The 57,671-nt window shown below is 73.0% G+C and carries 36 protein-coding genes; 18 read left to right on the top strand and 18 right to left on the bottom strand.

Annotated elements, in window-relative coordinates; translation table 11 throughout:
• Positions 1–110: 110 nt before the first annotated feature.
• From ACIBCT_RS20400 to ACIBCT_RS20410, 3 genes are read right to left on the bottom strand one after another with little or no spacing between them, the layout of a single operon-like run.
• Positions 111–1,007: a carbohydrate ABC transporter permease gene (locus tag ACIBCT_RS20400; protein ID WP_399190658.1), complete on the bottom strand. Its 897-nt coding sequence runs from the start codon at positions 1,005–1,007 to the stop codon at positions 111–113.
• Positions 1,004–2,017, bottom strand: a complete 1,014-nt coding sequence (locus tag ACIBCT_RS20405; protein WP_399190660.1) for a carbohydrate ABC transporter permease — start codon at positions 2,015–2,017, stop codon at positions 1,004–1,006. Before ACIBCT_RS20405 ends, ACIBCT_RS20400 begins: the two co-directional genes overlap by 4 nt.
• A 2-nt stretch (positions 2,018–2,019) precedes the next feature.
• The gene (locus tag ACIBCT_RS20410; protein WP_399190662.1) at positions 2,020–3,357 is read right to left on the bottom strand and encodes a sugar ABC transporter substrate-binding protein; all 1,338 of its coding nucleotides are present in this window, start codon (positions 3,355–3,357) and stop codon (positions 2,020–2,022) included.
• A gap of 216 nt (positions 3,358–3,573) precedes the next feature.
• On the opposite strand from ACIBCT_RS20410, the gene ACIBCT_RS20415 reads away from it, so the two are divergent.
• The 4 genes from ACIBCT_RS20415 to ACIBCT_RS20430 all read left to right on the top strand — a co-directional run bounded on the left by ACIBCT_RS20415 (position 3,574) and on the right by ACIBCT_RS20430 (position 9,272).
• A complete protein-coding gene (locus ACIBCT_RS20415; protein ID WP_399190664.1) occupies positions 3,574–4,755 on the top strand; it encodes an ROK family protein in 1,182 nt (393 codons plus the stop codon).
• A gap of 11 nt (positions 4,756–4,766) precedes the next feature.
• Entirely contained in the window at positions 4,767–5,411 is a 645-nt protein-coding gene (locus ACIBCT_RS20420) for a M15 family metallopeptidase (protein WP_399190666.1), read from the top strand.
• Between the two features lie 39 nt (positions 5,412–5,450).
• On the top strand, positions 5,451–8,009 hold the full coding sequence (locus ACIBCT_RS20425; protein WP_399190667.1) for an ATP-binding protein: 2,559 nt from the start codon (positions 5,451–5,453) through the stop codon (positions 8,007–8,009).
• A gap of 78 nt (positions 8,010–8,087) precedes the next feature.
• Positions 8,088–9,272, top strand: coding sequence for an FAD-dependent monooxygenase (locus ACIBCT_RS20430; protein ID WP_399190669.1), 1,185 nt, complete (start codon positions 8,088–8,090; stop codon positions 9,270–9,272).
• On the opposite strand, the gene ACIBCT_RS20435 is transcribed toward ACIBCT_RS20430, so the two are convergent.
• From ACIBCT_RS20435 to ACIBCT_RS20465, 7 genes are all read right to left on the bottom strand, one after another.
• Positions 9,236–9,997 carry an ABC transporter ATP-binding protein gene (locus tag ACIBCT_RS20435; protein WP_399190671.1) on the bottom strand — a complete coding sequence of 254 codons (762 nt, stop codon included), beginning with the start codon at positions 9,995–9,997 and terminating at the stop codon, positions 9,236–9,238. The genes ACIBCT_RS20430 and ACIBCT_RS20435 overlap by 37 nt on opposite strands.
• Positions 9,970–10,728, bottom strand: coding sequence for an ABC transporter permease (locus tag ACIBCT_RS20440; RefSeq protein WP_399190673.1), 759 nt, complete (start codon positions 10,726–10,728; stop codon positions 9,970–9,972). The genes ACIBCT_RS20435 and ACIBCT_RS20440 overlap by 28 nt, the downstream gene beginning before the upstream one ends.
• A complete protein-coding gene (locus ACIBCT_RS20445) occupies positions 10,725–11,660 on the bottom strand; it encodes an aliphatic sulfonate ABC transporter substrate-binding protein (protein WP_399190675.1) in 936 nt (311 codons plus the stop codon). The genes ACIBCT_RS20440 and ACIBCT_RS20445 overlap by 4 nt, the downstream gene beginning before the upstream one ends.
• 122 nt (positions 11,661–11,782) lie before the next feature.
• Positions 11,783–13,648 (bottom strand): N,N-dimethylformamidase beta subunit family domain-containing protein, encoded by a 1,866-nt coding sequence (locus tag ACIBCT_RS20450; protein WP_399190677.1) that lies wholly within the window; start codon positions 13,646–13,648, stop codon positions 11,783–11,785.
• A 151-nt stretch (positions 13,649–13,799) separates the two neighbouring features.
• A complete protein-coding gene (locus tag ACIBCT_RS20455; protein ID WP_399190679.1) occupies positions 13,800–15,179 on the bottom strand; it encodes a hypothetical protein in 1,380 nt (459 codons plus the stop codon).
• Between the two features lie 26 nt (positions 15,180–15,205).
• Positions 15,206–15,466 carry an acyl carrier protein gene (locus ACIBCT_RS20460; RefSeq protein ID WP_399191266.1) on the bottom strand — a complete coding sequence of 87 codons (261 nt, stop codon included), beginning with the start codon at positions 15,464–15,466 and terminating at the stop codon, positions 15,206–15,208.
• A gap of 114 nt (positions 15,467–15,580) precedes the next feature.
• Positions 15,581–21,856, bottom strand: a complete 6,276-nt coding sequence (locus tag ACIBCT_RS20465; protein ID WP_399190681.1) for an amino acid adenylation domain-containing protein — start codon at positions 21,854–21,856, stop codon at positions 15,581–15,583.
• A gap of 363 nt (positions 21,857–22,219) precedes the next feature.
• Between ACIBCT_RS20465 and ACIBCT_RS20470 the strand changes: the two genes are divergently transcribed.
• From ACIBCT_RS20470 to ACIBCT_RS20495, 6 genes are all read left to right on the top strand, one after another.
• On the top strand, positions 22,220–23,674 hold the full coding sequence (locus ACIBCT_RS20470) for a class I adenylate-forming enzyme family protein (protein ID WP_399190683.1): 1,455 nt from the start codon (positions 22,220–22,222) through the stop codon (positions 23,672–23,674).
• A 110-nt stretch (positions 23,675–23,784) separates the two neighbouring features.
• On the top strand, positions 23,785–25,239 hold the full coding sequence (locus ACIBCT_RS20475) for a condensation domain-containing protein (protein ID WP_399190685.1): 1,455 nt from the start codon (positions 23,785–23,787) through the stop codon (positions 25,237–25,239).
• Positions 25,232–26,263, top strand: coding sequence for a thiamine pyrophosphate-dependent dehydrogenase E1 component subunit alpha (locus ACIBCT_RS20480; protein ID WP_399190687.1), 1,032 nt, complete (start codon positions 25,232–25,234; stop codon positions 26,261–26,263). Before ACIBCT_RS20475 ends, ACIBCT_RS20480 begins: the two co-directional genes overlap by 8 nt.
• A complete protein-coding gene (locus ACIBCT_RS20485; RefSeq protein WP_399190689.1) occupies positions 26,254–27,237 on the top strand; it encodes an alpha-ketoacid dehydrogenase subunit beta in 984 nt (327 codons plus the stop codon). Before ACIBCT_RS20480 ends, ACIBCT_RS20485 begins: the two co-directional genes overlap by 10 nt.
• Positions 27,230–28,630: a 2-oxo acid dehydrogenase subunit E2 gene (locus ACIBCT_RS20490; protein WP_399190691.1), complete on the top strand. Its 1,401-nt coding sequence runs from the start codon at positions 27,230–27,232 to the stop codon at positions 28,628–28,630. Before ACIBCT_RS20485 ends, ACIBCT_RS20490 begins: the two co-directional genes overlap by 8 nt.
• A complete protein-coding gene (locus tag ACIBCT_RS20495) occupies positions 28,627–34,209 on the top strand; it encodes an amino acid adenylation domain-containing protein (protein WP_399190693.1) in 5,583 nt (1,860 codons plus the stop codon). The genes ACIBCT_RS20490 and ACIBCT_RS20495 overlap by 4 nt, the downstream gene beginning before the upstream one ends.
• Positions 34,210–34,302: 93 nt before the next feature.
• Here the strand turns inward: ACIBCT_RS20495 and ACIBCT_RS20500 are convergent, their stop codons facing one another.
• Positions 34,303–39,690, bottom strand: coding sequence for a DEAD/DEAH box helicase (locus tag ACIBCT_RS20500; RefSeq protein WP_399190695.1), 5,388 nt, complete (start codon positions 39,688–39,690; stop codon positions 34,303–34,305).
• 685 nt (positions 39,691–40,375) lie between these two features.
• On the opposite strand from ACIBCT_RS20500, the gene ACIBCT_RS20505 reads away from it, so the two are divergent.
• Positions 40,376–40,864, top strand: coding sequence for a VOC family protein (locus ACIBCT_RS20505; protein ID WP_399190697.1), 489 nt, complete (start codon positions 40,376–40,378; stop codon positions 40,862–40,864).
• Between the two features lie 93 nt (positions 40,865–40,957).
• Positions 40,958–41,152 carry a DUF3046 domain-containing protein gene (locus ACIBCT_RS20510; protein WP_344905084.1) on the top strand — a complete coding sequence of 65 codons (195 nt, stop codon included), beginning with the start codon at positions 40,958–40,960 and terminating at the stop codon, positions 41,150–41,152.
• Between the two features lie 28 nt (positions 41,153–41,180).
• Here ACIBCT_RS20510 and ACIBCT_RS20515 read toward each other — a convergent pair whose 3' ends face one another.
• Entirely contained in the window at positions 41,181–41,465 is a 285-nt protein-coding gene (locus ACIBCT_RS20515) for a hypothetical protein (protein WP_399190699.1), read from the bottom strand.
• Between the two features lie 540 nt (positions 41,466–42,005).
• Here ACIBCT_RS20515 and recA point away from each other — a divergent pair.
• The 3 genes from recA to rny all read left to right on the top strand — a co-directional run bounded on the left by recA (position 42,006) and on the right by rny (position 46,304).
• Positions 42,006–43,148 (top strand): recombinase RecA, encoded by a 1,143-nt coding sequence (gene recA / locus ACIBCT_RS20520; protein ID WP_399190701.1) that lies wholly within the window; start codon positions 42,006–42,008, stop codon positions 43,146–43,148.
• A gap of 755 nt (positions 43,149–43,903) precedes the next feature.
• A complete protein-coding gene (locus ACIBCT_RS20525) occupies positions 43,904–44,401 on the top strand; it encodes a regulatory protein RecX (RefSeq protein ID WP_399190703.1) in 498 nt (165 codons plus the stop codon).
• 286 nt (positions 44,402–44,687) lie between these two features.
• Positions 44,688–46,304, top strand: coding sequence for a ribonuclease Y (rny, locus tag ACIBCT_RS20530; protein ID WP_399190705.1), 1,617 nt, complete (start codon positions 44,688–44,690; stop codon positions 46,302–46,304).
• A 399-nt stretch (positions 46,305–46,703) separates the two neighbouring features.
• Here rny and ACIBCT_RS20535 read toward each other — a convergent pair whose 3' ends face one another.
• From ACIBCT_RS20535 to ACIBCT_RS20555, 5 genes are all read right to left on the bottom strand, one after another.
• Positions 46,704–48,641, bottom strand: coding sequence for a S9 family peptidase (locus ACIBCT_RS20535; RefSeq protein ID WP_399190707.1), 1,938 nt, complete (start codon positions 48,639–48,641; stop codon positions 46,704–46,706).
• 458 nt (positions 48,642–49,099) lie between these two features.
• Positions 49,100–50,035 carry an amino acid ABC transporter permease gene (locus ACIBCT_RS20540; protein ID WP_399190709.1) on the bottom strand — a complete coding sequence of 312 codons (936 nt, stop codon included), beginning with the start codon at positions 50,033–50,035 and terminating at the stop codon, positions 49,100–49,102.
• Complete coding sequence (locus ACIBCT_RS20545; RefSeq protein WP_399190711.1) at positions 50,032–50,700, bottom strand: amino acid ABC transporter permease; 669 nt, start codon at positions 50,698–50,700, stop codon at positions 50,032–50,034. Before ACIBCT_RS20545 ends, ACIBCT_RS20540 begins: the two co-directional genes overlap by 4 nt.
• A gap of 57 nt (positions 50,701–50,757) precedes the next feature.
• Positions 50,758–51,576 carry a glutamate ABC transporter substrate-binding protein gene (locus ACIBCT_RS20550; protein ID WP_399190713.1) on the bottom strand — a complete coding sequence of 273 codons (819 nt, stop codon included), beginning with the start codon at positions 51,574–51,576 and terminating at the stop codon, positions 50,758–50,760.
• A 39-nt stretch (positions 51,577–51,615) separates the two neighbouring features.
• The gene (locus ACIBCT_RS20555) at positions 51,616–52,371 is read right to left on the bottom strand and encodes an amino acid ABC transporter ATP-binding protein (protein ID WP_399190715.1); all 756 of its coding nucleotides are present in this window, start codon (positions 52,369–52,371) and stop codon (positions 51,616–51,618) included.
• 332 nt (positions 52,372–52,703) lie between these two features.
• Between ACIBCT_RS20555 and miaB the strand changes: the two genes are divergently transcribed.
• The 3 genes from miaB to ACIBCT_RS20570 all read left to right on the top strand — a co-directional run bounded on the left by miaB (position 52,704) and on the right by ACIBCT_RS20570 (position 55,968).
• Positions 52,704–54,197 (top strand): tRNA (N6-isopentenyl adenosine(37)-C2)-methylthiotransferase MiaB, encoded by a 1,494-nt coding sequence (gene miaB, locus ACIBCT_RS20560; RefSeq protein WP_399190717.1) that lies wholly within the window; start codon positions 52,704–52,706, stop codon positions 54,195–54,197.
• A 280-nt stretch (positions 54,198–54,477) separates the two neighbouring features.
• Entirely contained in the window at positions 54,478–55,110 is a 633-nt protein-coding gene (locus tag ACIBCT_RS20565) for a hypothetical protein (RefSeq protein WP_399190719.1), read from the top strand.
• 189 nt (positions 55,111–55,299) lie between these two features.
• A complete protein-coding gene (locus ACIBCT_RS20570) occupies positions 55,300–55,968 on the top strand; it encodes a class III extradiol dioxygenase subunit B-like domain-containing protein (RefSeq protein ID WP_399190721.1) in 669 nt (222 codons plus the stop codon).
• Between the two features lie 7 nt (positions 55,969–55,975).
• Here the strand turns inward: ACIBCT_RS20570 and ACIBCT_RS20575 are convergent, their stop codons facing one another.
• Positions 55,976–57,307 (bottom strand): helix-turn-helix domain-containing protein, encoded by a 1,332-nt coding sequence (locus ACIBCT_RS20575; protein ID WP_399190723.1) that lies wholly within the window; start codon positions 57,305–57,307, stop codon positions 55,976–55,978.
• Positions 57,308–57,671 lie beyond the last annotated feature (364 nt).

Consider the following 57,671-nt stretch of genomic DNA (forward strand, 5'->3'; position numbering starts at 1 on the left):
CTTATTAGTTGTTTTGCTTTCTCTGTCCGGGGCGGCGGGGCGGGGGGGGGGGCCGCCCCCCCCCCCCCCCCCCCCCCCCCCCCCCCCCCCCCCCCCCGCGCCTGCGGGGATCAGCCCTTGACGGCGCCCGCGACGAGGCCGGAGACCATCCGCCGCTGCACCAGGAGGAAGAAGACGATGACCGGGATGGTCATCAGGGTGGAGGCGGCCATGATGCCGCCCCAGTCCACCGACCGCTGGCTGACGAAGAAGCGCAACGCCACCGGCATGGTGTAGCTGCCCTGGTCGCCGATCAGCGTCAGCGCGAACACGAACTCGTTCCACGCGGTGATGAACGAGAAGATGCTCGTCGCCACCAGCCCGGGGGCCACCAGCGGGAACAGCACCCGCCAGAAGGTGGAGAACCGGCTCGCGCCGTCGATCCAGGCGGCCTCCTCCAGCTCCTTGGGCACCGCCGCGACGAAGGTGCGCAGCATCCAGATGGCGAACGGCAGCGTCATCGCCACGTTCACCACGACGAGGCCGAGGAGCTGGTCGTACAGCCCGGCCCGCCGGACCATCAGGAACAGCGGGATGAGCAGCGCCTCGCCGGGGACCATCTGCACGATGAGCAGCAGGATCAGGAACGAGGTCCGCCCGCGGAAGCGGAAGCGGGCCACCGCGGTGGCCGCCAGCAGGGCGAAGACCGCGCCGATGAGCACGGTGCCGAGGGCCACGATGGAGCTGTTGAGCAGGTAGCGCCAGATGGAGTGGCCCGCGATGCCCTCGGTGAAGACCCGCTGCACGTGCTCCAGCGTGGGGTCGGTGGGGAACGGGATGAAGTCCGTCGTGAAGATCTGCTCGCGGCTCTTGAAGGCCGTGGACACCATCCAGTAGACGGGGAACACGGCGAACATGAACACCGCGACGGCCGCGGTGTTGAGCGCGAACCGCCCGCGCCGCTTGCGCTTCTTCGGGGCCTTCCTCGTCACGGGCCGTAGGCGCGGGGCCTCGTGGGTGGTGGTCATCGGACGTCCTCCGTCTTCACGATCTGGCGGACGTAGAAGAAGGTGATGACGAGCAGGATCAGCGTCAGCACCACCGCGACGGCCGCACCCATGCCCATCTTGGGCGGCGCGCTGAACGCCTGGGTGAAGGCGAACAGCGACAGGTTGAACGCCTCCCGGTTGGACGTGCCCCCGGCCAGGACGAACAGCTGGGTGAAGACCTTGAAGTCCCAGATCACCGAGAGCACCGTCAGCACCGCGAAGACCGGCTTGAGCAGCGGGAAGGTGATCTGCCAGAAGATCCGCCACGAACGGGCGCCGTCGACCCTGGCCGCCTCGTACAGCTCCTGGGAGATGCTCTTGAGCCCGGCGAGGACCGAGACCGCGATGAACGGGAACGACGCCCAGACCACCGCGATGATGAGCACCATGTAGATGGTGAACGCGTCGTTCAGCCAGGGCTCGCCGGTCCAGTCGGAGCGGCCGAACAGCAGCGAGGACAGCCAGTCGGGCAGCGCGTTGAGCGCCCAGTTGATGACGCCCGACTCGGCGTCGAACAGCCAGCGCCAGATGATCGCGGTGGCGATCTGCGGGGTGGCCCAGGCCGCCATGATGCCGACGATCAGGAAGGTCGACATCTTCTTGCCCAGGTTGTGCAGGAGCAGGCCGACCAGCGTGCCGAGGATCAGGGTGAGCGCCACGGTGACGACGGCGAAGACGACGGTGTTGCGGAGCGAGGTCCAGAACAGCTCGGACTCGAAGAGCCTGGTGTAGTTCTCCATGCCGACCGACTCGGCCGGTACGCCCCGGATCTGCCGCAGCCCCACGTTCTGGAAGGACATGACGACCATCTGGAACAGCGGGTAGAGCAGCAGTCCGGCGATGACCAGCAGGCCGGGTACGAGCAGCGCGTAGGGGAGGACCCAGGTGGGCAGTCCCTTGGACCGGCGCGGGGGCGTGGTGCCTCGGTGCCCCCGCGCCGGGACGGGGGGTGAGCCCCCGTCCCGGGCGATGGTTGAGGTGTTCGCCATGGCTACTGGTTCAGGATCTCTTCGAGTTCCTTGTTGGCGTCGGCCAGCGCGGTGTCGACGTCCTTCTTGCCCTCGATGACCGAGCGGGCCGCGCTCTGCAGGACGGCCTTGGTGTCGTTGGCCTCGGCCCAGTTGGTGTCGTTCGGGAAGCCCTTGGCGACCTTGAAGGTCTCGGCGAACGGCGCCTGCACCGGGTCGGACGCGTACTCGCTCAGCGCCTCGGGGTAGAGCGGCAGCAGGCCGCCCTCCTTGGCGTAGCGGGTGCCGAACTCCTTGCCGGCGGCGAGCTTGACGTACTCGGCCGACAGCTCGACGTTCTTGGTGTCCTTCCAGACGGCGATGTCGTTGCCGCCCTGGAACGCGGGGGCCGGGCCGCTGCCGTCCTTGGCCGGGAGCGAGAAGAAGGCCATCTTCTTCTCGTCGACCTTGCCGCCGCTCTGCTCGGTGATGGTGGTGATGTCCCAGCCACCGGTCACGTACATGCCGACCTTGCCGTTGGCGAAGCGGGTCGCGATGTCCACCGAGTTCTGGGTGAGCGCGGACTTGCGCGAGACGCCGTGCTTGGTCACCAGGTCGGTGTAGTACTGGAAGCCCTCCTTGAAGCCGGGCTCGGTCAGCTTGCCGACCCACTTGCCGCCCTCGGACGCGGCGAAGTCGCCACCGGCCGACCAGACGAACGGGGAGAGCGACATGTTGGCGTCGGAGCCGCCGTTGAAGGCGAAGCCGTCGACGTCCTTGCCCTTCTCGGCGACGATCTTCTTGCCCGCCGCGACGAGGTCGTCCCAGTTCTTGGGGATCTCGATCTTCAGGTCCTCGAACCAGTCCTTGCGGTAGAGGACCGCGCGGGTGCCGCCGCCCCACGGGGCGGCGTAGATCTTGCCGTCCACGGTCTCGTAGCCCCAGAGGTTCTGCGGGATCTGCTGGAAGTCGGGGGTGGCCTTGACGACGTCGGTGATGTCGACGAGCGCGTCCTGCGCGACCCAGGCGGCGACCTGGTCGTTGCCGAACTCGGTGACGTCGGGGCCCTCGCCGCCGGCGAGCGCCGCGGTCCACTTGGCCTGCGCGTCGGGCCAGGGCACCCACTGGAGCTTGACGTCGGCGCCGGTGGTCTCCTTGAACTTGGCGTTCAGGTCGGCCATCAGCTTGTTCTGCTTCTCGTCCGGAGCGCCGAGGCGCCAGACGGTCAGGGTCTGGCCCGCGAACTTGGGACCGGAGGCGGCGGGCGCCGACGCCGCGCCGGTACCGGCGGCCGGGGCGGGCTCGCTGCTGCCACACGCGGCGAGGCCCAGGGCGAGGGCGGCGGTGGTTGCCGTCGTGGTGGCGATTCTCGCGAACTTCACTGGAGTTCTCCCTTTCAGGCTTTCGCCGGGGTTTGCGCTCATCTGTTATGGCCGGGGTCCCCCGAGACCCTCCGCACTGTGCATTCGACTGGGAGCGGCCGGAACTGTCGTGACCCGCGGTTCCGATCACTTGCCTGCGGGCCGGCTGGGGCTAAACTAACAAGAAACTTTCTTAAAAGAAACGATCGTTAGCGGATCGTGACGGGGAGGGAAACCTTGTCCACACGCCCGGGGACACCCCGGTTGCTGCGCCAGCTCAACGACCGCGCGGCACTGGAACTCCTGCTGGCCGGCGGCCCGTTGACCAGGGCCGAACTGGGAGAACACACCGGGCTCTCCAAGGTGACCGCGGGACAGCTGCTCGCACGGCTGGAGGAACGCGCCCTCGTCACCGTGGTCGGCGAGCAGGCCGGCGGGCGCGGTCCCAACGCCGCGCTCTACGGGGTGGTGCCCTCGTGCGCGTACGTGGTCGGGCTGGACGTCCTTCCCGGCCGGATCGCCGCCGGGATCGCCGACATCACCGGCACACTGGTCGCCGAGGTCTCGGCCGAGTTCGGCGAGCACGACGACCCGGTACGGCTGGTGCGCGGCGCGGTCGGCCGGGCCTGCGCGTCCGCGGGCGTCGGCGCCGAGCGGCTGCGCGCCTTCGTGATCGGCACCCGGGGCGTCGTCGACCCCGCCACGGGCGACCTGCGCTTCTCCCTGGACCTGCCCTCCTGGCACAACGGGGTGCTCGCCGAGCTCCGCCGCGGCCTCGGCGTCCCGGTCACGATCGAGAACGACGTGAACCTGGCCGCGCTGGCCGAGCGCGCGCACGGCGCGGCCCGCGACGTCGACGACTTCGTGCTGGTGTGGGCCGGGGTCGGCCAGGGACTCGGCGTCATGCTGGGCGGGCGGCTGCACCGCGGCTTCACCGGAGGCGCGGGCGAGATCGGCTGGCTCCCGGTGCCCGGCGAGCCGCTCCCCACCGACGTGAGCGAGCCCCAGTCGGGGTCGTTCCAGCGCCTGGTCGGCGGCGACGCCGTGGCCGGGCTGGCCGGCGCCCACGGCATCGGTTCCGCCCCCACCCGGGACCCGGACGGCTCGCTGGGCGAGTACGTCCGCGCTGCCGTCGAGGAGGGCGCCGAGGCGTTCCTGGACGAGCTGGCCGGGCGGCTGGCGGTCGGCGTCGCCGCGGTCACCGTGATCCTGGACCCCGGCCTGATCGTGCTCAGCGGCGACGTCGGCAGGGCCGGGGGAGAGGCGCTCGCCGCCCGGGTGCAGGAGTGCGTGGCCCGGGTCTGCCCCAGCCGGCCCAGGGTCGTGGTCTCTCGGGTCGAGGGCAACCCCGTGCTGCGCGGCGCCCTGGTCTCGGCCCTGCAGCAGGCTCGGGAGCAGGTCTTCTCCGACACGGTGTGAGAATTGCCGTCATGCGTGACATCGTTCTGATCTCCGATGCCAGAGTCGTCGCGATCCCGGTCGAGGAGTCCGGCGAGCGGCTGGTCGACGTACGCGGGCGGCTGCGGACCGACGACCGGCTCGCCGACCCCGCGGGAGCCTTCGCCCACCTGCGGCTCGGGCTGCTGACCCGGCTGGAGGCGGCGCAGGCGCAGCTGCCCGCGGGGTACCGGCTGCTGGTGGTCGAGGGCTACCGGCCCCCGGCCACGCAGAAGGAGATCTTCGACGGGTACTCGGCCGAGCTCAAGGCCCTGTACCCGGACCTGTCACCCGAACGGCTGCGGGCGGCGGCGAGCCGCTACGTCTCGCCCGTCGAGATCGCCCCGCACACGGCCGGGGCCGCGGTGGACCTGACCCTGTGCGCCGAGGACGGGACCGAGCTCGACATGGGCACCCCGCTCAACGCCACCCCCGAGCAGAGCGGCGGCGCCTGCTACACCGACGCCCCGGGCCTGTCCCCCGAGGCCCGCCACCACCGCAAGCTCCTCGGCACCGCCCTGGAGACGGCCGGGCTGGTCAACTACCCCACCGAATGGTGGCACTGGTCCTACGGCGACCGCTACTGGGCCATGACCGTCGGCGCCCCGGCCGCCCTCTACGGTCCCCGCGCCCTGTGACCTCTCCGTACCGGGGGCCCGTGGGGGACAATCGGGGCCATGCGGTTCGGTGTCCTGGGCCCCCTGCAGGTGCGGTCCCCCACCGGGGAGGAGCTCTCCGTGGGCGGGCCCCGGCCGCGCGCCCTGCTCGTGCTGCTGCTGCTCGACGCGGGCCGCGTGGTCGGCCTCCGGCGCCTGATCGACGGCCTGTACGGTGACGATCCCCCCGCGGCCGCCGCCAACGCGGTGCAGGCCCAGGTCTCCCGGCTCCGCCGCAGCCTGCCCGCGGAGGTGATCGAGTTCCACGGGACCGGGTACCGGCTCGCGGCCGACCCCGACGACGTCGACGCCCACCGGTTCGAACGGCTGGCCCGCGAGGGGCGGCGGCTGCTGGCGGAGGGCCGTCACGCGGTCGCGGCGGGTCCGCTGCGCGAGGCGCTCGGCCTGTGGCGCGGGCCCGCGCTGGCCGACCTGCCCCACGGGCGGGCACGGGCGGCCCGGCTGGAGGAGCTCCGGCTGACGGCGACGGAGGACCTCGCCGAGGCGGAGTCCGCCCTTCCCGGAGGCGGTTCGGTGGCCGAGCTGCAGCGGCTGGTGACCGCGCACCCGCTGCGGGAACGGCTCAGGGGGCAGCTGATGCTCGCCCTGCGGGCGGCCGGACGGCAGGCCGAGGCACTGGCCGTGTTCGAGGAGACCAGGCGGCTGCTCGCCGAGGAGTTCGGCGCCGATCCCTCACCCGAGCTCGCCGCGATCCACCTGGCCGTGCTGCGCGCCGAACGGCCCGCGCCGCCACGGCGAGGGCTCGCGGCCCAGCTCACCAGCTTCGTGGGACGCGAACGCGAGCTGGAACGGATCGGCGCGCTGCACGGCTCGCGGCTGATCACGATCACCGGGCCCGGCGGCACGGGCAAGACCCGGCTGGCGATCGAGGCGGCCGGGCGCGGGCGGCGCGAGGTGTGCTTCGTCGACCTCTCCCCGCTCGACGGCTCCGCGTCGCCCGCCGGCCCTCGCCCGTCCGGCGGTCACGTCCCGCCCGGTGGTGGCGGTGACCGGGTGGCGAGGGCGGTGCTCGGCGCGCTCGGGCTGCGCGAGCCCGGGTTCCACCCGCCGCGCCCGGCCGACCTCACCGAGCACCTGGTCGCGGCGCTCGCCGGGCAGGAGCTGCTGCTGGTCCTCGACAACTGCGAGCACGTGAACGACGACGCCGCCACCCTGGCCCGCAGGCTGCTCGGGGAGTGCCCCGGGCTGACCGTCCTGGCCACCGGACGCGAACCGCTCGGCATCACCGGCGAGACGCTGGTGCCGCTGGCACCGCTGGAGACCCCGCCCCCGGACTCCTCGCCCTCCGAGGCCCTGGCCTGCCCGGCCGTGCGGCTGTTCGCCGACCGGGCGGCGGCCGTACGGCCGGGATTCGAGGTACGGCCGGCCAACGTGGAGACGGTCGTCCGGATCTGCGCCACGCTGGACGGGCTGCCGCTGGCCATCGAACTGGCGGCCGCGCGGCTGCGCTCCTTCACCGTCGAGGAGATCGCCACGCGGCTGGCGGAGCACGGCCGGTTCCGGCTGCTGTCGCGCGGCGACCCCACGGCCGCGGCCCGCCACCGGACCCTGCGCGCGGTGGTGGAGTGGAGCTGGGACCTCCTGGCGCCCGACGAGCAGGTGCTGGCCAGGCGGTTCTCCGTGTTCGCCGGGGACGCGTCCCTGGAGGCGGTCGAGGCGGTCTGCGAGGTGGAGGACGCCGCCGGGCTGCTGGCCGACCTGGTGGACAGGTCGCTGGTCGAGACGGACGGCGACCGCTACCGGATGCTCGACACGATCAGGCTGTTCTGCGCCGAACGGCTGGCCGAGGCCGGGGAGGAGGACCGCATGCGCGGCGGCCACGCCCGCCACCTCCTCGACCTGGCCGGGCGCGCCGATCCTCACCTGCGCCGGGCCGGGCAGCTCCGGTGGCTGGCCAGGCTCTCGGCCGAGCACGCCGACCTGACGGCCGCGCTGCGCTGGGCCGCGCGCTCCGACAGGGAGACGGGGCTGCGGCTGGTCGCCGCGCTGGCGGCGTACTGGTGGCTGGGCGGCCGTCGCGGCGACGCGGGAGAGGCGGCGGCCGAGCTGCTGGACGCGACCGGCCGTCCTCTCGCCGGGCTGGAGGAGGAGTACGTCATGTGCGTGGCGCACGCCGTGCCGCGGGCGCTTCCCGAGCACTGGGAACGGGCCGGGGAGATCATGCGGTCGCGGGACCGGCCGCTGCGGTACCCCTTCGTCCAGGCACTGTGGGGCATGTCCGCGGGGCCGCCGGAGACGGCGCCGCCTCCGGGGCCCGAGACCGACCGGCTGTTCGGTTCCGATCCCTGGGGCCTGGCCCTGGCCGGGCTGGGCCGCGCCCTGCTGAGGATGCTCGGCGGTGATCCGGCCGGGGGCGAGCGGGAGCTGGCGGAGGTGCTGGCCCGCTTCAGGGCCCTGGGGGAGCGCTGGGGGACGGCCCAGGGGCTCGACTGGCTGGCCCTGGCCGCGGGGTGGCGCGGGGAAGCGGAGGCGTTCGCGTCGGCGTACGCCCGGGGTGCCGCGATGCGCCGCGAGGAGGTGCTCGCGGAGTTCGCGGAGCCCGTGGAGCCCCGGTACTGACGGGACCCGGTATGGGGGGCGTCCGGCCGTCAGCCGACGGTAGGCGATCCGTCAGCGCCTCCCTGAAAGCTCGTGGCCATGAAGAACACCACCGTCCTCATCTCCGGCGCGAGCATCGCCGGGCCCGCGCTCGCCTACTGGCTGAGCCGCTCCGGCCACGCCGTCACCGTCGTCGAGAAGGCGCCCGCGCTCCGTCCCGGCGGCCAGGCCGTCGACTTCAAGGGCGAGACCCAGCTCCTCGTACTGAAGCGGATGGGGATCCTCGACGAGGTGCGGCGGCGCCAGACCGGCGGGACCGACCAGACCATCGTCGACGCGAACGGCAGGCCGCTGGCGGTCCTGCCCGCCGCGTTCACCGGCGGCGACGTCGAGATCCTCCGCGGTGACCTCTCCGCCCTGCTGTACGAGCGTACCGAGGCGGACTGCGAGTACGTCTTCGGTGACTCCGTCACCTCGCTGACCGACACGGCGGGCGGCGTGCACGTCACCTTCGAGGGCGGCGCGCCGCGTACCTTCGACCTGGTGGTGGGAGCCGACGGCATCCACTCCGCCGTGCGGAGGCTGGCCTTCGGCCCCGAGTCCGCCTACGTGCGCTTCCTCGGGTACCACTACGCGCTGGCCGACCTCGGCGTCGATCTCGGCGCAGGGATGTACAACGAGCCCGGCCGGATGGTGGCGCTCGGCGGATCCGCGTCGTCGGCGTCGTCGGTGTCGTCGGCGTTCCTCGTCTTCGCCTCCGGACGGCTCGACCACGACCGCTACGACACGCAGCAGCACAGGCGCATCCTGACCGACGCCTACCGCGGCATGGGCTGGCGGGTCCCCGAGATCGTGGCCGCGCTGCCGGAGGCGTGTGACGTCCACCTCGACTCGATCAGCCAGGTCAGGATCGACCACTACGCCAGGGGCAGGACGGTGCTGCTCGGCGACGCCGCCTACGGCAACACCCTGGGCGGTTTCGGCACCGGCCTGGCCGTCGTGGGCGCGTACGTGCTGGCCGGGGAGCTGGCGGAGGCCGGCGGCGACCACCGGACGGCGTTCCGCGCGTACGAGGAGGCCTTCCGCGGCTACGCCAGGGTGGCTCGGCAGGGCGGCGCCGGCTCCTTCCTGGCCCCCGCGACACGGCGGGGGATCCGGATGCGGAACCTGCTGTTCAGGAGCCGGTTCCTGCTGTGGGCGATGCTCAGGACGACGGACATGTTCGCCACCGACATCAGGCTCAAGGACTACCCGGCGCTCGTCGGTACCTCCGCCGCGCCGTGAGGAACGGGTTCCTCGGGATCGGCCGGGACGTGCAGGAGGGCGAGGAGACGGCGGCGGAGGTCGCCGAAACCGGGGACGTCGACGGCGCGGGGATGACCGAGGCCGACCTCGATCTCCTCGGCGATGCGGCCCCGGTCCAGCACCAGGAGCCGGTCGGCGAGAAGGATCGCCTCCTCCACGTCGTGCGTCACCAGCAGGGCGGCGAAGCCGTGCCTGGCGCGGAGCCCGCCGAACAGGGCCTGCATCTTCAGCCTGGTCAGCGCGTCGAGCGCGCCGAACGGCTCGTCGAGCAGGAGCAGGTCCGGTTCGCGGACCAGGGCCCGGGCGAACGCCACGCGCTGGGCCTGCCCGCCGGACAGCTCCGACGGCCAGGCGTCGCCCCGGTCGGCCAGCCCGACCTCCCCGAGCGCCTTCGCCGCGCGCTCCCGGGCGTCCCGGCCGCGCACCCCCAGCGCCACGTTGTCGGCCACCCGTTTCCACGGCAGCAGCCGGTGCTCCTGGAACACCACGGCCTTGGACCCGGAGGTGGTGAGCTCACCGGACGCCTCCCCGTCGAGCCCCGCCAGGATCCGCAGGAGCGTGCTCTTGCCCGACCCGCTCTCCCCGAGCAGGGCGACGACCTCGCCCCGCCCGATCCGCAGGTCGACACCGTCCAGGACCGTCGTGCCGCCGAAGACCCGGCTGACCCCGGTGGCGGCTACGACGCCCGCAGGCCGCGACGCCATGACAGCGTCCTCCTTTCCGCCATGCGCAGTCCCAGGTCGGACAGCAGGCCCAGGGTCGCGTACACGACCAGGCCCAGTACGACGATCTCGGTCTGGCTGAAGTCGCGGGCCTCCATCATCATGAAGCCCAGCCCGCTCTGCCCGTTGACCTGCTCGCCGACGACGAGGCTGAGCCAGCCCGCGGCGAACGCCAGCCGCAGGCCGATGAACAGCGACGGCATCGCGCCCGGGAGCACCAGGTGCCGGATCCGCTCCAGCGGGGTGAGACCGCAGGTCCGGGCGGCCTCGACCAGCCTCTCGTCGATGTCGCGGATGCCCGCGTAGGTGTTGAGGTAGATCGGGAAGAACGCGCCCAGCGCCACCAGGGTGACCTTCAGCGACTCCCCGATGCCCACCCAGATGATGAGCAGCGGGACGAGCCCGAGATGCGGCAGCATCCGGGCGGCCTGGATGGGCGGGTCCACCAGGTCGTCGCCGTTCCTGAGCAGTCCGGCGACCGCACCCAGGACGAGGGCGAGCGAGCCGCCGATGAGCAGCCCCAGGGCGGCCCGCTGCACCGACTCCAGCAGGTGCGCGCCGAGGGACCCGTCCAGGGACAGCCGCCAGGCCGCCGCCGCGACCACGCTCGGCGCGGGAAGCTTGTCGGGCGGAAGGACGCCGGCCTGCGCGGCGCCCTCCCACGCGGCGACGAGCGCGATCGGGGTGATCAGCCGCCGTGGTCTGAACGTCACTTCAGGACGTCCGAGAAGGCCGGGTCGATGAGGCTCTTCACGTCGACCTTGCGGGGGATGAGCGCGAGGTCGGTGAACCCGTCCGCGATCTGCTGCAGCTCCTCGCCGATCGAGGCGTCCACCGGTGCGAGCGGCTGGGCGCTGCGGGCCAGGGCGCGGCGGGCGACGTCCTCGGAGATCTTCAGCTCGGGGGCGAGGATCTTCACGCGCTCCTCGGGGTCGGCGATGCCCCAGTCGGTGACCTCGCGGTAGACCTTCAGGTAGTCGCGGACCAGGCCGGGCTTGTTCTTCAGGGCCTCGGGGGACACCAGCAGGTACTCGCGGTTGTTGGCCAGGCCGGTGGCGTCGGCGAGGACCTTCACGCCCGGCCGTTCGGCGAGGGAGAAGTACGGGTCCCAGATGATCCAGGCGTCGACCTGGTCGTTGTCGAACGCGGGACGTGCCTCGGCCGGCTTGAGGTACTGCACCTGGATGTCGGTGATCTTCATGTCGTTGGCCTCGAGCAGCTTGACCAGCAGCCAGTTGACGTTCGAGCCCTTGTTGAGCGCGACCTTCTTGCCCCTGAGGTCCTTGAAGGAGGTGAAGCCCCTGTCCTCCTTGACCAGGACGGCCTCGCCCTTGGGTACCGGCTCGGAGGTAGCGATGATCTTGAACGTGATGCCGCCGGCCGCGGCGAAGATCGGCGGGGCCTCGCCGGTCTGACCGATGTCGATGGCGCCCGCCTTGAACGCCTCGGTCGGCGCGGGACCGCTCTCGAACAGCGACCAGGTGGCGTTCTCGGCCAGACCCCTGGCCTTGAGCAGGCTCTGCCCGCCGAACCGCTGGTAGCCGACGCGCAGCTGCTCCTTGTCGGCCTTGGCCTCACCTCCCCCGCAGGCGCTGAGGTTGCCGACGAGGACGAGGATGCCGAGAAGGGCGATGACGCGGCGCACGGGGGGACTTCTTGAGTGGAACATGACGAGCGCCCGCAAGTATCCCTAAATTCCTACCTTTTGTATAGGTTTAGTGGGGATCGGAGCCGCATGTCATGAGCGCGGGACCCGCCCGTTACGGGTCACCGCGCGGGCGGGCCCTCCTCCAGGAAGGACACCCGCCGCAGCAGGGGGCGGCCGGGGCCGGTGCCGATCAGCGTGCCCGCGTGCCCGGTCAGCACGGTGCAGCCGCCCGCGTCGCACAGATCGGCCCATCCGGCCGGGGACGCCACCGGCAGCCGGGTACGGATCCGGCCGCCGGCGTCGGCCAGGTACAGCCGGCCGTTCATCGCGGTCAGCGCCACGGCCCCGGTGCCGGGCTCGACCAGGCTCCAGGTGGAGGACTCCGCGTCGAGCAGCCACAGGCCGTCCGCGGCGGCGGCGAACAGCTCGCCGTTCACCATGCCCAGGCCGACCCCGCCGCGCGGCGCGCCGGCGAGGGTGATCCAGCCGCGCCCGGACTCGTGCCGGACGAGCCGGTCGTCGGCGGTGAGCCCGTACAGGCCGATCGGATGGGTGACGGTCGCCTCCCTGGGGGTGGCCAGGGCGACCAGCGCGGGGCCGGCGCCCGCGCCGGTGCCCCCGCCGGTGCCCTGGGGGGAGGCCGCGCGCCAGCGCAGGTTCTGGCCGGAGACCGCGCGGGTGAGCAGCGAGCCGTCCGGGGCGGCGCCGTACAGCAGGGAGTCGAACACGGTCAGCGCGCGCACCTCGTCCGCGTCGCCGACGCTCTCCCAGCCGCCCGTGCGCACCGACAGGCGGTCCAGCACGTTGCGGGTGATCCGGTCCACCGTCGGGTCGTGCAGGGTGTTGCCCCAGTTGACGGTGGAGGCGGTGAAGACCGTCCCGGCGCCCAGGCCGAGGACGCCCATGGTGGCCATGCCGCCCTGGCCGTAGCGGTGCCAGTGCCGCAGGTCGGCGGTGGCCAGGATGACGAAGGAGGGCGGGGTGCCGTCGCGGCCGGTGGCCACCGGGACGCCGTCCTCCTCGACGAAGTCGCAGGCGTCGGTCTCGTAGCCGAGCGCGCCCCGCCCGAACGCGTCCCCCTCGGCCAGCCCGGTGCCCTCGAACGCCCAGTGCCCGGGGAAGCGGGCGACGTAGGACTCCTCGTGCATGAGGTGCATGTACGGCCCCCAGGTCCCGGCGCCGCGCCGGAAGCTGACCCCGATCAGGGCGTTCTCCGGCCGGTTCACCGGCGCGCTGGACCACTCGACCGTGGTCAGGGCGGGGTCGCGGGCGGCCATCGGGTCGGTGACCGCGTCGCGGTGGCAGACCATGGTGCGCCCGCCGTCCTCCAGGCGGAACTGCCACCAGCAGGTGTTGCCGGAGAAGACGGCCAGGTTGCCGCCCCGGCGGACGAACTCCTCGACGCTGTCGCGCATCCCGGCCGACCAGTACTCGTCGTGGCCGTTGACCACCAGCAGCCGGTAGCCCGACAGCAGCTCGCGCCCCTCGTGCAGGTCCAGGGCCGAGCAGTAGTCGACGTCGTAGCCGGCCGGGCCCAGCCAGCGGATCATGCCCTCCTCCCAGCGCTCGGGCGGCGGGCCGCCACCGGGCCGGTCGAAGGAGACGCGCGCGGCCCGGGTCGGCTCCTCGGTCCAGTAGATGGACTCGCCCGGGATGCCCGCCAGGTTGTACGCCTGCCAGGTCGGGAACGGGATCGACAGCAGGATCGGCGAGCGGGGCCGGGCGGCCCGTACGGCGAAGTGGACCTCGCCGTCCTCCTCGTCGGCGGTGAAGACCGCGCGGTAGAGCGAGCTGGACCAGGACTCGGGGACGTCGAGCGTCCACAGCGGGCCGGTGAACGCCGCGTCGAGCACGGGCAGGCCCGTGGCCACGTCCTCGACCAGCACCGAGCCGCGCAGCGGGGCACGGGAGCCGCGGGCCAGGTGGAAGCGGAGCGCGCCGCCCTGCACGCAGGACGTCGACTCGGCGTAGGCGTGGACGGTCATCGGTCATCTCCGGCGTGCGGTCCGCGGGGCAGGGGCCCGGTCCCGGTCCTGCGCTCGGGCGCGGTCGTGGTTCCGGTCACGGTCCCGGTCGCGGGACGGGCGTCCGGCCGGCCGGTCCCGGATCGCGGAGGGGCGCTCGGCGGGAAGGCGCTCAACCGACCGGCTCCAGTACCTCGCGGAACGCCGCCTCGACCAGCAGGGACTCCAGGTCCAGCAGGTAGCGCTCCATGGCCGGGCGCGGCAGGTGACGGGTGTCGGCGGTGAGCGAGACGCCCAGCCCGCCGGGCTCGCCGGTCACGTGCAGGCAGAACCTGCAGTTGAGCCGTTCCTGGCTGAGCGGCCAGGTGAGGGTCGTCTCCTCCAGCGCCCGCCGCACCGTCGCTTCGTCCGGGGAGGCGTCCACCCGGTCGGCGAAGCGCATGTCGTTGAAGCAGCAGTAGGGGTGGATCGTCGCGCCCCGCTCCCGGCCGACCCGCCCGGCTATCCGGTCCCGGTCGCGGGGGTCGTGGTAGGCGGACCGGTAGGCGCGCAGCGCGGCGGGCCGGGCGGCGCGCAGCAGGTCGGTGAAACCGCCCCCGTGCAGGTCCAGCACGAACAGGCCCTCCTGGGAGAGCGTGGTGACCGCGGTGGCGGTGTCACCGCGGAACCGGTTGCCCACGATCGGCAGCATCGCGCACACGTCGTGACCGGTCACGCTCCCGGCCAGCGCGGAGGCGGCGGTCAGCAGCACGGTCGAGGTGCTGGTGCCGTACACGGCCGCGATCCGCTGCACGGCCAGGTCCATCGCCCGGGAGACGAGCCGGGCCCGCCAGATCGGAGGGCCGGCAGGCCCGGGGGGTGCGGCCACCCGCCGGTCGAACATCGTCGGCGGGATGCGCCGGTACCCGCTCTCCCAGTGCTCTGCGGCGGCGTCCGCGACCTTCCGGCCCGCCTCCGAGCACTGCCAGCGGGCCAGGTCCAGCGGGGAGGGCGGCGGGGGCCCCGCCAGGGATCCGCGCAGCAGGAGCAGCCGCAGGTCCCTGACGGCCGCCTCGGCGCCCAGGCCGTCGGCGGCCAGGTGGCAGAAGACGAGCACGATGTGGGCGACCTCGCCGTTCTCGACGACGAGCCCCACCCTGAGGGGCCACTCGCGTTCGTAGTCGAAGGCGGTCTCCGCCAGCGCGTCGCGCAGCCGCTCGGGGTCGCCGTCCGAGACCGTGACCGGGACGGCGCCCGCGGTCGAGAGCACCTGCCACGGCTCCGCGCCGTCAGCTCCCGCGCCGCCCGGCCGCCCGTCGTCCGTCCCGGGCGTCCCGTACGGGGCCCGGCCCAGCCGGGTCCGCAGCGATCCGTGCCGCTCGACCAGCGCGCCCAGCACCTCGGCGGCCCGCGCCACGGTCAGCGGCCGGGCCCGGCGGGGCACGGCGAGCACGCGGCCGAAGTTGAAGTAGCGGTCGTCCGGTGCCGTCTTCCGGATCGTGTCCCAGATGGCCCGCTGCCCCCAGGTCAGCGGTGCCGTGTCCGGCCGGCTCCCCGAGAACCGGATCTCCATGTCGTCTCCCCGTTCAGGAATGAGGATCAGGGGCGCGCGCCCCGCGCGCCCCGTGCCTCGTTGATGTGGCGTTCCAGGGCGTCCAGGTCGTCGAGCAGGTCGAGCCCGTCACCCGACAGGTCGATCTCCACGCCGAACTCGGTCTCCACCGCGTCGATCAGCCGCATCTGCGCCAGGGACGTGAACCCCAGCGCGGACAGCGGGACCGTGGTGGTCAGCGCCTCCCCGGCCGTGACCGCGCCGTCGGACGCCGAGGCCACCATCGCCGCCAGCCGTTCCCTGACCATCGCCAACCCCTCTCGTTGCGTCCCGTACGCCGTTCGCCGGGACTGCGGTCCGGCCGCTCGGCGGCCGGAAGGCTCGGGTGCCGCTCCTCGTGGCGGCCCACGACGCGGCGCCCCCTATCGGTTCCCGGTCTCCACCAGGTGTTCGGCCTCCTCGTCGGAGAGCCCGGCGAGTTCGGCGACGAGCAGTTCCTCCACCGCGGCCGCGAGCCCGGCCACGGTGCTCCGCGCGAACAGGGTACGGATCGGCACGTCCACCTCGACGGCGGCGCGGATCCTGGCGACGGCGCGGGTGGCCAGCAGCGAGTGCCCGCCGAGGGCGAAGAAGTCGTCGAAGGCGCCGACCCCCTCGATGCCCAGCACCTCGCCGAAGATCTCGGCGACCAGTTCCTCGGCGTCGCCGCGCGGGGCGGTCCTGGTCAGCGGCCCGAGTTCGGGCGCGGGCAGCGCGGCCCGGTCGAGCTTGCCGTTCGCGGTCAGCGGCAGGCCCGGCAGGCTCACCCAGAGCGCGGGGACCATGTGGGCGGGCAGCACGGCGGCCAGCCGCGCGGCGAGTTCCTCACCGGTGGGTGCGTCCTCGCCGACGACGTAACCGACCAGCGTCTCCCGGTGGACGGCCACCGCGGCCTGGCCGACGCCCGGACAGGTCAGCAGCCGCGCCTCGATCTCGCCCGGCTCGATCCGGAAACCGCGGACCTTGACCTGGTCGTCGAGGCGGCCGAGGAACTCCAGCCGCCCGTCGGCCCGCCAGCGCGCCCGGTCGCCGGTCCGGTAGATCCGCTCCCCGCCGAGCACGGTGAAGCGCTCGGCGGTCAGGTCCGGCCTGTCGAGGTAGCCGACGGCCACCCCGGCCCCGCCGACGCACAGCTCGCCCGGCGCCCCCGGCGGCACCGCCTCGTCGCCGTCCAGGATCAGGACGGAGGTGTCGCCGATCGGGGTGCCGATCGGCGGGCGCCCGGGGGAGCCGTCCAGCTCGGCGGTGGTCGCGATGATCGTCGTCTCGGTCGGGCCGTAGGTGTTGACCAGCCGGACCCGGTCGCCGAAGCGCTCCCGCCAGCGGGCCACGGCCGCCTCGTGCACCTGCTCGCCGCCCAGGATCACCAGGCGCAGGGACGGCGGCCAGCCGATCTCGTCGATCTCGTCCACCAGCGCGTGCCAGTACGCGGTGGGCAGGTCGAGCACGGTGACCCCGCCGAGATGGTCGGGCAGGCTGACCCCGCCGTCGGGCAGCAGCTCCAGCCGGGCCCCGGAGGCCAGGGTCGGGTAGATCTCCTCGGCGTGGGTGTCGAAGCTCAGCGAGGCGAACTGGACGACCCGGTCGTCCGGCCGCAGATCGTACGCCTCGCGCATCCAGGCGACGCGGGCGGCCAGGTTGCGATGCGAGACCACGACGCCCTTGGGGGACCCGGTGGAACCCGACGTGTAGATCACGTAGGCGGCGTCGTCCGGCGCGGTCCGGCCGCTCACCGGGACGTGGCCGTTCACGGAAGCGGAAGCGGGAGCGGGAGCGGTGGCGGCGTTCAAGGGAGCGGTGGCGGTGGCGTCCACGTGGGCGAGCCGGGCGGTGCCGGGCAGCCGGTGGGCCAGGTCGGCCGAGGTGAGGACCAGGCGGGCGGCACTGTCCTCCAGCACGAAGGCGAGCCGCTCGGCCGGATGGTCGGGGTCGAGCGGCAGGTACGCCGCCCCGGCCCGCCAGGTCGCGAGCAGCGCCGCCACGACGTCGGGCGACCTGCCCAGGCAGACGCCGACCACGTCACCGGGGACGACCCCGCGCTCGCGCAGCAGCGCGGCCAGCTCGCCGGCGCGGGCGTCCAGGCGCGCGTAGTCGAGCGTGGCGTCCCCGCACCCGATCGCGACCGCGTCCGGCCGGGCGCGCGCGGCCGTCGCGAACAGCTCGGGGACGAGGGGGGCGACCGGCCCGGCCGGGCCCCGGGACAGGCGCGCGAGCAGGGCGTCGTCGGCCGCGGTGCGCAGCGGCAGCGCCGAGACACGCTCGCCGGACGCCGCGGGCAGCGCGGTGAGCAGCAGGCGGAACCGGGCCGCCATCGCCTCGACCGTGGCCCGTTCGAAGAGCCCGGCGTCGTAGACGAAGGTGATCAGCAGTTCGCGCTCGTCCTGCCACGCCTCCAGCATGAGTTCGAGCTTGGCCTGCCGCATGCCGTGCTCGAACACGCTCGTGGTCAGCCCGGTGAAGGTGTCGCGGGTCCGGCCGGAGTCCTGGCTGTGCAGGATGAGCATGGTCTGGAACAGCGGCGTGCGGGTGAGGTCGCGTTCGACCCTGAGCGCGGCCACCAGCTCCTCGAACGGCACGCCCCGGTGGGAGAAGGCGTCCAGGACCTCTCCCCGGGCCGCGCCGAGCAGGTCGGTGAAGACGGGGTCGGCCGACAGGTCGCCGCACAGCACCAGGGTGTCGCTGAGGTACCCGACGACCGCTTCGAGCCCCATCCGGTCCCGGCCCGCGTCGGCCGTGCCGACCAGGATGTCCTTCTGGCCGGTGTGCCGCGCGAGCAGCACCTGGTAGGCGGCGAGCAGCACCATGAACACGGTGGCGCCGTGCTCCCTGCCCAGCCGCGTCAGGGCGGCGGCCTCGGCCGCGTCCAGCCGGACCTCCACCACGTCGCCGCGCCTGGCGGTCCCCGGCGTACGAGGCCGGTCGACCGGCAGCTCCAGCGGGGTGGGGTCGGCCAGCCGCTCGCGCCAGTGGCCGATCAGGCCCTCCAGGTCGCGTCCGCGCTGCCAGAGGGCGACGTCGCCGAACTGCAGGGGGACCGGGGGCAGGGCGGTGTCACCGGAGTACAGGCGCGCGACCTCGTCCAGGACGAGGTTGAGCGACCAACCGTCGCCCAGGATGTGGTGGAGCACGACGCACAGCACGTGGTCGTCCTCGGCGAGCCCGATCAGCGTGACGCGCAGGGGCGGCCTGCCGGCGAGCTCCAGGGGCGTGTTGGTCAGCGTCGCGACCAGCTCCAGCGCCCGGGCCTCGGCGGACGGCGCGGCCCCGGTGGACGCCTCGTCGACGGTCACCTCGTCGACGGTCACCGGGCCCGGCGGGTCGACGACCACGACCGGTACGCCGTCCACCTCGGGGAAGCGGGTGCGCAGGCTCTCGTGCCGGGCGACCACGCCGGACAGGGCCCCGGCCAGGGCGTGCCGGTCCAGCGGCCCGCGCAACCGCCTGACCAGGCACATGTTGTACGACGCGTCGTCCGGGTCGAGCCGGTTGAGGAACCAGAGCCGCTCCTGGCCGTGCGAGAGCGGCGGGACCGTCCCCTCGGGGCGGGGGCGCGGCCCGGCCGTCGCGCCGGTGACCGGGACCTCGGATCCTTCCCGCGTCCCGTCCGGCGATCCGGTGGGCGACCCCTCCAGCCACTCCGCCAGCCCCGCGACCGTCGGGTGCGTGAACACCTCCCTGACCGGCACCTCGCGCCCGGACAGCGCCGTCAGCCGCGCGGTGACCATGGTCGCCAGCAGCGAGTGCCCGCCCAGGGAGAAGAAGTCGTCGTACGCGCCGACCCCGTCCGTGCCGAGCACCTCGGCGAAGACCCGGGCGACCGTCCGCTCGGCGGGGGTGCGGGGAGCGGTCGCGTCCCGCTCGGGCGCGTGGTCCACCTCCGGGAGCGCCTTGCGGTCGACCTTCCCGTTGGGGGTCAGCGGCAGCGCCTCCACCTGGGCGAACACGCCGGGGACCATGTAGCCGGGCAGCTGGAGGGCGGCGTGCTCGCGAAGGCCGCCGAGCGCCTCGCCGTCCCCGGACGGGCCCGCACCCGGGCGGCCCTGCGCGGCCGGTACGACGAAGGCCACCAGCCGGTCCCCGCGCACCGCGACGACCGACTGCCGCACGCCGGGGTGGGCGTCCAGCACGGCCTCGATCTCGCCCAGCTCGATGCGGTGACCGCGCAGCTTGATCTGGCCGTCGGTACGGCCGAGGAACTCCAGGGCGCCGTCGGCGCGGTGGCGGACGCGGTCACCCGTCCGGTAGTGCCGCGAGCCGTCCGGGCCGGGGACGAAGCGCTCGGCGGTCAGGGCCGGGCGGCCCAGGTAGCCGGTGGCGACCCCGGCGCCCCCGATGAGCAGTTCCCCGGCCACGCCGATCGGGCACGGCCCGCCGGAGGCGTCCGCGACGTGCACGACGGTGTTGGCGATCGGGTGACCGATGACGATCTCGGCCGGGTCCTCGGGGACCTCCCAGGCCGTCGACCAGATGGTGGTCTCGGTCGGCCCGTAGACGTTGACGAGCCGGTCCAGGCGCGGGCGCAGCTCGCGGGCGAGCCGCACGGGGAGCGGTTCGCCGCCGGTCAGCCCCGTCACGCGCGGCAGGTCCCCGGTGAGCAGGACCCGCCACCCCGAGGGCGTCGCCTGGACGTGGGTGACGCCCTCGTCCCGGACCAGGCGGGCGAGCCGGGCGCCGTCGCGGGCCGTCTCGGCGTCGGCGACGACCACCCTGCCGCCCGTCACCAGCGGCAGGTACAGCTCCAGGGCGGAGATGTCGAACGAGAGCGACGTCAGCGCCAGCCACACGTCCTCGGGCGAGGACCGCACCAGCGCGCGCATCGCCAGCAGGAAGTTGGTCAGCGCGCGGTGGGGCACCACCACGCCCTTGGGGCGCCCGGTGGAACCCGAGGTGTAGAGCACGTACGCGGTGTCATCGGGGAGCGGCCGGTCCTCCGGCCGGGGCGCGGTCGCCGCGCCGGCCGGGGGAAGGTCGTCCAGGCCGGTCAGCACCAGGACCGCGGCGGAGTCCTCGATCACGTACGAGACGCGGGCCTCGGGGTAGTCGGGGTCGACGGGCAGGTAGGCCGCGCCGCTCATCGCCACCCCCAGCAGCGCGACGAGCATGTCGGCGCCGCGTTCCATCCGGACCGCGACCAGCGAGCCGCGCCCGATCCCGGCCGCGCGCAACCTCCCGGCCAGCTCGGCCGCGCGCCCGGCCAGCTCCGCGTACGTCAGCCCGGCGTGCCCGGCGCGTACCGCGACCGCGCCGGGGGTGGCCGCGGCCTGCTCCAGCAGCAGGTCGACCAGCGTGACCTCCGGCAGCTCGGCCGCGGTGTCGTTCCACCGCCGCAGCAGGGCGAGCTCGGCGTCCGGCAGCATCGGCAGGGCGCTCACCGGCGAGCCGGGATCGGCCACGACGGCGGCGAGCAGCTCCTGGAAGCGGGCGACCAGGCGTTCCACGGTCTCGTGGTCGAACAGGTCGGTGCTGTAGATGACCACGCCCGTCAGCAGGCCGTCGGCGTCGGGATAGATGTCCATCGACAGGTCGAGCCGGGCCCGGGACCAGCCGTTGGGGAAGGGGACGGCCTCCAGGCCGGGCAACGGGTCGGCCTCGTCGCCGTGGGTGTGCAGGGCGAACAGCGTCTGGAACAGCGGGGTGCGGCTGAGGTCCCGCTCCACGTCGAGGTCGGCCACCAGGCGCTCGAACGGGACCTCCTGCCGCGAGAGCCCGTCCAGCACGACCCGGCGGGTGCGCCTGAGCAGCTCGTCGAAGGCCGGGTCGCCGGACAGGTCGCAGCGCAGGGCCAGCGTGGTCGAGAGGAAACCGATCATGTTCTCCAGCTCGGTACGGCCGCGGCCCGCCGAGGGGATGCCCACGCAGAAGTCGCTCTGCCCGGTGTGCCGGTGGAGCAGCACCTGGTAGGCGGAGAACAGCACCATGAAGGGGGTGCAGCGGGCGCGGCGGGCCAGGGCGCCGATCGCGGCGGCCGTCCCGGGCTCGATGCGGAACTCGACCTCGGCGCCGGCTCCGCTCCGCCGGGAGGGACGGGGCCGGTCCGTGGGGAGCTCCAGGACCGGCACCCCGGACAGCCGCTCGGTCCACCAGCGCAGGTCGTCCTCGGAGACGCGCAGGGAACGCGCGTACTCGCCGTACTGCAGCGGCGCCTCGGGCAGCGGGGCGGTTCCCCGGCTGCCGTAGTGGGCGGCGACCTCGGACCGGAGCACGTTCAGCGACCAGCCGTCGCCGTTGATGTGGTGCAGGACCACGCAGAGCACGTGCTCGCCGGGGCCGAGCTCGATCAGCGAGACCCGGAACGGCGGTGCCGCGGCCAGGTCGAAGGCCGTGTTGGACAGGGCGGAGACCAGCGTGGCGGCCTCGGCGTCGTCCCGGGCGCGCAGGCGCTCGACGGTGACCGGCGCGGGCGGCTCGACGATCGCCACCGGCCGTCCGTCCACCTCGGCGAAGCGGGTCCGCAGGCTCTCGTGCCGGGCCGACACCGTGGTGAACGCCGCCGCCAGGGCGTCCCTGTCAAGACGACCTTTCAATCTGTAAACATAGGAGGTGTTGTAGCCGGAGTCCTCCGGATCGAGCCGGTGCAGGAACCAGAGCCGCCGCTGACCGTGCGAGAGGGGGTATTCGGTCCCCGGCTGGCCGGTCGGAACGGTCTCTGATTGGAACACTCTGGGGCTCCTCTACCGGCCGCGGGTCCATGACGCACGCGATCGCACGGGGAATGAGATAGAAAAGCCCGCTCCGTGCATATATGCCCAGTTGGGCGGGCGCAGAGAAAGGTCTCTTTCTGGAAAGAAACCTTTCAGTTAGTTCTGGGTCGTCAGTGTTACACCTCCCTGACGGGGGCGCAAGGCCCTCTTTCAGGACGATTTCGTCACGCTATCGAACCCCGCCGAAGGGCTTGCGCGGCTGTTGCGATCATGTAAGACTGACGCTCGCTTTTGAATAGTAAAGATTCTTTCCTGTAGCGCCTTCGGCGCCCTCGCGCTTCGAGCGCATATACATCCGATCTTTAGTGGGAGGTTCACCCGGTGAACCTGACCGTCTCCCAGCTGCTCCACGACCGGGCCCTCGCCGACCCCGACGGGGCCGCGATGATCGTGCACGGCTCGGATCCGCTCACCTACCGCCGGTGGCACGAGCGCTCCACCGAACTCGCGAACCGCCTGGTCGGACGCGGTGTGGGCCGGGGCGACAGGGTGGGGCTGGTCTTCGGCGCCGCCGACTGGACCGACTACGCGGTGGCGTTCTGCGGGGTCCTGGCGGCAGGCGCCGTGGCCGTACCGCTCTCCGACCGCCTCGCCCCCGGTGACCTGCGCCTCATGCTGGAGAACTGCGGCGCGGCCGGGGTCGTGCACGGTGCCGGGCTCGCCGTGCCCGACGTCGGCTGGAGCGCCACGATCGAGGACCTGCGGGCCGAAACGTCCTATGAGAAGGCCGCTCCCGAGCCTCCGGCGCCCGGCGATCCGGCCCAGATCCTCTACACCTCCGGCACCACCGGCCGTCCCAAGGGGGTCACGGCCACCCATGCCAACCTGACCTACGGCTGCGGGGGCAGGCGCCGTCCGTTCGCGCACTCCCGGCACCTGGCGCACGCCTTCCCGATCGGCACCAACGCCGGGCAGACCATGCTGGTCAACGCGCTGGACGCGCATCCGGCCGTGGTGACGCTGCCGCGCTTCACCCCGGGGCGCTTCGCCGCGCTGATCGAGTCCTACCGCGCCGGGACGGTCTTCCTGGTCCCCGCGATGGCCATCGAACTGATCAACGCCGGGGTGGGGGAGCGGCACGACCTCTCCAGCGTGCTGCTGCTCGGCTCGGCCGCCGCGCCGCTGCCCTCGGCCGTCGCGACGGCCCTCACCGCGACCTTCCCCAACGCGACGATCACCAACTACTACACCTCGACCGAGGCCGCACCGGCCCAGACGGTCATGATGTTCGACCCGGACCGCCCCGGGAGCGTCGGCCGCGCCATCGCCGGGGGACGGGTCAGGATCGCCACCCCCGAGGGCGAGCCGCTGCCCGCGGGGGAGGTCGGGGAGGTCTGGATGCGCTCCCCGGCCGCACCGCGCGCCTACTACGGCGACCCGGAGAGCACGACCTTCCGCGACGGCTGGGTGCGGATGGGCGATCTGGGCCGGATCGACGACGAGGGGTACCTGTACCTCGTCGACAGGGAGAGCGACGTGGTGAAGTCGGGGGCCTTCAAGGTGTCCACGATCCACGTCGAGGAGGCCGTCCACGCGCATCCGGCCGTGATCGAGGCCGCCGCGTTCGGGGTGCCCCACCCGGTGCTCGGGACCGTCGTCGCCGTCGCCCTCGCCGCCAGGGAACCGCTCGCCCCCGAGGAACTGCGGATCTTCCTCAAGGACCGCCTGGCCCCGCACGAACTGCCCGCGCACGTCCTGACGGTCGACGCGCTGCCGCGCAACGACGGCGGCAAGGTCGACAAGAGGGCCCTGCGCGGAAGGGTGGAGAGCAGATGAGGCCCGCTTCCGTACCCGGGAGCGCGTCCGCGCCGATGTCCGCATCCACCGACCCCGCGTCCGTGTCCGTGTCCGGGGCCGGGTCCACTCCCGGTCCCGTGTCCGGGAGCATGCCCGAGGTCACGTTCACCCAGCAGGGCATGTGGGTGACCGAGCAGGCGGGCGGCGGGGGCGCCGCGTACCACATGCCGTTGCTCGTCCACCTCGACGGCGACCTGGACACCGGGGCGCTGCTGGCCGCCTGCGCGGCGGTGGCGGACCGGCACCCGATGCTGGGCGACGTGGTGGCCGAGGTGGACGGCGAGCTGCGGCTCGTACCCGGCGCCGAGGTTCCGGTACGCCACGTGGAGGACGCGGGTCCCGCCCTCGGGGAGGAGACGTGGGAGCGGGCCGTGCGCGAGGAGATCCTGCGCCCGTTCGACCTGGACACCGGGCCGCTGGCCAGGTTCACCTTGTTCCGCACCGGCCCCCGCCGGCACCTGCTCGTCTTCGTCGCCCACCACCTGGTCTTCGACGGCGGCTCCAAGGACGTCCTGGTACGCGACCTGGCGGCCTTCTACAACGGGGGGACGCCGCTCCCGCTGCCCAGGGTCGACCACGGCCGCGCCGAACGCGACCGGGTGGCCGCCCTGCTGCCGGCCGCCCGGGAGTTCTGGAGGCCCCGCTGGCGCGACCCGGGCGAGACCGTCGTGCTCGGCCGGCCGCTGAGGTCCCGGCGGGCGGGCGAGGGCCGGGTCCTGAGGTTCGCCCTCGGCGCGCCGGTCACCCCGGTCCCCGGCCTGACCGGGTTCGAGGTGCTGCTCGCCGCGCTGCACACCCTGCTCCTCGGCTACGGCAACGCGGCGGTGACCACCGCCGTGGACCTGTCCACCCGTCCCGCCGAGGCCGCGGACCACGTGGGACCGTTCGTCAACGAGCTCCCGGTCGCCTCCGCCCCCTCGCCCCGGCAGACCTTCCGCGAGTTCGCCACCGCGCTCCGCGGCGAGCTGCGGGAGATCTACCGCTTCCGTCAGGTGCCGTTCTCCCGGGCGATGCCCCGGGTACGGCCGCACGCCGCGCTGGTGCCCGTCTCGGTCAGCTACCGGACCCGACGCGAGGCCGATCCGGTCTTCGCCGGCCTGGACGCCACGGTGGAGTGGACCGCCTTCAACCACGCGGTCCGCGGCGCGCTGCACCTGCAGTGCGTGGCCGGGCCCGGCGGGCTGGAGATCAGCATGCGGTACGACCCCGAGACGGTTCCCGACGCCGCCCGGGTGGCCGGCGACCTGCGGCGCGTCCTGGAACGCGCCACCCGCCACCCCGACCTGTCACTGCACGACATCCTGGAGAACGAGATGGGTTCCGTCACCACGCTGACCGACCAGATACGCGAGATCTGGGAGGAGGTCCTGGGCATCTCGCCGATCGACGACCACGACGACATCTTCGACCTGGGCGGTCACTCGCTGACCATCACGCAGATCATCGCCCGCATGCGCAAGCGCCTGGACATCGAGGTCTCCCTGGACGCCTTCTTCGACACCCCGACGATCGCCGGGATCGTGGACTCCCTCGGCGATGACTGAGACCACCGCGGCCACCGCGGCCACCGCCGCCACCGACGCCACCGCGACCACCGCCGCCGCTCCCTCGACCGCCGCCGGCACGCCGACCACCGCGACCACCGCGACCACGGGCACCGCCGGACCCCGCCTCTCCCGCCTGGCCGACGAGGACCTGCGCCTGCTGCTGACGATCCGGCACTTCGAGCTGAAGCTCCTGGAGCTGTACGCCAGGGGCGACCTCAACGGCACCACGCACACCTGCCTCGGCCAGGAGTACGTCCCGGTCGCGCTGCGGCCCCTGCTCGGCCCGGCCGACCACGTCTTCAGCAACCACCGGGGGCACGGCCACTACCTGGCCCGCTTCCGCGACCCGCACGGCCTGCTCGCCGAGATCATGGGCAGGCAGGGCGCGATCTGCGGCGGCGTGGGCGGCAGCCAGCACATCCGGCGCGACCGCTACCTGTCCACCGGCGTGCAGGGCGAGAGCATGCCGGTCGCCGCGGGGGTGGCGCTGCACCTCAAGCGCGCCGAGCCCGGTGCCCTGGCCTGCGTGCACATCGGCGACGGCACCTGGGGCGAGGGCGCGGTCTACGAGGCGCTGAACCTCGCCGCGCTCTGGCGGCTCCCGCTGCTGGTCGTGGTGGAGAACAACGGGGTGGCCCAGTCCACCCCGACCGCGTCGCAGATGGCGGGCACGGTGGCCGGACGCGCGGCCGCGTTCGGCGTCCCGCACCGCCTGGTCGTCTCCGCCGACGTCAACGAGATCCGCATGGCGCTGGAGGCCGACGTGGCGCGGGTGCGCGAGGGCGTCCCGCTGGTGGTCGAGTTCGTCACCCATCGCCTCGGGCCGCACAGCAAGGGCGACGACGTCCGCCCGGCCGAGATCGTGCGGGCCGCCAGGGAGAGCGACTGGTACGGCCGCTACGCCCACGACCACCCCGAGCACTTCCACCGGTTCGACGAGGCGGTCAGGGACGAGATCCGGGCCGTCGCCGACGAGGTCGCGGCCCGGCCGCCGTCCCGCTGGGAGGGACCGTGCGCGTAGCCGAGAACCTCAACGCGGCCCTGCACGACCTGCTGGAGGACGACCCCACGGCCTACCTGCTCGGCGAGGACGTCCTCGACCCGTACGGCGGCGCCTTCAAGATCACCAAAGGGCTGTCCACCCGGTTCCCCGGGCGCGTGATCGGCACCCCGATCAGCGAGGGCGCGCTGACCGGCGTCGCGGCGGGCCTGGCACTGACCGGCAACACGGCCGTGGCCGAGATCATGTTCGGTGACTTCGTGACGCTCGCCTTCGACCAGCTGTGCAACTTCGCCAGCAAGTCCGTGTCGATGTACGGCGAGCGGGTGCCGCTGCGGATGGTGGTGCGCTGCCCGACAGGGGGAGGCCGCGGCTACGGTCCCACGCACAGCCAGAGCCTGCAGAAGCACTTCATCGGCATGCCCGGCCTCTCGCTGTACGAGATGTCCCCCTTCCACGACAACCGCGCGGTGTTCGCGGCGATGCTGGAGGCGGGCGAGCCCTGCGTGTTCTTCGAGGACAAGGTCCTCTACACCCGGCAGATGGGACGGGTCGACCCGCTGTTCGCGGTGCGCCGTGACGGCGACCTGGCCGTGGTGGACGTCCGGGACGCCGGTGAGCGTCCCGACTGCGTGGTCATCGCCCCCGGCGGGATGGCCCACCGGGCGCTGGGCGCGATGCGCTCCCTGATGATGGAGCAGGAGATCGTCACCCGGCTGCTGGTGCCCTCCCGGCTCTACCCGCTGGACGCGGACGCGCTGCTGCCCCACCTGACCGACGTCGTGGTGGTCGCCGAGGAGAGCACCCCCGGGGGCACCTGGGGCAGCGAGGTCGCCCACCTGCTGCACGCCCGCCTGTGGGGACGCCTGCGCAGGCCGGTCCGCCTGGTCCACTCGCGCGACGCGGTGATCCCCACCGCCGCGCACCTGGAGGACGAGGTCCTGGCCGGGGAGTCCACGATCCACCACGCCGTACGGGAGGCCCTGCGTGGCTGACATCCGCGTCCCCAAGCTCAACGACAACGACACCGAGTACCTGGTCGTCGCCTGGCTGGTGGGGGACGGCAAGCCCGTCGCGGCCGGGGAGGCGATCGCCGTGCTGGAGACCTCCAAGGCCGCCGACGAGCTGGAGGCGCCCGAGGCGGGGTACCTGCACCACGCCGCCGCCCTCGACACCTGGGTCGCCCCGGGATCGCTCCTGGCCCGCGTCACCGCCGAGGCGGCCCCGCCGCCCGCCCCGGCGTCCGACGCGGTGCCCGGCGCGGTGCCCGGTACGTCCGGCGCGGTGTCCGGTCTGTCCGGCGCGGTGCCCGGTACGGTGTCCGGTCTGTCCGGTCTGTCCGGCGCGGCCGGGCCGGCGGTGCCCGGTGACTTCTGGGAGGACGGGGGAGCCGGGGAGTCCCGGGACGCGGCCGGGCGCCGGGAGGCTCCGGCCGTCGAGCCGGTCGTCACCGACCCCGCCCGCGCCGCCATGGACGACCTCGGGGTCTCCGAGGCCGAGATCGCCTCGCTGGGCCTGGCCGTCGTCCGCCGGACCGACGTGGAGGCCCTGGCCGCCCGCCGCGCCGACGCGCAGGCGCAGGCCGGACCCGGTGGCGACGCACAGGCGCCGACCGGACCCCGTACCGGATCGGCGTCGTCCGAGACGTCCGAGATATCCGCACTTTCCGGGACGTCCGCGATGTCCGAGGCCACGGAGGCCACGGAGGCCACGGGGGGCGGGGCCGGGTCGCAGGCGGGCACGCACCGCCTGTCGCGGGTGCAGCGCGCCGTCGCGCGCGCCGTCACCGTCTCGCACGACACGATCCCGGCCGCCTACACCGCGGTGAAGTTCGACGTGGGCCCGCTGCTGGAGCGCGCCAGGGGACTCACCCGGGAGGTCCGCAGGCCGGTCGGCCTGGCCGAGCTGTTCGTCCAGGCCGTGGCCGCCCTGCACCCGGCGTTCCCGCTCTTCTTCTCCTCGCTCGACGGGGACCGGGTCCGCCCCGCCGACGCCCCGCACGTCGGCGTGACGTTCGACATGGGCGAGGGCCTGTACGTGCCGGTCGTCCACGACACGAGCTCGCTCAAGGCGATCGCCGACACGCTCATGCGCCACCGGCTCGCCGCCGTCGAGGGCGACTTCCGGGAGCGGGACCTCACCGGCGCCACCATCGCCGTCACCCTGCACACCGAGGCCGACGTCGTCCTGGCGATCCCCTTCATCTTCCCCGGTACGGTCTGCGCGCTCGCGATCACCTCGCCGCAGCGCGAACCGGCCTTCGCCGAGGACGGCACGGTGACGTCGAGGACCGTCGCCTGCATCGGCCTCGCCTACGACCACCGACTGATCAACGGCCGGGACGCCGCGCTCTTCCTCGCGGCCCTCCGGATGGAGCTGAACGCATGACCGAGACCACGCTGTCGGACGCGAAGAAGGCGCTGCTCGCCCAGCGGCTCCGGCGCAGGGGGGAGTCGCGGGCCGTCGTCGCCCGCGCGCCCGGAACCGTCCCGCCCCTGTCGCACGCCCAGGAACGCCTGTGGTTCCTGGAGCAGTACCGGCCGGGCACCACCGTCTACACCGTGCCCGTCGCGGTGCGGCTGCGCGGGACCCTGGACGCGGACGCGCTGCGCCGCGCGCTGGACGAGGTCGTCGCCCGCCACGAGGCCCTGCGGATGCGCTTCCTCACCACTGAGGACGGCACCCCCGAGCTCGTCGTGGACGATCCCCGTCCCGCGGAGCTGCGCGTCGTCGAGGCGGCCGGTGTCGACGACGCGATCGAGCTGTTCGACGCCGACCTGGCCGTCCCCTTCGACCTGGAGCACGGCCCGCTCCTGCGCGCCGTGCTGGCGCGGATCGCACCCGAGGACCACGTCCTGCTGCTGGCCGCCCACCACACCGTCATCGACGGCTGGTCCAGCGACCTGATCATCCGCGAGCTGCTCGCCCTGCACGACGGCGACCCCCTGCCGCCCGTGCCGGTCGGCTACGGCGACTACGCCCTGTGGCAGCGGGGCCGCGACCACACCCGCGAGATCGCCCACTGGCGCGACCGGCTGGCCGGGCTGCCCGCCCTGGAGCTGCCCACCGACCGGCCGCGACCGGCCGAGCAGCGCCACGAGGGCGCCGCGCTGGACGTCCGGATCGACGCCGACCTCACCCGGCGGCTGACCGAGCTGGGCGCCGCGGCCGGGGCCACGCCTTACATGACGCTGCTGGCCGCCTTCCAGGTCCTGCTGTACCGCTACTCCGGGCAGACGGACTTCGCGGTCGGCTCGCCGGTCGCCGGGCGCGGGCTGCCCGAGCTGGACGGGGTCGCCGGCATGTTCGTCAACACCCTCGTCCTGCGCGCCGACCTGGCCGACGACCCGCCGTTCACCACCTTCCTGGACCGCACCCGCGAGGCCGCGCTGGACGCCTTCGCGCACCAGGAGCTCCCGTTCGACCGGCTGGTCACCGAGCTGAACGTGACCCGCGACGTGAGCAGGTCCCCGCTGGCGCAGGTCACGTTCGCGCTGCAGAACTTCAAGGCGGGCCAGGAGGACGGGCGCGTCTCCTACCTGACGCTCCCGGCCAGGACCACCCGGTTCGACCTGGGCCTGTACCTGTTCGAGAGCCCGGACGGGCTGCTCGGCCACCTCTCCTACGGCACCGCCCTGTTCGACGCGGAGACCGTGGAGCTGATGGCCGCGCGGTTCGAGACGCTGCTGCGCTCGATCGTGGCCGACCCGCGGGCACGGGTGGGGGAGCTGTCGCTGCTCTCCGCCGAGGAGCGCGAGCTGGTCCTGGGTTTCGCGACGGGACCGGCCGTGAGGCCGTCCGGCCACGGGCTGCTGCACGACCTGGTCACCGCGCAGGCCGCGCTGACCCCCGGCGCGACGGCCGTGGTCCACGAGGTCTCGCCCTCCGCAGGCGCCGCGCCCACCGGCGCGCCCTCCCCGGCCGGTGGCTCGCTGACCTACGCCGAGCTGGACGAGCGCTCCACCCGGATCGCCGCCCTGCTGAGGAACCACCACGGCGTGGGCCCGGACACCAGGGTCGGCGTCTTCCTGGAGCAGTCCACCGACCTGGCGGCGGCCGTCATCGGCGTGCTGAAGGCCGGTGGCGCCTACGTGCCCCTCGACCCCAAGCAGCCGCGCGACCGGCTGGCGTACATGCTCGCCGACGCCGGGGCGGTCGCCGTCCTGACCACCTCGGCCCTGCGCGACGTCGTGTCCGACGTGCCCGGGGTGCGGGCCGTCCTGCTGGACGCCGAGCCGCTGGAGGAGACCGGGTTCGCGCCCCCCGGCCTCTCCCCGGACCACCTGGCGTACGTGATCTACACCTCGGGGACCACCGGGCGGCCGAAGGGCGTCGGCGTGCAGCACCGGCAGGTGCTCACCTACCTCGCCGGGGTCGGGGAGCGCTTCGCGGTCGAGCCCGGCGCGGTGTACACGCTGCTGCAGTCGCTCTCGTTCGACTTCGGGGTGACGATCTTCTACCTGTCGCTCATGACCGGCGGCGAGCTGCACCTGGCCGATCCGCAGGCCCCCGTCGAGGAGCTCGCCGGGCTGCTGAACCGCACCGACTACCTGAAGATGACCCCCTCCCACCTGGCCTCGCTGCTGGCCGGGGTGGACGAGCCGGCCGAGGTGCTCCCGCGCAGGCTGCTCATCCTCGGCGGCGAGGCCTCCCGGTGGGGCTGGGCCCGCGAGCTGGCCGCGTACACCCCGGTGGTCAACCACTACGGTCCCACCGAGGCCACGGTCGGCATCTCCACCCACGTCGTCACCGGCGAGGACGAGCGGTCGTCGAACCTGCCGATCGGCAGGCCGCTGCCGGGAGCCGCGGTCTACGTGCTCGACGAGCACCGGCGGCCGGTCCCGCCCGGCATGACCGGGGAGATCTACCTCGGCGGCGACCGGCTCGCCCGCGGATACCTCGGACGGCCCGGCCTGACGGCCGAGCGGTTCCTGCCCGATCCCTACGGCGGGCCCGGCGCCCGCATGTACCGGACCGGTGACCTCGGCCGCTGGCTGCCCTCCGGTGACCTGTGCTTCCTCGGCCGCCGCGACCTGCAGGTGAAGGTCAGGGGCTACCGGGTCGAGCTGCCGGAGATCGAGTCGGTGCTCGCCGGCCAGCCGGAGATCGCCCAGGCCGTCGTCGAGCTGCGCGCCGACCGGCTGGTCGCCTACGTCGTCGCCGAGCACGCCGGGGAGCAGGTCGCCGTGGGGGAGCTGCGGGCCCGGCTCGGCGAGCACCTGCCCGAGTACATGATCCCGGGACGGTTCGTCTGGCTGGACGAGCTGCCCCTGAAGTCGCACGGCAAGGTCGACCGGGCGAGCCTGCCCGAACCCGACGAGGCGCGCCCCGACCAGGAGGCCGGTTTCGTCCCGCCGGAGACGCCCCTGGAGGAGGCCGTCGCCGAGGTGTGGGCGACGGTCCTCGGACTGGTCCAGGTCGGCGTGCTGGACGACTTCTTCGACCTGGGCGGGCACTCGCTGCTCGCCGCGCAGGTGGTCGCCCGCCTGCGGAAGGTCATCCCCGCCGGCGGGCGCCAGGTCACCATCCTGGACCTGTTCAAGCACCGCACCGTCCGCGCGCTCGCGCGGCTCGTCGAGGCGGGCGACGACGGCCCGCGCATGCTCCTGCACCGGCTCACCCCCACCCGCGCCGCCACCTCGACCCTGGTCTGCGTCCCGTACGGGGGAGGCAGCGCGGCCATCTACCAGCCGCTGGCCGACACGCTGCCGAAGAACTGGGCGCTGCACGCGGTCGCCGTCCCCGGTCAGGAGATGGGCCTGATCGAGGAGACCCGGCCGGTGGCGGAGGTCGCGCAGGGGTGCGTCGAGGAGATCCTCAAGGACGTCCGGGGACCGCTGACCCTGTACGGGCACTGCGGGCTCGGCGTCATGCTGACCGTGGAGATCGCCCGGCGCCTGGAGGCCGCGGGACGGCCGGTCGAGGCCATCTACCTGGGCGGCATCTTCCCGTTCGCGCGACCCTCGTCGGTATTGGCCAGGCTGTCGAACCTGACCGACCGCCTCCGCAGCGACCAGGTCTGGGCCAACGCCCTGCAGGCCGCCGGTCTCGACGTGGAGGACCTGGAACGCGACCAGCTCAAGCTGATGATCGACAACCGCCGCAAGGGGACGAAGGAGGCCGAGCGCTACTTCACCCGCCTCTTCGAGGAGGGGGTCGAGCCGCTCAAGGCGCCGATCATCTCCGTGGCGGGCGACCGCGACCCGGCCACCGAGTTCTACCAGGAGCGCTACCGCGAGTGGCACCTGCTGACCGACGCGACGGCCGTGGTCGTCCTCGACGAAGCCGGACACTTTTTCCTGAAATATCGGGCGGAGGAGCTGGCCGACATCGTCACCGGCACCCACCGGGCCATCGCCTCCGGCGACACGGCGAAGCTGGCCCGTACCGACAGGTCCACCTGGTGGCTCGGCGGCGTCTCCACCCAGGACGCCGTCGCGGAGATCTCCCCGGTGACGATGGCACCCGCGGTCACCGGCGCGGGACCGCTCGCCCCCGCGGCCGCTCCCCCCGGTACGGGACCGGCCGCGTCCGCCTCCACCGGCACGGGCGGGGCGCCACCGGGAACGGGACACCCGGTCACGACGGGTCCTCCGGCGCGGTCCGGCCCACCGCCCAGCATGAAGCGGTTCGCCGCCGTGGCGGCCGGACAGCTCGTCTCGATCATCGGGTCGTCGCTGACCGAGTTCGCCATCCCGCTGTGGATCTACATCACCACCGACTCGCTGGCCAGGTTCGCCCTGTTCTCCGTGCTCGCGCTGGTCCCCGGCATGCTGGTGTCCCCCCTGGCCGGAGCCCTCGTCGACCGCTACGACCGGCGCAGGGTCATGCTCGCCGGGGACGTCGGCGCGTTCGGCACCCAGCTGGCGCTGGGCGTCCTGCTGTGGACCGGCAACCTGCAGATCTGGCACGTCTACCCGCTCCTGGTCGTGCTGTCGATCGCGCTGACCTTCCAGCGCCTCGCCTACAACTCCGCCATCCCGCAGCTGGTCCCCAAGCGCTTCCTCGGCCACGCCAACGGCGTGGTCCAGATGGTCACCGGCACCGCCCAGCTGGTCGTCCCGCTGGTCGCGGTCGGCCTGATGTCGGTGATCGGGCTGGAGGGCATCCTCGTCCTGGACGTCGTCTCGTACGCCTTCGCCATCGGGGTGCTGCTGTTCGTCCGCTTCCCGCGGACCATGGCGTGGAAGCGCAGGGAGTCGCTGGTCGCCGAGATGGTCGAGGGCTGGAGGTTCTCCTGGGGCAACCGCGGATTCCGCGGCATGCTCTTCTTCTTCGCGGTGCTGAACATCTTCCTGTCCCCGCTGTTCCTGCTCATCTCGCCGCTGGTCCTGGGGTTCGCCACGCTGGAGGACGTCGGCCGGATCTCCTTCTTCGGCGGCCTGGGGGTCTTCCTCGGCGGCCTGACCATGACCGTCTGGGGAGGACCGCGCCGGCGCAGGCTGCGCGGCGTCATGCTCTCCACCCTCGCCCTGAGCGTGTTCTGCCTGGTCACCGGACTGCAGCAGAACCTGATCCTGATCGCGGTCGGCGCCTTCGGGATGTCGTTCTGGCTGACCATGCTCAACGGCGTCTACGCCACGATCATCCAGGTCAAGGTGCCGCAGCGCTTCCACGGCCGGGTCATCGCGCTCAACACGCTCGTCGCCTGGTCCACCCTGCCCATCGGCTTCGGACTGGTCGCGCCGTACGGCAGCGCCATGTTCGAGCCGCTGCTGGTCCCCGGCGGGCCGCTGGCCGACACGGTCGGCCTCGTGCTCGGCACCGGCGAGGGCCGGGGCGTCGGCCTGATGTACGTGCTGTTCGCGGTCGCCATCGCGGTCACCGCGCTGGTCGCGATGCGGACCCGCACGCTGTCCCGGTTCGACGTGGACGTCCCCGACGCGCTCCCGGACGACCTGGTCGGTTTCCAGGCCATCCAGAGGCGCCGGGAGCGGGACGGCGAGGTGGTCACCGTCGGGAGCTGAGGCGACCGTCGTGAGGACGGCCCTCGTGAGAACGGTGGTCGTGAGGACGGCGAAGGGGCGGGGAGGGCAGGTGGTCCCGTGACCACCTGCCCCCTATGCCCGAAGGCGCAGCCCCCTGGGGGTCGGATGGAAGCCCGCCGACTCCAGGGCCGCGCCCAGCGGGGAGTCGTTGATGGCGGTGCCGTCCGCGCGCTCGACGGTCAGCTTCCCGAGGGCGCCGTCGCGCACCGCGAGCGCGAGGGCGTCCACGGCCGGTTGCAGGCGGTCGTCGGCGGAGAAGGAGAGCAGGGTCTTGCCGCCGCGCTCGACGTAGAGGATCAGGTGCCCGTCGACGAGCACGACCAGGGACCCGGCCTTCCTGCCCGGCTTGTGGGACGCCTGCTCGGGCCGGGCCGGCCACGCCAGGGCCGCCCCGTAGGGGTTGGCGGGATCGGCCGCCGCCAGCACCACCGCCCGCCGGACGTCCCCTGCGTGCCGCCGCTCCGGTCTCCGCGTCTCCCACGGGGCGGGTGCCGGGGCCGCGCCCCACGGCTCGGACTCGGGCGCCGGGCCCCGCTGCTCGGAGGGAGAGGCGGCGCGCATCCGGTCCACGGCACCGGGAAGGGCGAACTGGGCGCCGCCCAGACCCTCCACGAAGTACCCCCTGCGGCACCTGCCGCTCTCCTCGAAGGCGCGGAGAACCTGGTAGACGGCGGCGAAGCCACCCGGCAGCCGCTCGGCCGTCACCGCGCCCCTGGTCACCACACCGTGCCGTTCCAGCAGCACCTCCACCTGGGCGTGGGCACGCTGGGTGCTCTCCGGCGAGAGATCGGGCAGTGCCCACCAGCGCCCGCTCACCGTGGGCGGGCCGCTCCTGGTCGGCAGCACCGCGCGCCTGCGCCGGGTCGGGGCCGGGCGATGCGCAGGACGCCCCGTCCCGAGCGTGGACCGCAGCGGGGCCAGGGTGTCCCCGGTGATCCGGCCCGACCACACCAGGTCCCACACGGCGGCCGAGAGCGTCCGGTCGTCCGGCACGGAACCGTCGAGCAGCGTGCCGACCCGGTTGGTCAGCTCGCGGAAGAACAGCGCGCCCCCGCCGCCCAGCACCTCCAGCACGGCCTCGTGCACCGGGGTCAGCGTGATGTCGGCCGGAGCGGGGATCAGCAGCGGCGCGGTGTCGGCGAAGTAGAGCGACACCCACCCGTCACCGCCCGGCAGGGACCCCTGCCCGGCCCAGATCACCTCGCCGGAGGCGGTCAGCTCGTCCAGCAGCGACGGATCGTAGCCGGGCACCCGCGCGGGCAGGATCAGTGTCTCCAGCGCCGACGCGGGCACCGCCGCGCCCTGCAACTGCTCGATCGCGCCCACCAGCGCGTCGATCGGCGGCCTGCCGCGCTGCGGGGAGCCGGTGATGCCGTGCCAGGCGGGGGAGAAGGCGGCCAGCGTCTCCGCCGGAACCGGCTCCACCTCCTTGCGGAGCCTGGCCAGCGACCTGCGGCGCAGCGTCCGCAGCACCCCGGCGTCGCACCACTCCTCGCCCCGGCCACCCGGCCGGAACTCCCCGCTCACCACCCGCCCGGAGGCGGCCAGCCTGCGCAGCGCGTCGACGACGACCGCCGGGCCGAGGCCGAACCGGGTCGCCGCCGTGCTCGCCGGGAAGGAGGCGCGGGTGCGGGCGTGCCGGGCGAGCAGGTCGCCCAGCGGGTCGTCGACCGGCTCCAGGAAGGCGTGCGGCACCCCCACCGGCAGCGGCACACCGAGCGCGTCGCGCAGCCGGGCCGCGTCCTCGATCGCGGCCCACCGCTCCTGCCCGGCCACCCGCACCCTGATCGCCCGGCGGGAGCCCTCCAGCTCGGCCAGCCACGCGGGGTCGCCCTCGCGCACGCTCACGTCCTCGGCCAGCAGGGGCCCGTGGGAGCGGAGCAGGTCGGCCAGGTCCTCTGCGTCGCGCAGCGGGCGATCCAGCCGGGCCAGCTCCCGTTCGGTGTCGGCGATCACATCGGGGTCGAGCAGCTCACGCAGGTCCGCCTGGCCCAGCAGCTCGGCCAGCAGGCTCGTGTCGAGCGCGAGCGCCTGGGCGCGACGCTCGGCCAGCGGGGCGTCCCCCTCGTACATGAACGCGCCGATGTAGTTGAACAGCAGCGACGCGGCGAACGGGGAGGCCTTCTCGGTCTCGACCTCCACCAGCCGGATCCGCCGCGCCTCGACGTCGCGCATCAGCCGGACCAGCCCCGGCACGTCGAAGACGTCCTGGAGGCACTCGCGCATCGTCTCCAGCACCACCGGGAACGACCCGTACCGGCCGGCCACCCCGAGCAGGTGGGACGCGCGCTGCCGCTGCTGCCAGAGCGGCGACCGCCTGCCCGGCGTACGACGCGGCAGCAGCAGGGAGCGCCCGGCGCACTCGCGGAACCGCGCCGCGAACAGCGCCGAGCCGCCCAGCTCCTCGGTGACGATCCGCTCGATCTCGTCCGCGTCGAAGATCGCGATGTCCGAGGGGGGATCGGAGAGCGTGTCGGGGATGCGCAGCACGATCCCGTCGTCGGAGTGCACCGCCTGCACGTCGACGCCGTAACGCTCGCGCAGCCTCCGCCCGATCGCCAGCGCCCACGGCGCGTGCACCCGCGCCCCGTACGGGGAGTGGACCACCACCCGCCAGTCGCCCAGTTCGTCGTGGAACCGCTCGACCACCAGCGTCCGGTCGTCGGGCACGTACCCCGTGGCCTGCCGCTGCTCGGCCAGGTAGGCGAGCAGGTTGGCCGCGGCGAACTCGTCCAGCCCCGCCGCCCTGATCCTGCCCAGGGCGTCGTCCCGGGTGAGGTCCTCGGCGCCGCGCTTCCCCGCCCGCGCCTTCCCGGAGCCGCCCTTGACGGTGCTCGCAGCGGTGGTCGCGGCGGTGGCGCCCGTCGCGGCGGTGGCCGTGGTGGCCGTGGTGGCCGCGCCGCCGGTCGTGGTGCCGGTCGCGGTGCCGACTGCGGGATCCGTCGAGGCGTCGTCTTCGGCAGGGTCCGTCGTGGCACCCGTCACCATGCTCGTCGCGCCACCCGTGGCGCCGTCCGCCGCACCGCTCGTCCTGGTCCCGGTCTTGGTCTTGGTTCCGGTGCCGTTCCCGGTGCCGGAGCCCGCGGTGCCCGTGCCCGCGGTGCCCGTGCCCGCGGTGCCCGTGCCCGCGGTGCCCGTGCCCGCGGTGCCCGTGCCCGAGGTGCTCGCGCCTGCTGTGCCCGTGCCCGTGGTGCCCGCCGTGTCCGCGCCCGCCGTCGACATCTCGCGGAGGAACGCGCCGATGGCCCTGCCCAGCTCGGCCGGGCGGCCCGCGGTGTCACCGTGCCAGAACGGGAGCTTGCCGGGCTGTCCCGGAGCGGGCGTGACCAGCACCCGGTCGGCGGTGATCTCCTCGATCCGCCAGGAGGTCGCGCCCAGCACGAACACGTCCCCGGCGCGCGACTCGTAGACCATCTCCTCGTCCAGCTCGCCCACCCGGGAGGACTTCTCCCCGACCAGGAAGACACCGAACAGGCCGCGGTCGGGGATCGTGCCGCCGTTGGTGACCGCCAGGCGCTGAGCCCCCGGACGGCCCCGCAGGGTGCCGGTCACCCTGTCCCAGACGATGCGCGGGCGCAGCTCGGCGAACTCCTCGCTCGGGTAGCGCCCCGCGAGCATGTCGAGCGTGGCCTCCAGCGCGCTCCTGGGCAGCGTCCGGTAGGGGGCGGCCCGGCGCACGACCTCCTCGAGCTCGTCGACCGTCCACTCGTCCAGCGCGGTCATCGCCACGATCTGCTGGGCGAGGACGTCGAGCGGGTTGCGCGGATAGCGGAGGTCCTCGATCTCGCCGCTTCGCATCCGCTCGGCCACCACGGCCGTCTGGACCAGATCGCCCCGGTACTTGGGGAAGATCACACCGCGTGAGACGGCTCCCACCTGGTGCCCGGCCCGGCCGATCCGCTGCAGGCCGCTCGCCACGCTCGGCGGGGCCCCCACGCAGGCCACCAGGTCCACCGCCCCCATGTCGATGCCGAGCTCCAGGCTGGAGGTCGCGACCACGGCGGGCAGCCGGCCGGACTTGAGCGCCTCCTCGATCTGCGAGCGCTCCTCCTTCGACACCGACCCGTGGTGAGCCCGGACGATCTCCGGGACGACCCCCTTGGCCGCTCCTGCCTGCGCCATCATGGCCGCCGGGGTGGAGGTGGACGCCGGAGGGGACCCCGCGGCCGGACGCGCCCGCCCCGCCGTCCCGCCCGCCTTTGTGTGATCCGCCTCTTCGGGATCGGACCGATCGTGACCGGCCCGTCCGGAGCCGACCCCTCCGGGTCCGGTTCCTCCGGGGCCGGTCCGGTCGGTGTGGTCCTGCCCGGCGTCCTCTGCGGCCCCTTCCGTGCCCTCGGACCGTCGCTCCCACGCCAGCTCGTTGAGGCGGGTGCAGAGCCGCTCGGCCAGTCTGCGCGAGTTGGCGAACACGATCGTGGAGCGGTGGGCTCCGATCAGGTCGAGGAGCCGCTCCTCCACGTGCGGCCAGATCGACCGCCTGGCGGGGGTCTCGGTCAGCCAGCGGTCATCGTCCTGGGGTGGTGGGGCGGGGGCGGTGTCGAGCTCGGTCATGTCCTCGATCGGGACGACCACCTCGACCTCGATCCGCTTCTCGGAGGGCGGCTGGACCACGGTCGCCGGGCGTGAACCGCCCAGGAAGGCGGCCACCTCGCTCACCGGCCGCACGGTCGCCGACAGGCCGATGCGCTGCGCGGGCCGTTCGAGCAGGGCGTCGAGCCGCTCCAGGCTGAGGGCCAGGTGCGCGCCGCGCTTGGTCGCCGCCACCGCGTGCACCTCGTCGACGATGACCGTCTCCACGCCGCGCAGTGCCTCGCGAGCCTGGCTGGTGAGCAGCAGGAACAGCGACTCGGGGGTGGTGATCAGGATGTCGGACGGTTTGGTCGCGAACCGGCGCCGCTCCTCGGCCGGGGTGTCCCCGGAGCGGATCGACACCGAGATCCGCGGCACCGGGAGACCGAGCCTCCGCGCGGTCTGCTCCAGCCCGGCCAGCGGCGCCCTGAGGTTGCGCTCGACGTCGACCGCGAGGGCCTTGAGCGGGGACACGTACAGGACCCGGCAGAGCCTGGGAGGCTCGCCGTCCCCGCGCGGGCGCCGCCCGCCACCGGCCCTTACGCCGCTCGCCCGCTCGCCACCGGTGGGGTCACCGGCGGTCCCGTCACCCGTCCGCCCGGTGCCGACCTTGCCGGTGAGGGGCCGCCCGTCACCCGTCCGTGCGGCGGCCTGCCCGGCGTCGGTGGCCGAGTGCTCGGCCGCCAGCCGGTCGAGAGACCACAGGAACGCGGCCAACGTCTTGCCGGAACCGGTCGGCGCGACCACCAGGGTGTTGTCGCCCCGGGCGATCGCCGACCAGGCCCCCTCCTGGGCGGCTGTCGGCGCGGCGAACGCCCCGGTGAACCACTCCCTGGTCATCGGGGTGAAGTGCCCGAGCGCCCCGTCCGTCCCGCTGGTCTCGCTCATCGACTGCCCCCTAGCTCCGGCTCGGCCGACCTGCCGGGTCCGTCATCCATACTGCCCGGCCCCACCGACAGAATCCGTCCCCGCCGACCAGGCCGGAAAGGTGGCCGGCGGGCCGGTCCGCGACCTGCGGGCAGGGACGCCACGATCCGATGGACCCACCGCGAGGCCGCACCGGACCTCGGCGGATCCCCGGAGGCCCGGACCCCTCGAGGTCCCCCGAGGTCCCCCGAGGTCCCGCGAATCGCGACTGGTCCCGACTGGTCCCGACCGGTCCCGACCGGTCCTGAAGAAGCCCCGGCAGGCCCCCGGTACGTCCTCGGCGGATCCCGGTGGGCTCGCGACGGATCCGGGCTCGCGACGAATCCCGGCAGATCCCGGTGGGTCTCCGGCGCGCCTCTCGTGGGCTCCTGCGGTCCCGCCCCGCGGAGACCCGGTGAAGCCCGGCAACCCCGGCGGGGGAACGCGGGGGCTCTCCCGGCGTCCCGTGACACCCGTACGGGCTCCGCGATGCCCGTGCCCGTGCCGGTTCGCCGTCCCGATCCCGTCCGCCGGCCGAGGCACCGTCCTGATCCCGTCCGCCGGCCGAGGTGTCGTCCCGGTCGCGTGGCGTCCGGGATAGGTTGGCCCCCTGTCGTCACGGACATGACCCTGACGGACGTACAACGCATTGAGTGGTGAGCTAGCGGTGAGCATCGACCATCAGGCCGTCCGGGCGGCACGCGAGCGGATCAAGGCGGAGCACCTCAGGGCGCACCGGCCGCCGAGCAGCGCGAGGGGGCTGCACCACTTCGCGCTGATCTCCTCCGACGTCGAGGCGACCATCGCGTTCTACCAGGAGCTCCTGGAGTTCCCGCTCACGGAGATCATCGAGAACCGTGACTACCCGGGCTCGAACCACTTCTTCTTCGACATCGGCAACGGCAACCTCCTGGCCTTCTTCGACTTTCCCGGCCTGGACCTGGGGCCCTACCGGGAGGTTCTCGGCGGGCTCCACCACATCGCCATCTCGGTGGACCCCTCCACCTGGGAGCGCCTGTGCGGCAAGCTGGAGGCGGAGGGCGTACCGCACCAGGTCGAGAGCGGCGCCTCCGTCTACTTCGCCGACCCCGACGGGGCGCGGCTGGAACTGCTCGCCGACCCGCTGGGGGAGATGTACGGCTCCCGCGTGCTCTGAGCCCGGTCCCGCCGCGCCGGACCGCGCCCGTGCCCATCGCCGGCGCGCCGGTACGGGACCCGGCATCCCCGGCCCGGACGCATACTTGGGGGCATGCGCCTGTCGGATTTCTGGAAGCGGATGAAGCTGCACTTCGGTGACCAGTACGCCGAGTCGTGGGCCCAGGACTACATCATCGCCGACCTGGGGGGCCGGACCGTGATCCAGGCGCTGGCCGAGGGTGTCGGGGCCAAGGAGGTCTGGCACGCCGTGTGCGGGGTCACCGACGTCTCCCCGCGCCTGCGCTGACGGGGGCCCGGCGGGGTGCCGGTCCCGTTCAGGACGCATCCGGCCCCGCGGGCGGGCCCAGAAGCCTCCCCACCGCCTCGGCCGTGCGCGAGGGGTCGTCGGCGCTCTGCTGACCGTCCGGCGACCACACGAACAGCCAGCCGTCCCTGGCGGGGGTGGCGAAGACGATCGTCTGCCTGCCGTTGTCCGGATGCCACACCCACAGCACCGGAGTGGCGCCACCCAGGGTGCGGCTCGCCAGCCCTCGCCGCCTGAGCTCGGCGGCCAGGGAGTCGAGATGGACTAGGCGTTGCTGCGTGAACGCGTCGGGCACGTCGGGCACCTCGGATCGTTTCTCTCAGGATCACTCCAGGTCAGCCCGGTGACAACAAGGCCATGGCAATTCCCGTGAATGTCTCCGCCAGGAGGGGGCGCGGCGCTCCCCGTCGGGACGGTGAGACCCTGACGGCGAGGTCCGGCTACCCGGGCACCGGGCCCGGAGACGACCCGGGACGTACGGGGAGGGCCCATGCCGCTCCCACCGGGAGGAGGGGCGTCGTCCGCGGGGACGCCGACGGAGGGGGCCGGGATTCGGCCCCCTCCTGCGGACACCGGTCCGATGGACGTCGCCCCGACGGACAGCGGTCCGGCGGGTCCCGCGCCCGCCGCGAACCGTCGTCCAGTGCTTCCCGCGACGGCCGCCGCGGGGCGTACCGGGGCTTCCGCGACGCGTGTTGCCGACGGGCAGCGATCGAACAATCGTTCGGCTATATTGAACAGGCCGAGACTCCTGGCGTGCCCTCCCGAAATTGTCGGCGGCACCCCGTAGCTTGCTGGCAACCGATCCAACCCGCGACCCTCCAGGGGGGCTCCCATGGCAGCTAACGACCGCGAGAAGGCGCTCGAGACCGCGCTCGCTCAGATCGAGCGGCAGTTCGGCAAGGGCTCCATCATGCGCCTGGGCGACGAGACCCGGGCGCCCATCGAGGTGATCCCCACCGGCTCCATCGCGCTGGACGTGGCCCTCGGCATCGGCGGCTTCCCGCGCGGCCGCATCGTCGAGGTCTACGGTCCCGAGTCCTCGGGAAAGACCACCGTCGCCCTGCACGCGGTGGCCAACGCCCAGCGCGCCGGCGGCATCGCCGCGTTCATCGACGCCGAGCACGCGCTCGACCCGGAGTACGCCCAGAAGCTGGGCGTCGACACCGACGCTCTCCTCGTCTCCCAGCCCGACACGGGTGAGCAGGCGCTGGAGATCGCCGACATGCTGATCCGGTCCGGCGCCGTCGACCTGCTGGTCATCGACTCGGTCGCGGCCCTGGTGCCCAAGGCCGAGATCGAGGGCGAGATGGGCGACAGCCACGTCGGCCTCCAGGCCCGCCTGATGTCCCAGGCGCTGCGCAAGGTCGCCGGCGCGCTCAACAACACCGGCACCACCGCGATCTTCATCAACCAGCTCCGCGAGAAGATCGGCGTCATGTTCGGCTCGCCCGAGACCACGACCGGTGGAAAGGCGCTGAAGTTCTACGCCTCGGTCCGTCTCGACATCCGCCGCATCGAGACGCTCAAGGACGGCACCGAGGCGGTCGGCAACCGCACCCGGGTGAAGGTCGTCAAGAACAAGATGGCCCCGCCCTTCCGGGTGGCCGACTTCGACATCCTGTACGGCGTCGGCATCTCCCGCGAGGGTGGCCTGATCGACATGGGCGTCGAGCACGGTTTCGTCCGGAAGTCCGGCGCTTGGTACACCTACGAGGGTGACCAGCTCGGTCAGGGCAAGGAGAACGCCCGGAACTTCCTCAAGACCCACCCCGACATGTCCAACGAGATCGAGAAGAAGATCAAGGAGAAGCTCGGTGTCGGCCCGCGCGTCGACAGCCCGGCGACTCCGGCGCCGGCCGCCGCCGCCGCTCCGGCTTCGGCTCCCTCCGGCCGGAGTGCCGCTCCGACCCCGGTCGCGGCCGGAGCCGGCAGGGGGGCCAAGGCAGCCGCCGCCCCCAAGCCGGGTGACGCCTGACCCGGGCCTGACCGATGACGACGGGACCTGACTCCGGTCCGGCCGACGCGGCCGGGCCGAGAGACTGGGGAGCCTGGCCCGACGTGACCCGGGACGACTCGTCGCCCGGGAGCGGACGCGGGCGGGACGGCGACCCGCCCGTGTCCGAGAACCTCTGGGACGGTGACCCGTCCGCCTCAGGACGCCCGGGACGCCCGGGGCGTCCGGGAGGGCGCCGTGGCGGCGGCTCGTCCGCCTCCGGGCGCGGGCGACGGGCCGGTTCGTCCGGCTCGGAGACCGATCGGCAGGACGGCTCGGACGCCTCCCCGAGCGGCTGGGAGGCCGATTCTCCTCCTCCGGCCATGTTCGGAGAAGACAGCGGTTTCGGCGATTCCGAGAACGGCTCGTCGGGCGGGAAACGTCGCGGTTCACGCGGTGCCTCGCGCCGTGGTGAACGCGACGGTGAGCGTACCGGTGGGGGAAAAGGCCGGCGGGGCGGCGGGGGGTGGGGCGGACGACGCTCCTCGGGAGGCCGATCCTCGGGGCTTTTCCCGGACACCTCGGCTCGTGAGGCCGGTGGGGCGGGCGATGACGCGACCGGCGGATCCGGTGCCACCGGATGGGGCGCGGCGGGTCCGGACGACCCGCGTCCGGGTGCCGCTGGTTCGGGCCCGGGGGGTTCGGGTGCCGCTGGTTCGGGCGCCTGGGGTTCGGGCTCCGCGGGATTCGGCGGCAGGACGCCGGCGAGCCGCAGGGCCGACGCCGATCCGCAGGCGGTGGCACGGGGGATCTGCCTGCGGCTGCTGACCATGGCGCCGCGTACCCGGGCACAGCTCGCGGAGGCGCTGCGCAAGCGTGAGGTGCCCCAGGAGGCGGCGGACGCCGTGCTGGACCGCTTCTCTGAGGTCGGGCTCATCGACGACGAGGCGTTCGCCGCGGCCTGGGTGAGTTCGCGCCATGCCGGTCGCGGCCTGGCCCGCAAGGCGCTCGCCTCCGAGCTCCGCCACCGGGGCGTGGACGAGGAGACCGTGAAGGACGCGGTGGAGCAGCTCGACCCCGAGCAGGAGGCCGAGACCGCCCGCGCCCTGGTGCGGCGCAAGCTCTCCTCCACGCGCTCCCTGGAGCCCGCGGTGAGGACCCGCAGGCTGGCGGGGATGCTCGCCCGAAAAGGGTACGGTCCCGGGCTGGCGTTCCGCGTGATCCGCGAAGTGCTGGAGGAGGCGGAGACGGAGGCGTCCTCGTTCCCGGAGGACCCGGACTATCCCCTCGATTAGTTCAAAGCGCCTTGACAGCCTGTCTTTGCTTGCTCGTTACCTCTCTGACGCTTAATCTCAACGCAGTGAGGAGTTACTCCGTGCAGTACGGATTGTCATAGCGGTTTATTACGGACGAGCAGGCTTGGCGGATGGGAACGCGACGACGGAACCGGTGGGAAAAACCGGGTGCCGTTTCTCCGCGGGTTCATCGTCGTTTCGATGGCGCCGAGGCTTGAGCTTTCCGTGCCGTGCGTGTGACGCCTCGTGTGCCTGATATTTGCGACGCGAGGAAGGTGAGGCGCGCATGGATCCGGTCGTGGTCGTCATGTTGACGGTGGCGGTTGTGGCTCTTGCCGTGATGACAGCCGTGCTTGTCGTGTTGCTGCGTCGCATCGGTGGAGCCGGGGCCGCGCCGAAGCGTCCCACCCCCGAGCAGGAGGCCGAGGTCGAGGCCGAGCTGGAGGAGGCCAGACGTCAGGCCGCCGGGATCCGGGCCAAGGCCGAGAACGACGCCGGAGAGCTGCTGCGCAGGTCGGAGATGGCGGTCGAGGCCGCGGCCGAGATGCGCAAGGAGGCCGAGGCCGAGGGCAAGGTCCTGAAGTACGAGCTCAAGGAGCTCCGGGCCGACCTCGAACGCCGGGAGAACCGGCTGGCCGAGCGGGAGCAGCGCCTCGACGAGGAGGCCAGGCGGCAGGCCGAGCGGGCCCGCAAGCTCGCCGAGACCGAGACCGAGCTGGCAGACCGGCGTGAGGACCTCGAAAGGGTCGCCGAGGAACGCAGGGCCGTCCTGGAGCGGGTGGCCGGGCTCACCGGCGAGCAGGCCAGGGCCGAACTGGTCCGGGAGATCGAGAACCAGGCGAAGCGCGAGGCCGCGCTGATCGTCAGGGAGATCGAGGGGGAGGCCCGCAGGGAGGGCGAGAAGCGGGCCACCAAGATCGTCACTCTGGCGGTCCAGCGGGTGGCCACCGAGCAGACCGCCGAGTCCGTGGTGAGCGTCCTGCACCTGCCGGGTGACGAGATGAAGGGCCGCATCATCGGCCGTGAGGGCCGTAACATCCGCGCCTTCGAGTCGACCACGGGCGTCAATCTGATCATCGACGACACGCCGGAAGCCGTGCTGCTCTCCTGCTTCGACCCGGTCCGCCGCGAGACCGCGCGGCTCACCCTGGAGAAGCTCGTCCTCGACGGCCGCATCCACCCCCAGCGCATCGAGGAGGCGCACGAGCGCAGCAAGGCCGAGGTCCAGGAGCTCTGCGTGCGCGCCGGTGAGGACGCCCTGGTGGAGCTCGGCATCACCGACATGCATCCCGAGCTGGTGACCCTCCTCGGCCAGCTCCGCTACCGCACCTCCTACGGGCAGAACGTCCTCGGCCACCTCATCGAGTCCGCGCACATCGCCGGGATCATGGCGGCCGAGCTGCGGCTCGACACCACGCTGCTCAAGCGCTGCACCCTCCTGCACGACATCGGCAAGGCCCTCACCCACGAGGTCGAGGGCAGCCACGCCCTGATCGGCGCCGAGATCGCCAGGCGGTACGGGGAGCACGAGGACGTCGTGCACGCCATCGAGGCCCACCACAACGAGGTCGAGGTCAAGACCGTCGAGGCCGTCCTCACCCAGGCCGCCGACGCGATCAGCGGGAGCAGGCCGGGCGCCCGCCGGGAGTCGCTGGAGGCCTACGTCAAGCGGCTGGAGAGGCTGGAGGAGATCGCGACCTCCTACGAGGGCGTCGAGAAGGTCTTCGCGATGCAGGCCGGTCGCGAGATCAGGGTCATGGTGAAGCCCGACGCGGTCGACGACATCCAGGCCCAGGTGATCGCCCGCGACGTCGCCAAGCAGGTCGAGGAGGAGCTCACCTACCCCGGCCAGATCCGCATCACGGTCGTCCGCGAGTCACGGGCCACCGAGTTCGCCCGCTGACCCCGCCTGGCCGGCCTTCGCGACACCGCCTTCGCGACACCGCCGATCCGTGTCCCGGCCGTCCACCGGGCGCGGGCCGAGAGCAGTTCTCCACCGGGTGCGGGTCGAGCAGCCCTTTCCCGGGCGCGGGCCGGGAACAATCCTCCCTCGGGTACGGGCCGGGAGCCGCCCGTCTCGCCCGCCCCGGGACCGACCGGCCGGGCGATGCCCGGGCCGACCCGGCGGGCGGTGGCGTACGGCTTCGGGGCCCGCGTCACGGTCGTCCGTGAGCCGTCCGGTCGACGGGTCGGGTGCACGGGGAACGGGTCGCCGTGCGGGGGCGCGGGGAAGTGGGTCGCCGTGCGGGGGGCGGTGCGCGGGGTGCCGTACCGGGATCCGCGGGCCCGTGCCCGGTCGCCCTCAGACGTGGAAGATCTGCTGGTAGAAGGCGAGCTCGGTGGCCAGGGCCGCGCTGCGGGTCTCGGCGCGGCGGAAACCGTGCGCCTCGCCCTCGAACGTCAGGTACGTGCACGGGACACCGCGCTCGGCCAGCGCGTCGGCGAAGGCCTGTGACTGCTCCGGGGGGACGACCGGGTCCGACAGGCCCTGCATCAGCAGCATGGGGCAGCTCACCCCGGCCACCAGGGCGAGGGGCTCGCGCGAGGCGTACAGGACCGGGTCCTGCGGTCCGATGAGCCAGTCGACGTAACGCGACTCGAAGTCGTGGGTGGTCGCGCTGAACGCGGCGAGCGAGCTGACCCCGTAGTAGGAGACGCCGCCGGCGAACGCGTCGGACCCGCAGCAGGCGGCCATCACCGTCCAGCCGCCCGCGCTGCCACCCCGGATCGCGATCCGCGCCGGGTCGGCCAGTCCCTCACCGGCCAGCCACTCGGCCGCGGCGATCGAGTCCTCGACGTCCACCACACCCCACTGCCCGCGCAGCCGTTCGCGGTAGGCGCGGCCGTAACCGGTGGAACCGCCGTAGTTGAGGTCGAGCACGCCGATGCCCCGGCTGGTGAAGAACACCTTCTCCAGGTCGAGCGCGCCCATGCTGTGCCCGGTCGGCCCGCCGTGCACGAACACGATGTACGGGGCGGGGCCCTCGCCGCGCGCCTGGGGGTTGGCCGGAGGATAGAGGAACGCGTGCGCCTCCCGCCCGAACCGGCCCGGGATCTCCACGGCCCGGACGGAGGGCAGGTAGGCCGGAGCGGGTGTCTCACCGGCGTCGCGGCGGAGCTCCTGGGTCTGTCCGGTCGAGGTGTCGACCCGGACGATCGCCCGGGGCAGCGCCGGGCCGTACCCGATGCCGACCACGGCCCGCCCGTCGGTGGCCAGCACCGCGTCCCAGCCGTCGTAGGGCACGTCCAAGTCCGTCAGCGTCCCGCCGACCGGGTCCAGGACGCCCAGCCGCAGGTCACCCCGCCCGTGCAGGATCGCGAGGCTCCCGTCGGCCAGCGGCGCGTACGGCATGGCGCCGAGCTGCCAGAGCGGGCCCGCGAACTCCTGGTCGGCGCGGTGGAGCGGCCAGGGCCTTCCACCGTGGATCTCGGCCAGGTAGAGGTTCCACCAGCCCGAGGAGTCGGAGATCAGGTAGAGGTTCTGCTCGTCACGCCAGTACGGGGCGAGCACCGACTCCTCGGGGCCACCCGCCACCGTCCAGCAGGTGCCGTCGGCCAGCCGGCAGACCCGCAGCTCGGTGCCGTTCCACGGCATCCGGGGATGGTCCCAGCAGACGAAGGCCAGGTGCTCGCCGTCGGGGGAGAGCGTGGGGAAGGCGTAGAAGTCGTGCCCGGTGATCCACTCGCGGGGCTCGTCCCCACCGGTCCCCGAGCCGATCGGTGAGCCGCCGGCCGGGTCGCTGGTCGAGCCGCCGGCCGGGCCGGTCAGCGGGACGGACACGATGGACCGGCGCACCCGGTCGCCGTCGTGCCGCTCCCGGACGCACCAGACCTGCCCGTCGTGGACGACCAGGTCGGCGTAGCGCAGCGCCGAGGGCCGCTCGGGCTCGGGGGTGAGCGGCCGGGGCTCGCCGCCGGTGGGCAGCAGGTAGAGCCGCTGGTCGGTGAAGTTCGCGAACACCACGCCCTGGCCGGGCACCACCGCGTACGACCGCCCGCCGTACTCGTGGACCCGGGTCCTGGCGCTCCACGGGGCGCTCAGCAGCTCGCGCCGCACACCGCCGGCGTCCCGGTGCACGATGGTGGTCCGCCCGCCCTCGGCGGGACGGTCTTCGGTCCACCAGACCTCCTCGCCGAGCACCGTCGGGAATCCGAGGCGCAGACCGGAGCGTGCGACGTCGGAGGTGGAGACCGGCGAGGGCCAGGTGGCATACGGCAGGACGACCTGCTCGGGGGACATGGCGACATCCTGCCCGATAACCGGCCGCGTGTCGCCGGTATCACGTCCGCGTCCCGCCCCAGGTGTCGCCGATGACCGGCGCCGCGGGAGAGATGGGCGGGGATGAAGGGGTTGGGGTGATCGGCCCGGAACATCCGTACACCGGCAGGAAGTGTGCGTTCCGAAACCACCGGGTCCGCCGCGTCCCGTCCCGGAACGCGCGGCGACCGTCCACGCGTGACCGTCGCGCTCGTGACCGTCGCATCGCGAGGCGTCACGCGCGACCGCCACACGACGTGTCACATACGCGAGCACCTCAGGCACGACCGCCGACGACGGTCACACGCGTGAGCACCTCAGGCACGACCGCCGACGACGGTCACACGCGTGAGCACCTCATGCGCGAGGGGGCGGCCACCCGGATCCGGTGACCGCCCCCTCGCGTCGTGCTTCCCGCTCCGGCAGGGAGCCCTGCCCCGCTAGGGGGCGGGGGTCCTCACCGGCTCGGCCACGGTGGACGCGTCGGGGGGCGCGACCGGCTGGACGATCGACTTCCGGCTGCGCCGGCTCCGCTTCTCCAGCCAGGTGGCGATGGCGCCCACCGCCACGTTGATGATGATGTAGATGATCGCGATGACGATCACCGCGGGGATGATGTTGTTGAAGTTGGAGGGCAGCACGCGCGCCCCCGCGTTCAGCAGGTCCTCGAACGCCACGATGAAGCCCAGGGCGGTGTCCTTCAGGAGCACCACCAGCTGGGCGACGATCGCCGGCATCATGGCCGTGACCGCCTGCGGCAGCAGGATCATCCGCATCACCTGGCTGCGGCGCAGGCCGATCGCCAGCGCGGCCTCGCTCTGTCCCCGGGGGATGGACAGGATGCCGGCGCGTACGATCTCCGCCAGCACCGAGCCGTTGTACAGGACGAGGCCGACCACCACGGCGGCGAACGGCGTCACGGTGAGCCCGAAGACCGCGCTCCCGCCGAACATCACCGCGAAGATCATGATCAGCAGGGGGATGGCCCGGAAGAACTCGACCACCGCACCGGCCGCGATGCGGATCCACGCGTGCTCGGAGAGCCTGCCGATACCGAACACGAAGCCGAACGGCACCGCGATCACGGCGGCCACCAGGGCCGCGCTGAGCGTGTTCACCAGACCCGGCAGGATCAGGTTGATCCACACGTCACCGCGGAGGAACGGCGTCCACAGGTCGGCGTTGAGCTGGTTCTTCTCGCCGAGCTTGGTCACCATCCAGTACAGCGCGAGCAGCACGAGCACGATGACCAGCACCGTGAGCGCGGTGTTGCGCGTCCGGGCCTTGGGTCCGGGGATGTCGTACAGGACGCTGACCCGCTCGGAGCTCGCGGCCAGCTTGCGCGCCTGGCGCCGCTCGGTGGCGGTCGCGGTCATCGGACCACCGCCAGGCGCTTGGCGAGCCAGCCGAACAGCAGTCCGGTCGGCAGGGTCAGGATCAGGAAGCCCAGCGCGAATCCGGCGAAGATCTGCACGACCGCGTCACCGTGCGCCTCGAACAACGTCTTCATCGTCAGGGACGCCTCGCCCACCCCGATCGCCGCGGCGATCGTGGTGTTCTTGATCAGTGCTATCAGGATGCTGCCCAGGGGGGCGATCACGGCGCGGAACGCCTGGGGCAGCACGATCAATCTCAGGTTCTGGCCGAACGTGAGCCCGATGGCCCGCGCCGCCTCCGCCTGGCCGACCGGCACCGTGTTGATGCCGGACCGGATCGCCTCGCAGACGAACGCCGCCGTGTAGGCGGACAGCCCGATGATGGAGAGCCACATGTAGTTGGTGGACAGGCTCTCGGAGAACGAGACGTTCAGGACCAGGCCGAGGCCGAGCCCGCAGAACACGATGACCAGGGTCAGCGGGGTGTTGCGCAGGACGTTCACGTACGCCGTGCCGATCCCGCGCAGGATGGGCAGCGGGCTGACCCGCATCCCGGCCAGGACGGTGCCGAGCACGAGCGCCACCAGCCCGCTGGCGACGGCGAGGCGGATCGTCAACCAGAAAGCGTCCCGGATCATCGGGAATTCATCGAAGAGTGCCTGCACTCATCCCTCCAGTGCCACAGGCCGGGACGACGCGCGCCCCGGCCGAAACGTGACCGATCAGTAACGCTCGACGGCCGGGGGGGTGGTGAAGAACTTTCCGAACTCGCCGAAGTTGGCCTCGACGGCCTTCTTCCAGCTGCCGTCGGAGAACATCTTCTCCACGGCCGTGTTGACCTTGTCGCGGGTCTCCTTGTCGTCCACCTTCAGGCCGATGCCGTACTTCTCCTCGGAGAAGGGCTTGCCGACGAGGCGGAACTTGCCGGGGGACTGGGCGGCGAAGCCGGCCAGGATCGTCGCGTCCGTGGAGATCGCGTCGACCTGCTTGTTCTCCAGCAGCGGCAGGCAGGCGCCGTAGCCCTGCTGCTCGGTGAGGTACTGGGCCTTCCACTCGGCGCCGAACTTGTCGGCCAGGCGCTTCGGCGAGGAGGAGCCCTGGGCACCGCAGACCTTCTTGGCCTTGAGGTCCTCGACACTGTTGATCGTGGTGTCGTCGGCGCGGGTCAGGATGTCCTGTCCGGTGACGAGGTACGGACCGGCGAAGGAGACCTTCTTCTTGCGGTCGTCGGTGATCGAGTAGGTCGCGATCACGGCGTTGACCTGGCCCTGCTGGATGAAGGACTCACGGTTGGCCGAGATGGCCTCCTTGAACTCGATCTTGTCCGCCGCATAGCCGAGTTCCTTGGCGATGTACCGGGCGACGTCGACGTCGAAACCCTTGAAGGAGCCGTCGGGCTGCTTCTGGCCGAGACCGGGCTGGTCGACCTTGATTCCCACCACGAACTTGTCGCTGGCACCGCCGCTGTCGCCGCACGCGGTCAGACCGGCCATCGCCGCAGCGGCTGCGATCACCACGGCTCCAATACGCCGTACACGCATTCTTGCTACCTCGTCTTTCATCAGGGTTGAGCAGAGCCGTCAGTGGGTGAGGATCTTGGAGAGGAAGTCCTTCGCCCGGTCGGTCCGGGGGGTGGTGAAGAACTCCTCGGGGGTGTTCTCCTCCACGATCTGACCCTCGGCCATGAACACCACGCGGTTCGCCGCGCGGCGGGCGAAGCCCATCTCGTGGGTGACGACCATCATCGTCATGCCCTCCTGGGCAAGACCGATCATGACATCGAGCACTTCCTGGACCATCTCGGGGTCCAGCGCCGAGGTCGGCTCGTCGAACAGGATCATCTTGGGGTCCATGGCCAGGGCGCGGGCGATGGCCACGCGCTGCTGCTGGCCTCCGGACAGCTGCGCAGGGTACTTCGACGCCTGAGCGCCGATGCCGACCCGCTCCAGCAGCTCCATGCCACGCCGCTCGGCCTGGGCGGCGGGGATGCCGCGGACCTTGATGGGCCCGAGCGTGACGTTCTCGAGGATCGTCTTGTGGGCGAACAGGTTGAAGGACTGGAACACCATGCCGACCTCGGACCTGAGCCTGGCCAGGGTCTTCCCCTCCACCGCGAGCGGCTGCCCGTCGAAGGTGATGGTGCCCTCGTCGATGTTCTCCAGTCTGTTGATCGTCCTGCAGAGCGTCGACTTGCCGCCGCCCGAGGGGCCGATGACGACGAGGACCTCGCCGCGGGAGATCGTCAGATTGATGTCCCGAAGGACGTGCAGGCTGCCGAAGTGCTTGTTGACGCCTTCGAGCACGACCAGGGGGGTCTTGTCCCCGTTCTCCGTCATGGGGGACAACGTAATTCTGTGAAGGGCACCTCGGGCTAACCCTGCGGTACCGATCAGATCACGGCCTTCTCACGCCTTGGTCAGCGTACGCCGCCCAGTGTGGCGAGGTCCAGAGCGACGGTGTAGGGAATCGGCCGTCCCTGCGGCCTTGTGGGCCGCGACGCGGTGGACCGCCCGGTGCGGCGCCGCTCCCACCGGCGGCGTCGCCCCGCGCCGGAGCGGGATGTGTGACGCGTCACACCGCTCACGTACCGCGACCGGCCGCCCGCGCACGGTCACGCGGGCGAAGGCGCGTACCCGAAGGTCCGGTGAGCGCCTACCCTTGTCGTGAGATGACTGCCACCGTGGAGAGCGCCCGCACGTACGAGGTCCGTACCTACGGGTGCCAGATGAACGTGCACGACTCCGAGCGCCTCTCGGGCCTGCTGGAGGACGCCGGATACGTCCCGGCCCCGCAGGGCGAGACGGCCGACGTGGTCGTGTTCAACACCTGTGCCGTACGGGAGAACGCCGACAACAAGCTGTACGGCAACCTCGGGCACCTGCGCCCCTCGAAGGTGGGCAACCCCGGCATGCAGATCGCCGTGGGCGGCTGCCTGGCGCAGAAGGACCAGGGGGAGATCGTCCGCAGGGCGCCCTGGGTGGACGTGGTGTTCGGCACCCACAACATCGGCTCCCTGCCGGTGCTGCTGGAGCGGGCGCGCGTGCAGCAGGAGGCCCAGGTCGAGATCAGGGAATCCCTGGAGACCTTCCCGAGCACGCTGCCCACCAAGCGCGAGTCGGCCTACGCCGCCTGGGTGTCGGTCTCGGTCGGGTGCAACAACACCTGCACGTTCTGCATCGTGCCCGCCCTGCGCGGCAAGGAGAAGGACCGCCGTCCCGGCGACGTCCTCAATGAGGTGCGCACCCTGGTCGACCAGGGCGTGCTGGAGATCACCCTGCTGGGCCAGAACGTCAACACCTACGGTGTGGAGTTCGGCGACCGGCTGGCCTTCGGCAAGCTGCTGCGGGCCTGCGGCGACATCGAGGGCCTGGAGCGGGTCCGCTTCACCAGCCCGCACCCGGCGGCCTTCACCGACGACGTGATCGCGGCCATGGCCGAGACCCCCAACGTGATGCACCAGCTCCACATGCCGCTGCAGTCGGGGTCGGACCGTGTCCTGAAGGCGATGCGCCGCTCCTACCGGGCCGAGCGCTTCCTGGGCATCATCGAGCGGGTCCGCGCCGCCATGCCGGACGCGGCGATCTCCACCGACATCATCGTCGGCTTCCCCGGCGAGACCGAGGAGGACTTCCAGGGCACCCTGGACGTGGTGCGCGCCTCCCGCTTCGCCAACGCCTTCACCTTCCAGTACTCGATCCGTCCCGGCACCCCGGCGGCCACCATGGACCACCAGGTCCCCAAGGAGGTCGTGCAGGAGCGCTACGAGCGGCTCGTGGCGCTGCAGACCGAGATCTCCTGGGCGGAGAACAAGAGGCAGGTCGGCCGGACGCTCGAGGTGCTGGTGGCCGAGGGCGAGGGCCGCAAGGACGAGGCGACCCACCGCATGTCCGGGCGGGCCCCGGACAACCGGCTCGTGCACTTCGCCCCGGGCGCCGAGATCCCGCGCCCCGGCGACGTGGTGAGCGCCCGGGTGACGTACGCGGCCCCGCACCACCTGGTCGCCGACGGTCCCGTCCTGAGGCTGCGCCGCACCCGGGCGGGCGACGCCTGGCAGGCCCGGCAGGGAGCCCCGGCCGGTTCCGGCCCCGGGGTCATGCTCGGCATGCCCTCGATCGGCCGTCCCGCCCCGCTCCCGCAGACCTCGGGCTGCTCGGTCTCCTGAGATTTTTCAGCACGGTCCCACCGGGTCGCGTACCGGCCCGGGAGGGTCCGGCGCGCCCGTGATCGAAGCGGCCGGGACCGCCGACGGGAACGGCGATCCCGGCTCTCTCAACGCTCCCGCGGGGGAGGACGTCCACGGCGGTGCCGCCCATGTCGTAACAGATGATATCTCGTGATTCATCAGTGATTGATGTGCGAGCATTTCTCTGCTGTGGCTACTGTGGTTCGGCACCCTCGGAAGCCGTGGAGGTTTCCCCCCGAGAACCGCAGGGAGTTTTCCCATGCACGTCCCTCCATCGTCCGGCCCGCACGGGGACTCCCCGGGCACTCCCGGAGAGCCGGAGATCCTCACCGGCCCCGCGGACGAGCCGAAGAAGCCCCGGAGATCCCGGAAGTCCCCCCGCAGAAGCGGCGCGGCCATCGCCGTCTTCTCCGTCCTCGCCGTCGCCCTGCTGGGCGGGGGCGCCGCCTTCGCCCTGCTGAACGGCACCGACGACGGCGGCACGCCGGGACGCTCGCCCGACAGCGCCCAGCAGGCGTCCCGAAGCCCCGTCGACGAGCCAGGACAGGCCCGGAAACCCGCGCACCAGGAACCCGGTGACACCGGAGACGCCGACGGCACCGACGGCACCGACGACGCCGGTGACACCGGTGACGCGGGCGGCGCCGACGACGCCGGCACCGCTTCCGGGGGCGACGACACGTCCACCGGCTCCGGCGGATCGGACACGGGCGAGTCGGGATCCGACACCGATCCCGACTCCGCCGCGGGCACCCCGTCGCGGGAGAGGCCGGCCAAGGAGGCTCCGGCCAGGCAGCGGCAGAACGCCCCGGCGTCACCCCCCGCCCAGGAGAACCCGTGGTCGGACGGCGACACCGGCTACGTGCACCCCCAGGGACCCGCCGGTCGCTGACCCGGGCCCGCGAACGCCGTGGCGGCCCCGGCCCCGCACCCGCGAAGGCCGTGACACCGGGTTCGCACGGTTCACCCGCCGGGCACGCGCCCGCACGGTTCACCCCCCGGGCACGCGCCCGCGCCGTTCACCCGCCGGGCACGCGCCCGCGCGCGCCGGGCGTCCGCCGGACACCGTTAGTCTGGCCGGATGCTCGTCGCCGCGGCCGTGTGCCCGCATCCCCCGCTGCTCGTCCCGGAGCTGGCCGGAGCCGCCGCCGCGGAACTCGACGACCTCAGGGCGGCCTGCGCGGCCGCGGTGGGGTCGCTGCGCGACGCCGGGGCCGACGCGATCACGGTGGTGGGCGGCGCGAACGGGACCGCAGCGTACGGTGCGGACGCCGCGGGCTGCCTCGCCCCCTGGGGCGCCGACGTCCGGACCGGCGGGGGAGAGCCCGTCCTGCCGCTCTCGCTGACGATCGGCCGATGGCTCCTGGAGCGGGAGCGCGTGGAGGCGACGGGGTTCCAGGCGATCGCCTTCGACGCGCCCTCGCGGGAGTGCGCGGCCCTGGGGCGGCGGCTCGCGGACGAGGCCGGGCGGACGGCGCTGCTCGTCATGGCCGACGGCTCGGCCCGCCTCACCGAGAAGTCCCCCGGTCACCTCGACCCCCGCGCCGAGCCGTACGACCGCATGATCGTCGAGGCGCTCGCCCGCGCCGAGGTGCCGGAGCTCGACGCCGCCGAGGCCGCGGAGCTCTGGGTGCAGGGCCGCGCGGCCCTGCAGGTGCTCCGCGGCCTCGGGAAGGGCCTGCGCGCCGAGGTCCTCTACGACGACGCGCCGTACGGCGTCGGCTACTTCGTCGCCCGCTGGACGGTGTGATCCCGGCTCAGCGGCCGTTCTCGTCCCGTCCGGGGGACGGGCTCGGCGACGGCTTCTTCTTCCCGGGGGCCGGGCTCGACGTGGAGCCGCCCTTGGGATCGGGGCTCTCCGACCGGCGGTAGGTCTGGTCGCAGTTCTCCCAGTGGCTGAAGTCCCGGTTCTGGCTCCACAGCCGCCGGGCCGCCTGGATGTTCCACTCCGGGTCGAACGCCCGCAACGGGCTGCCGCCGAGCTCGGCCAGCCTCCGGTCGGAGATCTGGAAGACGCCCCAGTTGCGCGTGCCGTCGACGTTGGGCAGCGAGTAGTACTGGTCGAGGAACGACATGCACTTGGCGATGCCGACCGCGCGGTCGGGCTCCTCGGGGAAGACCTCCCTGATCCTGCCCTCGACCTTCGCCGGCGACCACCGGATCATCTTCACGGTGTTCTGGTACAGCATGCGCTTGGTGGCGTCGTCGACCAGGCCGTTGGGCTCCATCCCCGCCAGCACCTGGAACGCCACCACGTGCCGGAGGGTCCCCGGCCCGAAGTCGGCGTCGACCTGCACCAGCCCGCCCGCCTTCAGCAGGATCCTCTGCAGTTCCCGGACGCACTCGTCGTGCTCTCCCAGCGCCATGATCGGCGGGCAGGCCCGGGAGAGCAGCAGGCGCCCGTCCTCCGGCGACGCGGAGGGGGCCGGGGTGGTGGGGCCCGGCGCCGCGGCCGTCGTGCTCATGAGCGCCGCCGTGCCGACCGCGGCCGCGCCGGAACAGCTCAGCGCGACCACCGCCACGGTGAGCCAGCGCCGGACGAAGGGGATGGAGGAGAAACGGGCCGGACCGGCCGGCCGCTTCTCCGGCTCCTCGGAAGGCGGCGCGGGCGCCGCGGGATCGTCCTCCACCGGCTCGCCCCCCGTGGCGGCCGGTTCCTGCTCGGCGGACGGACCGGCGGACGAACCGGTGGGCTCCGCGCCGGCCGCGTCCCTCGGGACGGTCGGCGCGCCCTCGGCCTTGGCCCACGCCTGTGCCGCCTCCGCGCGGATCCAGCGGCGATGAAGTTCGAGCAGTTCGTCGGAGTGGGCCCCGCACACCTTGGCTATGCGCTCCACCGTGCCGAAGTCGGCCGGCAACCCTTTCCCGGAACAGTAACGGTGAATCGCCGAGCTGCTGATTCCCGCTCGTTTCGCGAGCGCCTCATAGCTCCGCCCCGTCCGCTCCTTCATGCCCCGTAGATAACCGGCGAACTCCTCAAGATCACGTTCGGTCACCGAGTGCCCCCTGTGGCGGTCTACCCACGGCGGCATCCCACCACAACGTCCCGCGAGTCCGCCACAACCGCAGTTCAGAGGGTGTTTTCTCATCCCGCCGTCCCTACCTCCGCGTCCCGTCTTGACGACGGGACCGGCAGGTCAGGATTCTTGATGCCACACCGTACCGCACGACCGGGAGAAGGGTTCGGCGGAGAATGGCCGGTCACGCTCGTTGAAAATGAGCGATCCGGCCGACCGTGTAAAGCATCCGGCCCGTGAGGGATGGGGCGGCTTCGGCATTCCATCCTGAAACTTTCATCACCGGAAGTCGAAACCTGCTGCAGCGTCGTCTCCGCCCCCAGCGCGGGGACGACGACAGGGGAGAGCAGGATTCGACGGGTTCCCGGCCATCGCCGTCGTCAGCGGCGGGGTCCGGACGGATGCACGGCCACGTTCTCCGGCGACGGCGTGATAC

Origin of the sequence: Streptosporangium sp. NPDC050855 (genome assembly GCF_044456585.1) — a bacterium.
Classification (GTDB): Bacteria; Actinomycetota; Actinomycetes; order Streptosporangiales; family Streptosporangiaceae; genus Streptosporangium; species Streptosporangium longisporum.

What these genes read in the sequence shown, in the direction of transcription:
- ACIBCT_RS20400 (WP_399190658.1), bottom strand. Translation starts at nt 1,007, where the DNA reads ATGACCACCACCCACGAGGCCCCGCGCCTACGGCCCGTGACGAGGAAG.
- ACIBCT_RS20405 (WP_399190660.1), bottom strand. Translation starts at nt 2,017, where the DNA reads ATGGCGAACACCTCAACCATCGCCCGGGACGGGGGCTCACCCCCCGTC.
- ACIBCT_RS20420 (WP_399190666.1), top strand. Translation starts at nt 4,767, where the DNA reads ATGCGTGACATCGTTCTGATCTCCGATGCCAGAGTCGTCGCGATCCCG.
- ACIBCT_RS20425 (WP_399190667.1), top strand. Translation starts at nt 5,451, where the DNA reads ATGCGGTTCGGTGTCCTGGGCCCCCTGCAGGTGCGGTCCCCCACCGGG.
- ACIBCT_RS20430 (WP_399190669.1), top strand. Translation starts at nt 8,088, where the DNA reads ATGAAGAACACCACCGTCCTCATCTCCGGCGCGAGCATCGCCGGGCCC.
- ACIBCT_RS20435 (WP_399190671.1), bottom strand. Translation starts at nt 9,997, where the DNA reads ATGGCGTCGCGGCCTGCGGGCGTCGTAGCCGCCACCGGGGTCAGCCGG.
- ACIBCT_RS20450 (WP_399190677.1), bottom strand. Translation starts at nt 13,648, where the DNA reads ATGACCGTCCACGCCTACGCCGAGTCGACGTCCTGCGTGCAGGGCGGC.
- ACIBCT_RS20455 (WP_399190679.1), bottom strand. Translation starts at nt 15,179, where the DNA reads ATGGAGATCCGGTTCTCGGGGAGCCGGCCGGACACGGCACCGCTGACC.
- ACIBCT_RS20460 (WP_399191266.1), bottom strand. Translation starts at nt 15,466, where the DNA reads ATGGTCAGGGAACGGCTGGCGGCGATGGTGGCCTCGGCGTCCGACGGC.
- ACIBCT_RS20475 (WP_399190685.1), top strand. Translation starts at nt 23,785, where the DNA reads ATGCCCGAGGTCACGTTCACCCAGCAGGGCATGTGGGTGACCGAGCAG.
- ACIBCT_RS20480 (WP_399190687.1), top strand. Translation starts at nt 25,232, where the DNA reads ATGACTGAGACCACCGCGGCCACCGCGGCCACCGCCGCCACCGACGCC.
- ACIBCT_RS20495 (WP_399190693.1), top strand. Translation starts at nt 28,627, where the DNA reads ATGACCGAGACCACGCTGTCGGACGCGAAGAAGGCGCTGCTCGCCCAG.
- ACIBCT_RS20500 (WP_399190695.1), bottom strand. Translation starts at nt 39,690, where the DNA reads ATGAGCGAGACCAGCGGGACGGACGGGGCGCTCGGGCACTTCACCCCG.
- ACIBCT_RS20510 (WP_344905084.1), top strand. Translation starts at nt 40,958, where the DNA reads ATGCGCCTGTCGGATTTCTGGAAGCGGATGAAGCTGCACTTCGGTGAC.
- recA (WP_399190701.1), top strand. Translation starts at nt 42,006, where the DNA reads ATGGCAGCTAACGACCGCGAGAAGGCGCTCGAGACCGCGCTCGCTCAG.
- rny (WP_399190705.1), top strand. Translation starts at nt 44,688, where the DNA reads ATGGATCCGGTCGTGGTCGTCATGTTGACGGTGGCGGTTGTGGCTCTT.
- ACIBCT_RS20535 (WP_399190707.1), bottom strand. Translation starts at nt 48,641, where the DNA reads ATGTCCCCCGAGCAGGTCGTCCTGCCGTATGCCACCTGGCCCTCGCCG.
- ACIBCT_RS20540 (WP_399190709.1), bottom strand. Translation starts at nt 50,035, where the DNA reads ATGACCGCGACCGCCACCGAGCGGCGCCAGGCGCGCAAGCTGGCCGCG.
- ACIBCT_RS20550 (WP_399190713.1), bottom strand. Translation starts at nt 51,576, where the DNA reads ATGCGTGTACGGCGTATTGGAGCCGTGGTGATCGCAGCCGCTGCGGCG.
- ACIBCT_RS20555 (WP_399190715.1), bottom strand. Translation starts at nt 52,371, where the DNA reads ATGACGGAGAACGGGGACAAGACCCCCCTGGTCGTGCTCGAAGGCGTC.
- miaB (WP_399190717.1), top strand. Translation starts at nt 52,704, where the DNA reads ATGACTGCCACCGTGGAGAGCGCCCGCACGTACGAGGTCCGTACCTAC.
- ACIBCT_RS20565 (WP_399190719.1), top strand. Translation starts at nt 54,478, where the DNA reads ATGCACGTCCCTCCATCGTCCGGCCCGCACGGGGACTCCCCGGGCACT.
- ACIBCT_RS20570 (WP_399190721.1), top strand. Translation starts at nt 55,300, where the DNA reads ATGCTCGTCGCCGCGGCCGTGTGCCCGCATCCCCCGCTGCTCGTCCCG.
- ACIBCT_RS20575 (WP_399190723.1), bottom strand. Translation starts at nt 57,307, where the DNA reads ATGAGAAAACACCCTCTGAACTGCGGTTGTGGCGGACTCGCGGGACGT.